Source organism: Streptomyces sp. NPDC014861, from assembly GCF_043081625.1.
Taxonomy (GTDB): Bacteria; Actinomycetota; Actinomycetes; order Streptomycetales; family Streptomycetaceae; genus Streptomyces.
The window spans coordinates 277034-334536 of the sequence record NZ_JBIBWV010000008.1 but is presented as its reverse complement, the minus strand read 5'-3'; the positions used below and the strand labels follow the sequence as shown (position 1 = coordinate 334536).

The 57503-nt window shown below is 73.5% G+C and carries 45 protein-coding genes (2 of these 45 running past the window's edge); 18 read left to right on the top strand and 27 right to left on the bottom strand.

Annotated elements, in window-relative coordinates; translation table 11 throughout:
* Both ACF1BN_RS19805 and ACF1BN_RS19800 read right to left on the bottom strand, forming a co-directional pair.
* A protein-coding gene (locus ACF1BN_RS19805; protein ID WP_392332854.1) for an AAA family ATPase crosses the window boundary here: on the bottom strand, positions 1–592 show its 5' portion. Its footprint begins 566 nt before the window's first position; the window shows 592 of its 1158 coding nt (coding positions 1–592); the start codon lies at positions 590–592; the stop codon falls past the left edge of the window.
* 119 nt (positions 593–711) lie between these two features.
* Positions 712–1134: a hypothetical protein gene (locus ACF1BN_RS19800; RefSeq protein WP_392332853.1), complete on the bottom strand. Its 423-nt coding sequence runs from the start codon at positions 1132–1134 to the stop codon at positions 712–714.
* Between the two features lie 172 nt (positions 1135–1306).
* On the opposite strand from ACF1BN_RS19800, the gene ACF1BN_RS19795 reads away from it, so the two are divergent.
* Together ACF1BN_RS19795 and ACF1BN_RS19790 are read left to right on the top strand one after the other, a co-directional pair.
* The gene (locus tag ACF1BN_RS19795; protein ID WP_392332852.1) at positions 1307–2644 is read left to right on the top strand and encodes an SWIM zinc finger family protein; all 1338 of its coding nucleotides are present in this window, start codon (positions 1307–1309) and stop codon (positions 2642–2644) included.
* Positions 2645–2915: 271 nt separating this feature from the next.
* On the top strand, positions 2916–4592 hold the full coding sequence (locus ACF1BN_RS19790; RefSeq protein WP_392332851.1) for a DUF5691 domain-containing protein: 1677 nt from the start codon (positions 2916–2918) through the stop codon (positions 4590–4592).
* A 328-nt stretch (positions 4593–4920) separates the two neighbouring features.
* On the opposite strand, the gene ACF1BN_RS19785 is transcribed toward ACF1BN_RS19790, so the two are convergent.
* Positions 4921–5331, bottom strand: coding sequence for a cobalamin B12-binding domain-containing protein (locus tag ACF1BN_RS19785; protein WP_392332850.1), 411 nt, complete (start codon positions 5329–5331; stop codon positions 4921–4923).
* A gap of 302 nt (positions 5332–5633) precedes the next feature.
* Here ACF1BN_RS19785 and ACF1BN_RS19780 point away from each other — a divergent pair, with 302 nt between their 5' ends.
* Both ACF1BN_RS19780 and ACF1BN_RS19775 read left to right on the top strand, forming a co-directional pair.
* Positions 5634–6470, top strand: coding sequence for an esterase/lipase family protein (locus ACF1BN_RS19780; RefSeq protein ID WP_392332849.1), 837 nt, complete (start codon positions 5634–5636; stop codon positions 6468–6470).
* 240 nt (positions 6471–6710) lie between these two features.
* The gene (locus ACF1BN_RS19775) at positions 6711–8279 is read left to right on the top strand and encodes a peptidoglycan DD-metalloendopeptidase family protein (RefSeq protein ID WP_392332848.1); all 1569 of its coding nucleotides are present in this window, start codon (positions 6711–6713) and stop codon (positions 8277–8279) included.
* Between the two features lie 64 nt (positions 8280–8343).
* On the opposite strand, the gene pcrA is transcribed toward ACF1BN_RS19775, so the two are convergent.
* On the bottom strand, positions 8344–10815 hold the full coding sequence (pcrA, locus tag ACF1BN_RS19770) for a DNA helicase PcrA (RefSeq protein ID WP_392332847.1): 2472 nt from the start codon (positions 10813–10815) through the stop codon (positions 8344–8346).
* Positions 10816–10949: 134 nt separating this feature from the next.
* Positions 10950–11303 carry a hypothetical protein gene (locus ACF1BN_RS19765; protein WP_392332846.1) on the bottom strand — a complete coding sequence of 118 codons (354 nt, stop codon included), beginning with the start codon at positions 11301–11303 and terminating at the stop codon, positions 10950–10952.
* Positions 11304–11647: 344 nt separating this feature from the next.
* On the opposite strand from ACF1BN_RS19765, the gene ACF1BN_RS19760 reads away from it, so the two are divergent.
* Entirely contained in the window at positions 11648–12781 is a 1134-nt protein-coding gene (locus tag ACF1BN_RS19760; RefSeq protein WP_392332845.1) for an NlpC/P60 family protein, read from the top strand.
* A gap of 150 nt (positions 12782–12931) precedes the next feature.
* Here ACF1BN_RS19760 and ACF1BN_RS19755 read toward each other — a convergent pair whose 3' ends face one another.
* Positions 12932–13672: a LuxR C-terminal-related transcriptional regulator gene (locus ACF1BN_RS19755; RefSeq protein ID WP_392332844.1), complete on the bottom strand. Its 741-nt coding sequence runs from the start codon at positions 13670–13672 to the stop codon at positions 12932–12934.
* On the bottom strand, positions 13669–14934 hold the full coding sequence (locus tag ACF1BN_RS19750; protein WP_392332843.1) for a PspC domain-containing protein: 1266 nt from the start codon (positions 14932–14934) through the stop codon (positions 13669–13671). Before ACF1BN_RS19750 ends, ACF1BN_RS19755 begins: the two co-directional genes overlap by 4 nt.
* A gap of 157 nt (positions 14935–15091) precedes the next feature.
* On the opposite strand from ACF1BN_RS19750, the gene ACF1BN_RS19745 reads away from it, so the two are divergent.
* Positions 15092–16459 carry a PspC domain-containing protein gene (locus ACF1BN_RS19745; protein ID WP_392332842.1) on the top strand — a complete coding sequence of 456 codons (1368 nt, stop codon included), beginning with the start codon at positions 15092–15094 and terminating at the stop codon, positions 16457–16459.
* Between the two features lie 156 nt (positions 16460–16615).
* Here the strand turns inward: ACF1BN_RS19745 and ACF1BN_RS19740 are convergent, their stop codons facing one another.
* From ACF1BN_RS19740 to guaA, 4 genes are all read right to left on the bottom strand, one after another.
* A complete protein-coding gene (locus tag ACF1BN_RS19740; RefSeq protein WP_392332841.1) occupies positions 16616–17131 on the bottom strand; it encodes a DoxX family protein in 516 nt (171 codons plus the stop codon).
* Positions 17132–17225: 94 nt separating this feature from the next.
* The gene (locus tag ACF1BN_RS19735) at positions 17226–18476 is read right to left on the bottom strand and encodes a hypothetical protein (protein ID WP_392332840.1); all 1251 of its coding nucleotides are present in this window, start codon (positions 18474–18476) and stop codon (positions 17226–17228) included.
* Positions 18477–18634: 158 nt separating this feature from the next.
* Positions 18635–19423: a class II aldolase/adducin family protein gene (locus tag ACF1BN_RS19730; protein ID WP_392332839.1), complete on the bottom strand. Its 789-nt coding sequence runs from the start codon at positions 19421–19423 to the stop codon at positions 18635–18637.
* 305 nt (positions 19424–19728) lie between these two features.
* A complete protein-coding gene (gene guaA, locus ACF1BN_RS19725; protein ID WP_392332838.1) occupies positions 19729–21321 on the bottom strand; it encodes a glutamine-hydrolyzing GMP synthase in 1593 nt (530 codons plus the stop codon).
* A 349-nt stretch (positions 21322–21670) separates the two neighbouring features.
* Here guaA and ACF1BN_RS19720 point away from each other — a divergent pair, with 349 nt between their 5' ends.
* Positions 21671–21961, top strand: a complete 291-nt coding sequence (locus ACF1BN_RS19720) for a chorismate mutase (RefSeq protein WP_392332837.1) — start codon at positions 21671–21673, stop codon at positions 21959–21961.
* A gap of 811 nt (positions 21962–22772) precedes the next feature.
* Here ACF1BN_RS19720 and ACF1BN_RS19715 read toward each other — a convergent pair.
* The 6 genes from ACF1BN_RS19715 to ACF1BN_RS19690 all read right to left on the bottom strand — a co-directional run bounded on the left by ACF1BN_RS19715 (position 22773) and on the right by ACF1BN_RS19690 (position 36057).
* Positions 22773–24581, bottom strand: coding sequence for a GMC oxidoreductase (locus ACF1BN_RS19715; RefSeq protein ID WP_392332836.1), 1809 nt, complete (start codon positions 24579–24581; stop codon positions 22773–22775).
* Between the two features lie 62 nt (positions 24582–24643).
* Positions 24644–26308 (bottom strand): succinic semialdehyde dehydrogenase, encoded by a 1665-nt coding sequence (locus ACF1BN_RS19710; RefSeq protein ID WP_392332835.1) that lies wholly within the window; start codon positions 26306–26308, stop codon positions 24644–24646.
* A gap of 309 nt (positions 26309–26617) precedes the next feature.
* Positions 26618–28315: a serine/threonine-protein kinase gene (locus ACF1BN_RS19705; RefSeq protein WP_392332834.1), complete on the bottom strand. Its 1698-nt coding sequence runs from the start codon at positions 28313–28315 to the stop codon at positions 26618–26620.
* Between the two features lie 155 nt (positions 28316–28470).
* A complete protein-coding gene (locus ACF1BN_RS19700) occupies positions 28471–31710 on the bottom strand; it encodes a protein kinase (protein ID WP_392332833.1) in 3240 nt (1079 codons plus the stop codon).
* 55 nt (positions 31711–31765) lie between these two features.
* Positions 31766–34153 (bottom strand): serine/threonine-protein kinase, encoded by a 2388-nt coding sequence (locus tag ACF1BN_RS19695; protein WP_392332832.1) that lies wholly within the window; start codon positions 34151–34153, stop codon positions 31766–31768.
* 197 nt (positions 34154–34350) lie between these two features.
* Positions 34351–36057 (bottom strand): glycerol-3-phosphate dehydrogenase/oxidase, encoded by a 1707-nt coding sequence (locus ACF1BN_RS19690; protein WP_392332831.1) that lies wholly within the window; start codon positions 36055–36057, stop codon positions 34351–34353.
* 295 nt (positions 36058–36352) lie between these two features.
* Between ACF1BN_RS19690 and ACF1BN_RS19685 the strand changes: the two genes are divergently transcribed.
* Positions 36353–37594, top strand: coding sequence for a nucleotide sugar dehydrogenase (locus ACF1BN_RS19685; RefSeq protein ID WP_392332830.1), 1242 nt, complete (start codon positions 36353–36355; stop codon positions 37592–37594).
* A gap of 174 nt (positions 37595–37768) precedes the next feature.
* Positions 37769–38392 carry a hypothetical protein gene (locus ACF1BN_RS19680; RefSeq protein ID WP_392332829.1) on the top strand — a complete coding sequence of 208 codons (624 nt, stop codon included), beginning with the start codon at positions 37769–37771 and terminating at the stop codon, positions 38390–38392.
* Positions 38393–38469: 77 nt separating this feature from the next.
* Here the strand turns inward: ACF1BN_RS19680 and ACF1BN_RS19675 are convergent, their stop codons facing one another.
* From ACF1BN_RS19675 to ACF1BN_RS19660, 4 genes are all read right to left on the bottom strand, one after another.
* Complete coding sequence (locus ACF1BN_RS19675; RefSeq protein ID WP_376599565.1) at positions 38470–39594, bottom strand: GuaB3 family IMP dehydrogenase-related protein; 1125 nt, start codon at positions 39592–39594, stop codon at positions 38470–38472.
* A 106-nt stretch (positions 39595–39700) separates the two neighbouring features.
* A complete protein-coding gene (gene guaB, locus ACF1BN_RS19670) occupies positions 39701–41203 on the bottom strand; it encodes an IMP dehydrogenase (protein WP_392332828.1) in 1503 nt (500 codons plus the stop codon).
* Positions 41204–41343: 140 nt separating this feature from the next.
* Entirely contained in the window at positions 41344–41946 is a 603-nt protein-coding gene (locus ACF1BN_RS19665; protein ID WP_030494308.1) for a sigma-70 family RNA polymerase sigma factor, read from the bottom strand.
* A gap of 243 nt (positions 41947–42189) precedes the next feature.
* Entirely contained in the window at positions 42190–42801 is a 612-nt protein-coding gene (locus ACF1BN_RS19660; protein ID WP_003948568.1) for a response regulator transcription factor, read from the bottom strand.
* 434 nt (positions 42802–43235) lie between these two features.
* Between ACF1BN_RS19660 and ACF1BN_RS19655 the strand changes: the two genes are divergently transcribed.
* Positions 43236–43574, top strand: coding sequence for a WhiB family transcriptional regulator (locus ACF1BN_RS19655; RefSeq protein ID WP_376599559.1), 339 nt, complete (start codon positions 43236–43238; stop codon positions 43572–43574).
* Positions 43575–43698: 124 nt separating this feature from the next.
* On the opposite strand, the gene ACF1BN_RS19650 is transcribed toward ACF1BN_RS19655, so the two are convergent.
* Complete coding sequence (locus ACF1BN_RS19650) at positions 43699–44598, bottom strand: LysR family transcriptional regulator (RefSeq protein ID WP_392332827.1); 900 nt, start codon at positions 44596–44598, stop codon at positions 43699–43701.
* 90 nt (positions 44599–44688) lie between these two features.
* Here ACF1BN_RS19650 and ACF1BN_RS19645 point away from each other — a divergent pair, with 90 nt between their 5' ends.
* Complete coding sequence (locus ACF1BN_RS19645) at positions 44689–45387, top strand: MOSC domain-containing protein (RefSeq protein ID WP_392332826.1); 699 nt, start codon at positions 44689–44691, stop codon at positions 45385–45387.
* 117 nt (positions 45388–45504) lie between these two features.
* A complete protein-coding gene (locus ACF1BN_RS19640; RefSeq protein WP_392332825.1) occupies positions 45505–46278 on the top strand; it encodes an SDR family NAD(P)-dependent oxidoreductase in 774 nt (257 codons plus the stop codon).
* On the opposite strand, the gene ACF1BN_RS19635 is transcribed toward ACF1BN_RS19640, so the two are convergent.
* Positions 46272–48107, bottom strand: coding sequence for a DUF2264 domain-containing protein (locus ACF1BN_RS19635; protein WP_392332824.1), 1836 nt, complete (start codon positions 48105–48107; stop codon positions 46272–46274). The genes ACF1BN_RS19640 and ACF1BN_RS19635 overlap by 7 nt on opposite strands.
* A 202-nt stretch (positions 48108–48309) precedes the next feature.
* On the opposite strand from ACF1BN_RS19635, the gene ACF1BN_RS19630 reads away from it, so the two are divergent.
* The 6 genes from ACF1BN_RS19630 to ACF1BN_RS19605 all read left to right on the top strand — a co-directional run bounded on the left by ACF1BN_RS19630 (position 48310) and on the right by ACF1BN_RS19605 (position 54369).
* Positions 48310–49419, top strand: a complete 1110-nt coding sequence (locus tag ACF1BN_RS19630) for a substrate-binding domain-containing protein (RefSeq protein ID WP_392332923.1) — start codon at positions 48310–48312, stop codon at positions 49417–49419.
* Positions 49420–49527: 108 nt separating this feature from the next.
* The gene (locus ACF1BN_RS19625) at positions 49528–50844 is read left to right on the top strand and encodes an ABC transporter substrate-binding protein (protein WP_392332823.1); all 1317 of its coding nucleotides are present in this window, start codon (positions 49528–49530) and stop codon (positions 50842–50844) included.
* Positions 50845–50850: 6 nt separating this feature from the next.
* Complete coding sequence (locus ACF1BN_RS19620; protein ID WP_392332822.1) at positions 50851–51741, top strand: carbohydrate ABC transporter permease; 891 nt, start codon at positions 50851–50853, stop codon at positions 51739–51741.
* A gap of 14 nt (positions 51742–51755) precedes the next feature.
* Positions 51756–52580, top strand: coding sequence for a carbohydrate ABC transporter permease (locus ACF1BN_RS19615; protein ID WP_392332922.1), 825 nt, complete (start codon positions 51756–51758; stop codon positions 52578–52580).
* 17 nt (positions 52581–52597) lie between these two features.
* On the top strand, positions 52598–53617 hold the full coding sequence (locus ACF1BN_RS19610) for a hydroxyacid dehydrogenase (protein WP_392332821.1): 1020 nt from the start codon (positions 52598–52600) through the stop codon (positions 53615–53617).
* 53 nt (positions 53618–53670) lie between these two features.
* Positions 53671–54369 (top strand): ester cyclase, encoded by a 699-nt coding sequence (locus ACF1BN_RS19605; RefSeq protein ID WP_392332820.1) that lies wholly within the window; start codon positions 53671–53673, stop codon positions 54367–54369.
* 66 nt (positions 54370–54435) lie between these two features.
* Here ACF1BN_RS19605 and groL read toward each other — a convergent pair whose 3' ends face one another.
* From groL to ACF1BN_RS19585, 4 genes are all read right to left on the bottom strand, one after another.
* On the bottom strand, positions 54436–56064 hold the full coding sequence (gene groL, locus ACF1BN_RS19600; RefSeq protein WP_392332819.1) for a chaperonin GroEL: 1629 nt from the start codon (positions 56062–56064) through the stop codon (positions 54436–54438).
* 105 nt (positions 56065–56169) lie between these two features.
* Complete coding sequence (gene groES / locus ACF1BN_RS19595) at positions 56170–56478, bottom strand: co-chaperone GroES (protein ID WP_004955293.1); 309 nt, start codon at positions 56476–56478, stop codon at positions 56170–56172.
* Positions 56479–56655: 177 nt separating this feature from the next.
* A complete protein-coding gene (locus tag ACF1BN_RS19590; RefSeq protein WP_392332818.1) occupies positions 56656–56820 on the bottom strand; it encodes a hypothetical protein in 165 nt (54 codons plus the stop codon).
* On the bottom strand, positions 56817–57503 hold the 3' portion of the coding sequence (locus ACF1BN_RS19585) for a polysaccharide deacetylase family protein (RefSeq protein WP_392332817.1). 240 nt of this gene lie beyond the right edge of the window; 687 of the gene's 927 nt are visible here — the last part of the coding sequence; its start codon lies beyond the right edge, outside the window; its stop codon occupies positions 56817–56819. Before ACF1BN_RS19585 ends, ACF1BN_RS19590 begins: the two co-directional genes overlap by 4 nt.

Here is a 57503-nt window from a genome sequence, read left to right as displayed (position 1 = left end):
ACAGGATCGTGATGAGCGTGTCCTGCACGTCGGCGGGGATGCGGGTGAGCTCCTCGACGCGTGCGGTCATGCCCTGGTCCATGGCGCGCATGACGGGGCTGGGGACGAGGGCGGCGCGGCTGGGGCCCTCGGCGAGCAGCCGGGCGTAGTTCCACCCGTAGCGGATGGCTTCCTCGGGGGTGCCGGCGGTGCCCTGGACGAGGAGGGTGGAGTCGCCGCTGACGGCGGCCGCGAGGTGCTCGGAGACCCAGGTCTTGGCGGTGCCGGGGACGCCGAGGAGCAGGAGGGCGCGGTCGGTGGCGAGGGTGGTGACGGCGACCTCGACGAGGCGGCGGGGGCCGACGTACTTGGGTGTGATCACGGTGCCGTCGGGGAGCGTGCCGCCGAGCAGGTAGGTGGCGACGGCCCAGGGCGAGAGGCGCCAGCGGGCGGGCCGGGGGCGGTCGTCGGCGGCGGCGAGCGCGGAGAGTTCGTGGGCGAAGGCGTCCTCGGCGTGGGGCCGGAGGGCCTCGGCGGCGGGCCGCGGCCGGCCCGGGCCGGTGTCCGTCACGGCACCGGCGCCGGGCTGCGGGATGGTTGCGGGCACGGTCATGGATCCCCCTCCAGATCGTTCGACCTGTTGTGCGATCCACGGTGCACCACGCCACTGACAATCGACCGCCGTCGCGGGTCGGGGCGGGTGCGCGTGCCCGAAGGGTGTTTCGGGAGGGGTCAGTTGAAGACCGGGGAGACGGCGACGCAGCCGCCGGCCATGGCCGTCTCGCCCTTGGCCTCCTTGAGGACCTTGCCCTGGTAGACGACCTTGCAGGTGAGGTCGGCGGGGTGGGTGGAGACCGGCATGACGGCGGGCGGCATGATGCCGTGCAGCTTCACGGTCCTGGTCCACGGCGCGGTGGGCTTCTTCTCGCTCTCGACCTTCGGCTGCGTCGCGGTGCCGTCGCCCGCGTGGTAGTCGATGGACAGCAGGTCCGAGCCGGTGACCTCGTAGGTCACCTCGTAGCTCTCGACGACGGCCTTGTCGATCTGGTCGGCGGCCTTGTCGGCCGCCTCGGAACAGGCACCGAGCCCGAGCGCGAGGCCGGTGGCGGCGAGGGCCGAGACGGCGGCGCGGACGGTTCGGACGGTGCGGCTCATGGTGGTACTCCCCCTGCACGGTGGTGCGGTCGTGGAGGTCGCGCGCTGGTTCGCGCGGCCTCGCGCACAGCACCGTAAAGGACCGGTAAAGCCGCCGTGCCGCCGGGGCGGCTTCCGGAGCGGAACGCCCAGGTCAACCGCATTGTCAGTGGCGGAGATTACCGTCAGGTACATGAATGCCATGGGGGTGCGCAGGACGGCTGAGCAGGTGCTGGCGCTGGCTCCTGACGAGGCCTCGCGCAGAGCGGGGAGCAGGCTCGGCGCGGCCGGGCCGTGGAGCGGCACGGGCGGCGCCGGGGGCGTCGTCTGGGGGCAGTGCGCGGGCAGTGGCGGCACGCCGTACCGGACGGTCGTGGACACGGCCGGACCGGCGTACTCGTGCAGCTGCCCGAGCCGGAAGTCCCCGTGCAAGCACGCGCTCGGACTGCTGCTGCGGGCGGCGGACGGCGCGGCCGTCCCGGACGGGGCCGAACCGCCCGACTGGGCCGCCCGCTGGCTCTCGGCCCGCCGGGCCCGGATCGCGGGGGCCGCGCGCAGGGCGGAGGGCGGCCCGCCGGCCGACCAGGAGGCCGCCCGCCGGCGCGCGGAGCGGCGGGCGGCCCGGGTGACGGCGGGCGCGGAGGAGCTGGAGCGGCGGCTCGCGGATCTGGTGCGCGGCGGTCTCGCGGCGGCCGGACAGCGGGGGTACGGCCTCTGGGAGGAGACCGCGGCCCGCATGGTGGACGCGCAGGCTCCCGGGCTCGCGGGCCGGGTCCGCGAGCTGGGCGCGATACCGGGCTCGGGCCCGGGGTGGCCGGTGCGCCTCCTGGAGGAGTGCGCGCTCACCCATCTCCTGGACCGCGCGTGGCTGGCCGCGGACCGGCTGCCCGCCCCGCTGGCGGCGACGGTGCGCACCCGCGTCGGACTGCCCTCGGTCCCGGGCGGCACGGCGGTGCGCGACCGGTGGCTGGTCCTCGCCCAGTACGACAGCGGGGACGGCCGGCTGACGACCCGCCGGATCTGGCTGTACGGCGCGGAGAGCGGTCGTACGGCGCTGCTGCTCTCCTTCGGCGCGGCCGGCCGCGCGCCTGCCCTCGCGCTGCCCGTCGGCGCCGTGGTGGACGGCGAGCTGACCCCGCACGCGGGTTCCGGGCAGCTCCGCGCGGAGCCCGGCGAGGTGCTGCTCCCGGCCGCCGGACCCGCGTCACCGCCGCCGGGCGGACCGGTGGGCGCGGCGCTGGACGCGTACGGGCGGGCGCTGCGCGAGGACCCGTGGCTGGACTCCTGGCCGGTGACGCTCGCCCGGGTCGTGCCGGCGCGGGCGGAGTACGGCTGGCAACTCGCCGACGCGGACGGCGCGGAGGCCCTGCCGCTGACCGGCGGCGACCGCTCGCGCCCCGGCCTGTGGCGGCTCCTCGCGCTCTCGGGCGGGGCCCCTGTGACGGTCTTCGGCGAGTGCGGCCACCGCGGCTTCACGCCCTTGGCCGCCTGGTCCCCCGACGCCCCTTCGGAACCGGTCCCCCTCCTGTGAGGCGGGGACGGACCCGTGCCCGTCCGCCGCGCCGCCGGAGGCGGGCCGTCCGATGACCGCCCGCCGCCGATCTCCCCCTCCCGTGACCGCCGAACCCGCCGCCCTTCCCTCTCCTGTGACCGCCGAACCCGCCACCCTTCGCCCCTCGCCCCTCGCCCCTCGCCCTTGCGACAACCGAACCCGCCACCCTCCCCCTCCTGTGACCGCCTGCCGTCGCCCTTCCCCGTCCGATGCCCGCGCCAGCGGGCGAGACCGCGCCCGAGGAGTGCCCGTGCCGACCACCGAACCGCAGCCCGACTTCCAGCCGACCGCCGTGCCGCCCGCCCCCGAGGACGTGCCGGTGCCGGGGGATCCAGCGTGGGAGCAGCTGGTGTCGGCGGCGCTGCTCGGGACGGATCGGCGGCCGGCGGCGGGGGCCCGGGGGGACGAGGCTGCCGGGGCGCTCCTGGACGCCGCGGCGCGGCGGACGCTGCGGCGGCGGGCGGGGCTGCGGCCCGGCGCCGCCGCCGTACCGCCCGCGCCCGCGCCGGAGGACCCGCGGCCCGCTCTGCCCGAGGCGGCCCGCCGCCGGCTCGACGGGCTGCTCGCGGGGCGGGCCGCGCCCGCCCCGGCGGGCGGGCGCCGGGGCACGGCGCCGGACCTCGCCGAGCTGTTGCCGCAGTGGCTCGCCCTGGCCGGCGAGCGCGGCTTCAAGGCGCCGCCCGCCGCGCTGCCGGCGCTGCTCGACGCGGCCAGAGCGCGCACCGATCTGCGGGCGCAGGCACTGGCGTTCGCCGGACCGCGCGGGCTGTGGCTGGCGGGGCTGAACCCGGAGTGGCGCTTCGCGCTGCGGGGTGGCGGGGCGGGCGGCTCGCTGCCGGACCCTGGGGACGCGGAGAAGGTGCGGGAGCTGTGGGAGGAGGGCCTGTTCGCCGAGCGGGTCGCGCTGCTCGGGGCCGTACGGGCGAAGGATCCGGCGGCGGCGCGGGCGCTGCTCGCGGGGAGCTGGACCGGCGAGCGGGCCGAGGACCGGCTGATGTTCCTGGACTCGCTGCGCGCGGGACTGTCGGCGGCGGACGAGGAGTTCCTGGAGGCGGCGCTCGCCGACCGCAGCCGGAACGTCCGGGCGACCGCCGCCGAGCTGCTCTCCGCCCTGCCCGGTTCGGCGCTCGCGGGCCGCATGGCGGACCGGGCGGTGACCTGTGTGGGCCTGGACCGGACGGCGTCCGTGCTGACGGTCGTCGTCGAGGCCCCGCACGAGTGCGACGAGGACATGCGGCGGGACGGCGTGACGGCGGTGCCCCCGTCGGGGCGGGGCGAGCGGTCCTGGTGGCTGGGGCAGCTGGTGGAGGCGGCGCCGCTGGCCTGCTGGCCGGCCCGGTTCGGCGGGCGGACGCCGGAGGAGATCGTGGCGCTGCCGGTCGCGGACGACTGGCAGGCGGAGCTGCACGCGGCCTGGTGCCGGGCGGCCGTACGCCAGCGTGACGCGGCCTGGTCGCGGGCGCTGCTCGGCGCCCCGTCGACGCCGCCGGCGACGGGTCCCGGCACGTCGTCGCTGGCCGAGCGGGCGCAGCTGCTGGCGACGCTCGATCCGGCGGAGCGGGCCGGGTGGGTGGCGGCGTTCGTGGCGGCGCACGGCCTGTCGGAGGCGTTCCAGCTGCTCGGGGTCTGCGCGGTGCCGTGGGCGGAACCGCTGGGCGAGGCGGTGATCGACGCGCTGGACATCGCGCGGGACGCGGGCAGCTACCCGTGGAGCTTCAGCGGCGTGATGGGCCTCGCGGAGCGGTGCCTCTCCCCCGCGGCCGCCCGTCATCTGGAGGCGCTGGCCGCGGCGGCCCCGGAGGCCGAGGACGCCTCGCCGGGCGCGGGGGCGTACTGGTCCGAGGCCTTCCAGCGGCTGGTGGCGACGCTGGACCTCCGCGCCCGTATCCGCGCGGAGCTGGACATCGCCCCGGCGGAGGCGGCCTGAGGGGCCCGCGGCGGTACGGGAACGGCCGGGAGCCCGTCGGAAGGGGCTCCCGGCCGTTCCGGGCGTGGTGCGGGATGCGGACGCGGGTGAGGGTGCGGGCACGGCTGAGGGTGCGGAACCGGGCGCAGGAGCGGGTGCGGGCGCGGAACCGGGCGCGGCCCCCGGTCGCACGCCGGGCGGATCGGACGACCGGAAGACTCACGCGGGCCAGGCAGCCGGGCAGCTCACGCGGGCCACGCGGCCGGGCGGGTCGCACCGGCCACACGGCCGGGCAGCTCACACAAGTCACACGGCCGGGCAGCTCACACAGGCAACGCGGCCGGGCGGGTCACGCGGCCGTCGTGCGGACGTTCGCGTTGACCCATGCGACGATCGACGCGGTCGTGGCGCCCGGCGTGAAGATCTCCGCGACGCCCTTCTCCTTCAGCGGCGGGATGTCCGCGTCGGGGATGATGCCGCCGCCGAAGACCTTGATGTCCTCCGCGTCGCGCTCCTTGAGGAGCTCGATCACCTTGACGAAGAGCGTGTTGTGCGCGCCCGAGAGGATCGACAGGCCGATCGCGTCGGCGTCCTCCTGGATCGCGGTGTCGACGATCTGCTCGGGCGTCTGGTGCAGCCCGGTGTAGATCACCTCCATGCCGGCGTCGCGCAGGGCACGCGCGATGACCTTGGCCCCGCGATCGTGGCCGTCGAGACCCGGCTTGGCGACGACCACGCGGATCGGACCGGTCACACCCATCACTGCCTCCACATGCGACCCCCGCGCGTCTTTGCCGGGGAGGTGAACGAACGTTATCGACAGCATCCCGCAACGGGCCGTTTCGCGGAGCCCGTCGAGGGGGAAATCACACGTGGGACACGTTCGTTCCGTGACCTGCTCCGCTCCGGGCCCTCCTCCTGGGCCCTCCAGCCGCCCGCGGGGCCGGTCGCGCAAGGAGCCGCGACGCCGGTCGCCGGGCCCCGTGCCGTCGTCCGTACGGCACGGGGCCCGGCGGTCCGGTGCACCGCCCGGCGCCATGTGCCGCACACGGGAGGTCGGCGATGGAGCTCGCCAAGGTCACCGCCCTGATGAAGGCCACCGCCCTCGAGGTCGCGATCCTCACCGGCCGCCTCGTCCTCTACCCCTCGGGCATCGTCTCCGGGCGCCGCGCCCCCGGCGTACCGTCCGCTCCCTCCGCCGACGCCCCGGCGGACGCCCTCTCGACCGTTCCGGGCCGGGCCGGCGGCGGGCGTCCGGTCGTGCTGCTGCACGGCTTCGTCGACAACCGCTCCGTCTTCCTGCTGCTGCGCCGGACGCTGGCCCGGCACGGCCGCACCCATGTCGAGTCCTTCGACTACTCGCCGTTCACCTGCGACCTGCGGAGCGCCGCCGAGGCTCTGGGGCGGCGGATCGACGCGATCCGGGAGCGCACCGGGCGGTCCGAGGTGGATCTGGTCGGTCACAGCCTGGGCGGGCTGATCGCCCGCTACTACGTACAGCGCCTGGACGGTGACACGCGGGTGCGGACCCTCGTCATGCTGGGCACCCCGCACGCCGGCACGAAGGTGGCGCCGCTCGCCGACGCCCACCCGCTGGTGCGGCAGATGCGGCCGGGGTCGGAGGTGCTGCGGCAGCTGGCCGGCCCGGCGCCGGGCTGCCGGACCCGGTTCGTGAGCTTCTGGAGCGACCTCGACCAGATCATGGTGCCGGTGGAGACGGCCCGTCTCGACCACCCCGACCTTCTGGTGCACAACGTGCGGGTGAGCGGGATCGGTCATCTCGCGCTGCCGGTCCACCCGACGGTGGCGGCCGGAATCCTGGAGGCGCTGGACGCCGACGAGGGCGGAACGGCGACCGGCGGGGTCGCGACCGGCGAGGGCGCGGCCTCCGTGGCCTGACCGCCACCCCCGCGACACCCCCGACATCGTTTTTCGAACGTCCATCGAACACAAGGCCAAAGCTCTGTGCATGAGCTGGCGAAACACGGCCGATTGCCCGTTTCCTGCGCCCCTCAACCCTTCCGAAGATTGTCGGTCCCGCATACTGCCGGGTACAGTCGCGCCACTGCTTCACCCCCGGGACACCCCCTGTCGGGCCCGCCCCGGACTGGTCCTGCTGCCGAGGCGAGAGAGACGTTGGTGAACGACCAGCACCCCCACGCCGGGTACGCCGGAGACGGCGCCCACACCACCGGCAGTTTCGCGACCGACCCGCTCTTCGGGTCCTGGTCCGACACCGGACAGGCCGGTCACAGCGGCCAGTGGAACCTCGGCCAGTACGCGGCCCCCGGTACGTACGACACGACCGGCGCGTACGAGACGGGCGCCTGGACCACCACCGCGGCGAGCCACGACACGACCGGCCAGTGGGACACCACCGGGCAGTGGGACTCCTCCGCCTGGACCGGGAGCCGGCACTCCGGCGGGTACCAGCAGCCCGAGCAGTACGACACCACCGGCCAGTGGGACGCCTCCGCCTGGACCGAGGCCCAGCACACCGGCCAGTACGAGACCCTCCACTCCGGCGCCTACGCGGCGCAGGGCGCGTTCGGCCACGAGTCGTACGACGCGACCGGCCAGTGGGCCGCCCCCGCCTTCGCGACCGACACCGGCGCCTACGACGCCACCGCCTGGAACCAGGCGCCCGCACAGGCCGAGCCGCTCGTCCCCCAGCAGTACAGCCCCGAGGCCGAACGGATCGACCAGACCTCCGAGTTCGCGTTCCCCTACGAGGCGGAGACGTACGAGCCCGGGCCGGCCGCCCACGAGACCGCCGAGACCGACCTCGACCCCGGCCCGGTCCTCGACCCCGGCCATGCCCACGATCCCGGCCCGGCCCTCGACCTCGACACCGCGATCGAGCTCGACGGGACCGACGGCTCCGCCCTCGCCGCCGAGGTCCCCGTCGACGCCGTCGCGGGCCGGCCCGTGCGCCGCTCCTCCGGCGGCAGCCGCGCCCGGCGACGTACCCCCGCCAAGCGCTCCGCCCTGCTGACCGTCGCCGTCCCCTCCGCCTGCGTCATGGGCGTCGCCGGCATCGCGGCCGCCTCCGTCAGCGGACTCACCGGCGGCGACACCGAGGGCCCGCAGCAGAAGAGCACCACCGCGCTCGCCGCCGCCGACCCGGCCGCCGTGAAGCAGGTCCCGGCCAACACCGCCCTGGACACCCAGCTCAGCGCCCTCGACGCCGACGTCCGCGACTTCGGCGACCGCGCCAGCCGCACCCAGGAGCGCATCGACCTCAAGGCCCGCCAGGCCGCCGAGAAGAAGAAGCGCGAGGAGGAGGCCGCCCGCAAGGAGGCCATGCGCCCCAAGTACATGCTTCCGGTGAAGCTGCACCAGCTCAGCGCCCGCTTCGGCCAGTCCGGCGTCAACTGGATGTCCGTGCACACCGGCATCGACTTCCCCGTGCAGTACGGCACCCCCGTCATGGCCGCGACCGACGGCACCGTCCGCACCCAGTGGAACCCCGCCTACGGCAACATGGCGATCGTGACCGGCGCCAACGGCACCGAGACCTGGTACTGCCACCTCAGCAGCACCAAGATCCGCTGGGGGCAGGTCAAGGCCGGGGACGTCATCGCCTACTCCGGCAACTCCGGCAACTCCACCGGCCCGCACCTCCACTTCGAGGTCCGGCCCGGCGGCGGCTCCGCGATCGACCCGGTGGCCTGGTTCCTCAGCAAGGGCCTCGACCCCACGGGCTGACCCCCACGTCGTACGCGAGGAGGGCCCGGTCCGTCGGACCGGGCCCTCCTCGCGTCCCGCGCGCCTACAGCTTCTCGACCGGCGCGTACCGCAGCAGCAGCCGCTTCGGCTTCTCGTCGCCGAAGTCGATCGTCGCCTGGGCGTCCGAACCGCCGCCCGTCACCGCCAGGACCGTGCCCAGACCGAACTGGTCGTGGGTGACCCGGTCGCCGATCGCCAGCGAGACCACCGGCTTCTCCGCCCCGCCCGCGCGGCGCGTCGCGAAACCGGACGGGCCGGAGCGGGCGCGCGACGAGGAGAGCGAGGACGTCAGCGAGGAGGTGATCCCGGAGGTCGGACCGGCCGGCTTCGCCACCGGACCCGTCCGCTTCCACTCCAGGTACGCGGGCGGGATCTCCTCCAGGAAGCGGGAGGCCGGGTTGTACGAGGGCTGGCCCCAGGCGCTGCGCATCGACGAGCGCGTCAGGTAGAGCCGCTCGCGGGCGCGGGTGATGCCCACGTACGCCAGGCGCCGCTCCTCCTCCAGTTCCTTCGTCTGGCCGAGGGCGCGCATGTGCGGGAAGACGCCGTCCTCCATGCCGGTGAGGAAGACCACCGGGAACTCCAGGCCCTTCGCGGTGTGCAGGGTCATCAGCGTGATGACGCCGGCGCCCTCCTCGTCCTCGTCCGGGATCTGGTCGGAGTCGGCGACCAGCGCCACCTTCTCCAGGAACTCGGCGAGCGTCCCCGCGCCCTCCTCCTCGCCGCGCTCCTGCTCGAACTCCAGCGCCACGGCGGCGAGTTCCTGAAGGTTCTCGATCCGGGTCTCGTCCTGCGGATCGGTCGAGGCCTGGAGCTCGGCGAGGTAGCCGGTGCGCTCCAGGACGGCCTCCAGGACGACGGCGGGGCCCGCGCCGGACTCGGCGATGGTGCGCAGCTCGTCCATGAGGGTGTTGAACCGCTTGACCGCGTTGGCCGAGCGGGCGGCCATGCCGTACGCCTCGTCGACCCGCTTGAGGGCCTGCGGGAAGGTGATCTTCTCGCGCAGCGAGAGGGCGTCGATCATCGCCTCGGCGCGCTCGCCGATGCCGCGCTTGGGCACGTTGAGGATGCGGCGCAGCGGCACGTTGTCCTCGGGGTTGGCGAGGACGCGCAGGTAGGCGAGGACGTCCCGGACCTCCTTGCGCTCGTAGAAGCGCACGCCGCCGACGACCTTGTAGGGCAGGCCGACGCGGATGAAGATCTCCTCGAAGACACGGGACTGGGCGTTGGTCCGGTAGAAGACGGCGACGTCGCCCGCCTTCGCGTCGCCCGCGTCCGTCAGCCGGTCGATCTCGTCGGCGACGAACTGCGCCTCGTCGTGCTCGGTGTCCGCGACGTAGCCGGTGATCTGCGATCCCGCGCCGGCGTTGGTCCACAGGTTCTTGGGGCGCCGCGACTCGTTGCGCTCGATGACGGCGTTGGCCGCGGAGAGGATCGTCTGGGTGGAGCGGTAGTTCTGCTCCAGCAGGATCGTGGTGGCGTCCGGGTAGTCCTCCTCGAACTGGAGGATGTTGCGGATGGTCGCGCCGCGGAAGGCGTAGATCGACTGGTCGGCGTCGCCGACGACGCACAGCTCGGCCGGGCCGAGGTCCTCGTAGCCGGTGCCGACCAGCTCGCGGACGAGGGTGTACTGGGCGTGGTTGGTGTCCTGGTACTCGTCGACGAGGACGTGCCGGAAGCGGCGGCGGTAGTGCTCGGCGACGTCCGGGAACGCCTGGAGCAGGTGGACCGTCGTCATGATGATGTCGTCGAAGTCCAGCGCGTTCGCCTCGCGCAGGCGCGCCTGGTACATCCGGTACGCCTCGGCGAGCGTCTTCTCGAAGCCGTCGGCGGCCTGGTCGGCGAAGGACTCCTCGTCGATCAGCTCGTTCTTCAGGTTGGAGATCTTGGCGCTGAAGGACTTCGGCGGGAACTTCTTCGGGTCGAGGTCCAGGTCGCGGCAGACCAGCGCCATCAGGCGCTTGGAGTCGGCGGCGTCGTAGATCGAGAAGGAGGAGGTGAAGCCGAGCCTCTTCGACTCGCGGCGCAGGATGCGGACGCACGCGCTGTGGAAGGTCATGACCCACATCGCGTTCGCGCGCGGGCCGACCAGCTGCTCGACGCGCTCCTTCATCTCGCCGGCGGCCTTGTTGGTGAAGGTGATCGCCAGTATCTGGCCCGGGTGCACGTGCCGGGTGCCCAGGAGGTGGGCGATGCGGTGGGTGAGGACCCGGGTCTTGCCGGAGCCGGCGCCCGCCACGATGAGCAGCGGGGTGTCGGTGTGGACGACGGCGGCGCGCTGCTGCTCGTTCAGCCCGTCCAGCAGGGCGGCCGGGTCCACGGCGGGGCGGTGGGCGCCGTCGCGGTAGTACGGGTCGCGGGGCGGGGGCGCGTCGAAGTGCTCCCCGAACAGGTCGTGCGGGACCTCCTCCGCGGCCGGGGCGCCGTGCGCGTCGTCCTCGGGAGGGGGCGGGGCGTCCTCCGGGGAGTGGGACTGGAGGCCGGCCAGGAAGCTGTCGTCAAAGAGGCTGCTCATCGCCTCACGAGTCTAGGACGCCGCGCCGACAACCGGGCCCGACTTCTGCGTCCTCCCGGTGTGAGCACGCACACCGGGAGGCCGGGGGACGGGTCCCGGGGCGTCCGGGGCCTGGCTCCAAAGGGCCCCGGGGCTCAGACCCAGAGGGTGGCGATGAAGATGTTCGCCATGGTCAGGCCGCCGACGGCGCCGAAGAGGGACTTGTCGGCCGTCTCGTCGTCGCGCTTGACGTAGACGATCCCGAGGATCACCACGAGGATCGCCAGCTTGATGCCGATCTTGACGTTGTTGACCGTCTGGTCGTCGGCCTGGTTCAGGCCGACGAGCGCGACGCCGGTGACCAGCATGGTCAGCGCGCCGTGCAGCATGGCCGGGTTGAAGCGGGCCGTGCCGGCGCCTATCGCCTTCATCTGGGTGAGGAATCCGCCCAGGAGGGAGGCGATGCCGATGATGTGGAGCGCGACGAAGACATTGATGAGGACGTCCATGGGGCGGAGCCTAACCGGGGCCTTAGCACCGCTTTCCGACCGGGTCCACCCACTCCCCCGCTTCGGTCGCGCGCTCCACGGAATCCATCCCCGACCGCCCCTCCGGGCGACACCGAACGGTCCCTGGGCGTCATCCGGCGCCAATAGCGGTCATCCCGCCGCCGGGGCGTGACCCCCGGGGCTAGCGTCCTGCCCCAGGTGGTCGGCTCCCCACCCCGCCGGTCGCCCGGCGGTGCCGGCCGCCCCCGCCGGAGAACCCCGGCGGCGGCCCGTCTCCCCTGTGCGGTCCGCCGCCGGCCCCGGCCGGCACCGTCCCCCACAGGCAGAGGATGTGACCCGCCCTCGTGGCAGCTCACCGAAAACCCAGGCCGTCCCCGTTCGGCCGCCCCGCGGCCCGCACGGCCGCCACGCTCGCCCTGGCCTCGGCCGCAGGCGCCACCCTCTTCGAGGGGTCGGGGCACGCCGACCCGGCCCGCCCCGACCGCACCCCCGCCCAGGTCAGGGCCGAGATCGACCGGCTGTACCAGGAGGCGGAGGCGGCCACCGAGCGCTACAACGGCGCGAAGGAGCAGGCCACCGCGGCCCGCACCTCCTTCGACGCACTCCGCGACGAGGCCGCCCGCCGCACCGAGCGGCTCAACACCGCCCGCCGGAGCCTCGGAGCCGTCGCCACCGCCCAGTACCGCTCCGGCGGGCTCGACCCCGCCGTTCAGCTCGCCCTCACCTCGGACCCCGACCAGTACCTCCGGCGGGCCGCCCTCGCCGAGAAGGCCGGCGACCGGCAGGCCGCCACGGTCACCGCGGTACGCCGGGAGCTCGCCGCCCTCGCCCAGCTGCGCGCGGAGTCCGCCGGCCGGCTCACGGCGCTGCGCGGCCACGAGACCGAACTGCGTCGCCAGAAGGCCACCGTCCTCGGCAGGCTCACCGCCGCCCGCGAACTCCTCGCCCGGCTCACCGCCGAGGAGCGCGCCCGCTACGAGGCGGCCGTCGCCGCCCGCTCGGGCCCGTCCGCCCCGACGTACGCCACGGCCCGCCCCGGCACCCCGGGCACCCCCGGCACCGGCACCACCGCCCCGGCCGCCCGCGCGGACCGCGCCTCCGGCGACCGGCTCCCGGTGACCGCCGCCACCAGCCACGCCTCGGCGGCCCTCTCCTTCGCCCGCGCCCAGATCGGCAAGCCGTACATCTGGGGCGCCACCGGCCCCGCCGGGTACGACTGCTCCGGGCTCACCCAGGCCGCCTGGCGCGCCGCCGGCGTCTCCCTGCCGCGCACCACGTACACCCAGATCAACGCCGGGCGCCGGGTCTCCCGCTCCGAGCTGGCCCCGGGCGACCTCGTCTTCTTCTACTCCGGGATCAGCCACGTGGGCCTCTACATCGGCGGCGGCCAGATGATCCACGCACCCCGGCCGGGCGCTCCGATCCGGATTGCCCCCATCGACGAAATGCCCTTCGCGGGCGCCACCCGCGTCGCCTGAGCATGTGCCGATCCAGCCCCCAGCCCCCAGTTCCCGGGGTCGGGAGCGGGGTCGGCCCTGAGGCCGGGATCGGCCCCGGGGTCGGGACCGGGGACGGGCCCAGGGCCGGGATCGGGTCAGGGCCGGTGCCGGGGTCTCACCCGTGGCGGCTCAGACCAGACGGCGGGCGGTGGCCCAGCGGGTCAGCTCGTGCCGGTTGGAGAGCTGGAGCTTGCGGAGCACCGCGGAGACGTGCGACTCGACGGTCTTCACCGAGATGTAGAGCTGCTTGGCGACCTCCTTGTACGCGTACCCGCGGGCGATCAGCCGGAGCACCTCGCGCTCCCGCTGGGTCAGCCGGTCCAGGTCCTCGTCGACCGGCGGCGCGTCGGTGGAGGCGAAGGCGTCCAGGACGAAGCCGGCCAGCCGCGGGGAGAACACGGCGTCGCCCTCCTGGACCCGGAAGATCGAGTCCACCAGGTCGTCACCGGTGATCGTCTTGGTGACATAGCCGCGGGCACCGCCCCGGATCACCCCGATCACGTCCTCCGCCGCGTCGGAGACGGAGAGCGCGAGGAAGCGCACCGGGTCCTCGGCCGCGGCCATCAGCCCGGCGCAGCGGCGCAGCACCTCGACCCCGCCGCCGCCCGGCAGGTGGACGTCGAGCAGCACGACCTCCGGCCTGGTCGCGGTGATCACGGTGACGGCCTGGTCGACGTCGGCGGCCTCGCCGACGACCTCGACCCCGGTGATCTCGGTCCGGCCGATCTCGGCCTGCACCCCCGTGCGGAACATGCGGTGGTCGTCGACGAGGACGACCCGCACCCGGCGCCCGGGTCCGTCCGCCGTGCCGCCCGTGCCCGGCTCCGTCGCCCCGCCGGCCCCGGTCGTCGCCCCGGTCTCGTCGCTCATCCGTCCGCCCTCTCCATCTCCAGCTCGACTTCGGTGCCCCCGCCAGGTACGGCCCGGAGTCGGGCCGTACCGCCGTTGCGCTGCATCCGGCCGATGATCGATTCTCGTACGCCCATTCTGTCCTCGGGGACCTCGTCCAGGTCGAATCCGGGGCCCCGGTCGCGCACCGAGACGAACACCGTGCGCCCCTCCACCTCGGCGTACACCTGCACGGCCCCGCCCTCGCCACCGTACTTCGCGGCGTTAACCATCGCCTCGCGCGCGGCCTGCATCTGCGCGGTCAGCTTCTCGTCGAGGGGGCAGTCGCCGACGACGACGACCTCCAGCGGCACGCCGTGCTTGTCCTCGACCTCGGCGGCTGCCCGCTTCACGGCCTCGGCGAGGGTCTCCGGCTCCTCGTCCTTGCCGGTGCCCTCCGGCTTGTACAGCCAGTTCCGCAGCTCGCGCTCCTGGGCGCGGGCGAGCCGGCGGACCTCGCCGGCGTCGTCGGCGTTGCGCTGGATCAGGGTGAGGGTGTGGAGCACGGAGTCGTGGACGTGGGCGGCGACCTCGGCCCGCTCCTGGGCACGGATCCGCAGGGTCCGCTCGGCGGTGAGGTCCTGCGACATCCGTATCAGCCACGGACCGGCGAGCAGCGCTATGCCGGTGAGGACGGCGACGGAGGCGGTCAGCGCGGTGCCGATCTGGGCGACCGAGCCGCGCACGACGACGAAGACGGCGAGGCCGGTGCCGACCAGGGCCACCCCGACGAGCCCGCGCAGCAGGTGGAAGCCGCGCCCGTGCTTGACCGGCCGGCCCTTCCAGGTCTCGGCGCGGGCGTTGTCGGCCTGGCGCCAGACCAGGACGACGCCGACGCCGATGAGCAGCGTCGGCCACACGTATCGGCCGGTCTCGCCGTCGATCCGCAGGTTCGCGATGAAGATCGCGGCGCCGATCGCGAGGGCGATGAGGGCGAGGATCTGTCCTCGGTCCGGCTTGCGGAGGCGGCGTCTGCCGTCCTCGGTGGTCTCGAAGACGGGGCGGGGCTCGGCCCGGCCGCCGACGCCGAGCGGGACGACGATCCAGAAGACCGCGTAGAGCAGCAGTCCGAGGCCCTCGGTGAGGACGAGCACCGCGAAGACCGCGCGCACCCAGGCGACGGGCAGACCGAGGTGTCCGGCGAGACCGCGGGCGACACCGCCGAGCCACCGCCCGTCGGCGCTCCGGTAGAGCCTGCGCACGGGCGGTTCGTCGAGGTCGGTGACGCGAGCGGTTGCGGACATGCACCGATCGTCACACGTCCGGCCCTCCCGGGACATCAGGGTCCGCCCTGACTTCGACCCCGGGTTCGCGTCGGGGTCGTCGGGCCGTCGAATATCAGGGTCGCGCCAGGGTCGGTCCCGGTGCCGTGCGAGGGCCACGGGCGGTCACCATGGACGCATGAAGAGTTCGACGCCTCCGCGGCCCGCGGAGCACCAGACCCCGCCGGCGGCCGAGGACGCCCCCGCAGCCCACCTGCGCCGCTCGCGCACGAGTCGGGTGGTCGGGGGGGTCTGCGGCGGTCTCGGCCGGCACTTCGACATGGACCCGGTGATCTTCCGGATCGTGCTGTCGGTGCTGGCCGTGACGGGCGGGATCGGGCTGATCTTCTACGGATTCGCCTGGCTGCTGATCCCGCTCGCGGGCGAGGAGGAGAGCGAGGCGCGGCGGCTGTTGATCGGCCGGGTGTCGGGTGCGGCGCTCGCGGCGATACTCATGGCGCTGGTGGGCTGTGGGATCTTCCTCTCGATGCTGCGCACGGGCTCGCTGGTGGGCTTCGCGGTGCTGCTGTCGCTGGTGACGGCCGGTGCCGCGTACTGGTCGCAGCGGCGGCACCTCGGCGAGGGGGAGGCCGAGGGCGATCCCGAGGTGAAGCCGAAGGCGCCGCACGTGCGGGTCCCGGTGCCACCGGAGGCGAAGGCGCCGCCGCTGACACCCCTGGAGAACCAGATGAGTTCGTGGTGGCGCGATCCCATCGTGAAGGACGGTTCGACCGGCAAGGTGGCCTTCGGCTACATGTGGGGGCCGCACGGGCTCGTCGACGCGGAGGGCCGGGTCGGCGGCGAGGTGCCGAAGCCCGGGAGGCAGTGGGGCGCGCCGGCCGATCCGGCCCGCCCGGAGCCGTCGGTGCGGCGCAGCCCGTACTCGATCGCCGGACTCGTCCATCTGCTCGCGCTGGCCGCGGCGGTCACGGGTACGGCCCTGACGTGGGATTCGCAGCCGCTGGGCACCAGTCTGGCGACGGGGCTGGCGGCCGCGCTGGCCGTGTTCGGTCTGGGGCTCGTCGTCAGCAGCTTCCTGGGCCGCACCGGGTTCGGCACGATCTTCCAGACGGTGGTGACGACGGCGCTGCTGGTCGGCGCGATCGCCCTGCCGGACCGGATCACCACGGACTGGTCGCGCGAGACGTGGACGCCGGCGACGGTGGCCGCCGTGGAGGCGCGGTACGACCTGGGTGCGGGGGTCGGGACGCTGGATCTGTCCAAGCTGTCGGTGCCGGAGGGGACGACGGTGACGACGGCGGTCGACGTGGGCGCGGGAAAGCTGGAGGTGGTCGTGCCGCAGGACGTGGTCGTGAAGGTGCACGCGCAGGTGGGGCTCGGCGATCTCCAGCTGCCCGGGCAGGCGCCCGACGACATCGACATCGCCCCGGACCGCGACGAGACGCGGACGCTGAACCCGCCCGCCGGCACGGATCCGGCGGGGACCCTGGACCTCTCGCTGGAGGTCGGTCTCGGACAGGTGGAGGTCACCCGTGCTGCTTCATGAGTTCCGTCCGGGCCGGCTGGTCGTCGGTGTGGCCGCTCTCGGCCTGGCCGCCGCCTACGGCGGGGACCTCGCCGGCTGGTGGTCGGTGGGGTGGTGGCTGGCGATCCCGGTGATGTGCGGAGGGCTGGGGGTGGCCGGTCTGGTGACCTGGGTCGCCTACGGCATCCGGCGGCGTTCGGCGAGGAGCCGGTCGGCGGAGAGCACCGGCGCCCCGGCGAGCAGCAGTGGCAGCCAGGCCATGAGATAGGCGAGGTCGTTGCCCAGGTAGTAGGGGCTCACCTGCCAGCTCACGGTGAGCCAGAGACTGAGCGAGAGGAGGGCTCCTCCGAGGGCGGCCACCCGGGCGAAGAGTCCGAGGAGGGTGCCGAGGCCGACGGCGAGTTCACCCAGGGCGATGGCGTAGCCGAAGGCGGTGGGGTTGTTGAGGGCGAGGTCGACGAGCCAGGGGACGGCGGAGGAGTCGCGGACGCCCCGCATGGTCTCGCCGATGGAGCCGGACCCGGTGTCGGCGAGGAAGGCCGGATCGGTGAGTTTGTCGAGGCCGGCGTAGACGAAGGTGACGCCGAGGAAGATCCGGAGGGGCAGGAGGGCGTAGCGGGAGGCGGTGGCCCTCCACCCATCCAGGCGGCCGCGCGGGGCGGTTCCGCCGGTGCGGCCCGGATACTCGCTCATGATCCCTCACCTCTCCACACCCCGTACGACTGTTCGCGGATCGATTGTCTCCGCTTGTTCTGTGAACGGACACAGGAGGAGGGGATTCGGGTGTTCAGTCGGCGACGTCGATCGTGACGCGGTTGGTCTCGAATCCGGCGGCGGTGACGACGGAGACCTCGACCCGGCCGGGCTCGACGTCGGCGGGGAGGGGGACGGTCAGCACGGTGTCGGTGGGGTTGGCGAAGCCGCCGGGGACCGGGACCAGGGGCACGTGGGCGTGGACGGGGCCGATGCGGACCACGAGCCGGGTGAGGGGGTCGGGGGCGGCGGCGCCGGGCGGGACGAAGCCGATGCCGCGGATCTCGATGTCGTCGCCGGTGCGGATGGGGGCGTCGAGGTCGCCGGCCTCCCGGGCGCGGACCACGGCGTGGACGGCGGGCCGGCCGCCCTCGGTGCACTTCGCGGCGAGGTGCCAGGCGGCGGAGACGGCGACGAGGAGGGCGAGGGACCAGGGCAGCGAGGGGAGGCGCGCGGGGTCCGCGGTGAGCCGGACGGCGGCGAAGGCGAGGACGGCGCCGGAGACGAGGACGTACTGGACGTCGGCGAGATCGGCGCGGCCGTTGTCGTCGCAGAGGAGGTCGGCGGCGCGGGGCCGGTCGGCGCGGACCTTCTGGAGCCGGAGGGCGGCGATCCGGGTGGAGACGACGAGCCGGGCGGTGACGGCGACGGCCGAGACGAGGGCGAGGACGGTGACGAGGCCGGCGGCGCCGGAGAGACCGAAGGCGGTGGCCGTGAGCGAGCGGAAGGTGAGGAAGAGGAGAACGTAGCAGAGGAAGAGGAGCCAGGCGGCGGCCACGGCGCGGGTGGTGGAGAGCCGGTTGTCCTCGCCGGTGAGGGCGGCGAGGAGGCCGCCTCGGGCGCGGTGGGCGTGGGCGGCGGCGGTGAGCGGCACGGCGAGGAGGAGGGCGGTGCAGAGGCCGGCGGTGCGGGCGGGGGTCCAGCCGGTGCCGAGGGCGGTGAGGGCCTGGCCCAGCAGGAGGGCGAGGACGGCGGCCCAGACGGCGGCGAGACTGCCGGTGCGGACGCGGGCGAGCCACGCGAGTCCGGCCTCCCGGCCGTGGGCGCTGACCGCGCGGGCGGACTGGGCGAGTTCGTCGGAGACCCACTGGCGGGCGGCGACCGGCGAGTGGGCGACGGCGGCGGGGACGCCGTGGCCGGCGGCGAGTTCCTCGCGGCGGGCGAGGAAGGCGGCGACGGCCCGGCGGTGGCCGGTCTCGCCGCAGTGGGCGCAGCCGGCGCAGGCCGTCGGATGCTCGCCGGCGCCGTGGCGCCCGCCGTACTGTCTCGCCTCTTGGATCGCCACGGTGCTGTCACTTTCCGAGTCCGAGGTTCCGAGCTCAACCTGCCGCTGATTCCTCGGAATTGTTCCGCACCGAGGGTGCTCGCGAGGGCCGCGTGCGCCCCGCCGGAGAGTGATTGCCGCGCCATCGCATTGACGTACAGAAGGGTGAAGCGATGGTGTTACGACAGGAGTTCGGGCTCCGCTCGGCTGATCCTGCGCCAGAGGGGCTGGTAGTTGATCCAGGCGACGAGGTCGCTGCCGAGCTGCTCGCGGGTGGCGACGGCGTCCTTGTGATCGATGAGGACGGGCTTGCCGGCGGCGCGGGCGGCGAGCTGGATGCGGGCGCTGCGGTCCATGGCGATGAACCACCAGGCGGCCGCGTCGACGGAGGAGCCGACGGTGAGCAGGCCGTGGTTGCGCAGGACGATGCCCTTGAAGGGACCGAGGGCGACCGCGACGCGGCGGGCCTCCTCGGCGTCGACGGTGACGCCGGTGTAGGCGTCGTAGAGGGCGTGATCCTGGTAGAAGGCGCAGGCTTCCTGGGTGAGCGGGTCGAGGAGTTCACCGAGGGCGGCGAGCGCCCGCCCGTGGGTGGAGTGGGTGTGGGCGACGGCGACGGCGTCGGGGCGGGCGCGGTGGATCTGGGCGTGGACGGTGAAGGCGGCCTGGTTGACGTGCTGGCCGCCGAAGACGACCTGGCCGTCCCCGTTGGCGAGGACGAGGTCGCTCGCGGTGAGGTCGCCGAAGGGGGCGCCGAAGGGGTTCACCCAGTAGCAGTCGTCGTACTCCGGATCGCGGACGGTGATGTGGCCGGAGACGCCCTCCTCGTACCCGAGCCGCCCGAAGAGCCGGAGCGCGCCGGCGAGCCGCTGCTTGCGGTGGGCGCGTTCCTCCTCGGCCGTCGCGTGGACGGGCGGCATGGCGAAGTGGAGCCGGTCGAGGGGGACGGGGGCCGGTATCTCGGTCATGCGCCGGAAGGTAACGCCCGGCCGGTCAAGTCACCAGAGTCCGGACGGGATCACGCCGAAGCCGCCGCACCCCTGGACGGGGGACGGCGGCTTCGGCGGCGTACGGGAGGGTCACTGCCCTCGGGGGTCACCCCGCTCGGGGCCACTCTCCCTCGACGGGCACTCCCCCGGGAGTCACCCCCGTCGAGGGTCGCTCCCGCTCAGGGGGCGCTCCTACTCAGGGGGCGCTCCTACTCAGGGGGCGCTCCCACTCAGGGGTCACCCCTGTCGGGGTGACACCCGTCGGGGGTGACGCCCGTCGGGGGTCACTCCCACTCGATGGTGCCCGGGGGCTTGCTGGTGACGTCGAGGACGACGCGGTTGACGTCGGCGACCTCGTTAGTGATGCGGGTCGAGATCTTGGCGAGCACGTCGTACGGCAGGCGCGACCAGTCGGCCGTCATGGCGTCCTCGGAGGAGACCGGGCGCAGGACGATCGGGTGGCCGTAGGTGCGGCCGTCGCCCTGGACGCCGACGGAGCGGACATCGGCGAGCAGCACGACCGGGCACTGCCAGATCTCGCGGTCGAGGCCGGCGGCGGTCAGCTCCTCGCGGGCGATCGCGTCGGCGTCGCGGAGCAGATCCAGGCGCTCCTTGGTGACCTCGCCGACGATGCGGATGCCGAGGCCGGGGCCGGGGAAGGGCTGGCGCTGGACGATCTCCTCCGGCAGGCCGAGCTCCTGGCCGACCATGCGGACCTCGTCCTTGAAGAGCTGGCGCAGCGGCTCGACGAGCTCGAACTCGATGTCGTCGGGGAGGCCGCCCACGTTGTGGTGGGACTTGATGTTGGCCGTGCCGGTGCCGCCGCCGGACTCGACGATGTCCGGGTAGAGGGTGCCCTGCACGAGGAAGGCGACCTCGGGGCCCTCCTCCTGGAGGATCTCCAGCTGCGCCTGCTCGAAGACGCGGATGAACTCACGGCCGATGATCTTGCGCTTGGTCTCCGGGTCGGAGACGCCGGCGAGGGCGGTGAGGAAACGCTCCTGCGCGTCGACGACGACCAGGCGGGCGCCGGTGGCGGCGACGAAGTCCTTCTCGACCTGCTCGGTCTCGCCCTTGCGCATCAGGCCGTGGTCGACGTAGACGCAGGTGAGCTGGGAGCCGATGGCGCGCTGGACGAGGGCGGCGGCCACGGCGGAGTCGACGCCGCCGGAGAGGCCGCAGATGGCGCGCTTGTCGCCGACCTGGGCGCGGATGGCCGCGACCTGCTCCTCGATCACGTTGCCGGTGGTCCAGGTGGGCTGGATGCCGGCGCCGCGGTAGAGGAAGTGCTCCAGGATCTGCTGGCCGTGCGTGGAGTGCAGCACCTCGGGGTGGTACTGAACGCCGTAGAGCTTCTTCTCGTCGTTCTCGAAGGCGGCGACCGGGACCACGTCGGTGGAGGCGGTGACGCTGAAGCCCTCGGGGGCGGCGGAGCAGGCGTCGCCGTGCGACATCCAGACGGACTGTTCGACCGGGGTGCCCTCGAAGAGGGTGGAGCCGGCCCTGGAGACGTGCAGCGGGGTCCGGCCGTACTCGCGGGCGCCCGTGTTGTCGACGGTGCCGCCGAGGGTCGTCGCCATCAGCTGGAAGCCGTAGCACATGCCGAAGACGGGGACGCCGGCCTCGAAGAGGGCGCGGTCGAGGCGCGGGGCGCCTTCGGCGTACACGGAGGACGGGCCGCCGGAGAGGATGATCGCCTTCGGGTTCTTGGCCAGCATCTCGGCCACCGGCATGGTGGACGGGACGATCTCGCTGTAGACCCGCGCCTCGCGGACGCGACGGGCGATGAGCTGGGCGTACTGGGCGCCGAAGTCGACAACGAGGACTACGTCCGGGTTGGTGACGTCGGGCGCGGCAGCGGGGGACGCTGATGACACTACGGCGGCCTTCCGGCGGTAGGAGGTTCCCGAAGGAGGGGTGCTGTTTGTCGATTCTACCGGCGAGCGCGTGACGCTTTTCGTCTCACCATCCGAACCCGGGTGGCCTTCGTCTCACCATCCGGGCCCGGCTTGCCCCGGGGCGGAGCGCGGGGTCCATACTGGGCGCCATGCGCAAGCACTCGACCTTCCTGTTTACCTATGGCAACCGGCCCACCGGCTGCCATGGTCGTGCTGCTTGAGCAACTGACAAGCGACTTCCCAGGCGCCCCGGGCCGACAAGGCCCGGGGCGTCTGGCGTTTCCCGGGCCGTGCCGATCCGGGGCCTCCACACCACCAGGAGCCCCGCATGACCACGAAGACCCTCACCGAGGAGACCGGCGCCCGCACGGACGAGGCGGCCTCGCTGATCGGCGACGCCCGCGAGCGGATCGACGCGCTGGACGACCGGATCATCGGCCTCATCCAGGAGCGGGTGGCGATCTCGGCGGTGATCCAGGAAGCCCGGATCTCCTCCGGCGGCCGGCGGGTGAACCTGGCGCGCGAGATGGACGTGCTCGCCCACTACCGGGACGCGCTGGGCAAGCCGGGTACGGCGCTGGCGATGACGATGCTGGAGCTGTGCCGCGGCCGGATCTGACGCCGCCCGCCGCCGGCGAGGGCGCCCCGGCCGATCCGAAGCCCACCGCCGACGGGTGCACCAGCCGCCTCCGAGGGGCCGTTCCGGAGGGCCGCGCCGGGACGCCCGGCCCGAGCGGGACGCGTCGGAGTGGGTTCCCGCACCCGAGTTCGGTGCCGGTCTCACCCGTACGGCGCGTGACCGGCGCCCGCCGGGCTTCGTTGAGCGGGGTGTCCGTGCCAGCCAGGGGCGGGCCCGTAGAAACCACGCGTGGCTTCGCTGGGGCGTGTGACGTGCTTCTGGCACGTCGTGGGACCTCGCTCCAGCGCGCGTGACCGGACGGCAGGGGACAGCAGCCCGGTCACCCAGAAAGGGCGGTCGGTCCCGGGGACGCTCGGGACCGACCGCAACCGGCTCACCGGTCGCGGCCTCCGCGGCCCGCACCCCTCCCCCGTCCCCGTCCCCTCCCGTGTCCCTCCCCCTCTCCCCGACTTCTCCCCCCGACGCGGCGCGACCCCCCGGCGCCGCTCCGGTCGGCACCGCCGCTGCCCTGACACCGGTGCCGACCCAGGGCCCGTGCCGCGACCGGAATCGCGGCACGGGCCCTTCGTCATACCCCTCCACCCTATGTGACGCGCGTCACACAAAGATCCCGTGCAACGCCTACAACCAAAGACGGGGGCCGGTGGTCATCTATGCAGCAACACCGAAAAGCCGGAAGGGCGCTGCACTCGGAGGGGGGTGCAGCGCCCTTTCCGTGTCCACGGACGGACGTGAGTGACGCCCGGAGACACGGGCGCTCGGCGACACGGACAGCCGTTACCGGCAGGCGTCAGGACACGTTCTTCGGCGGGACGGCCGGGATGCCGAGGAAGGGCAGCCGCAGGGCGCCGAACGCCTCGGCCGGGACCGCGGGGGACTTCGGCTCGACCGCCGCCACGCGCGCGTACACCTCGCCCTGGCGGGGCCGCGGGTCCTCCTCGCCCTTGTTCGGCCAGAAGGACATGGCCCGCTCGGCCTGGGCGGTGATCGTCAGCGACGGGTTCACCCCGAGGTTGGCGGAGACCGCGGCGCCGTCCACGACCGAGATGCCGGGGTGGCCGTAGAGCCGGTGGTACGGGTCGATGACGCCGGACCCCGCGTCGGCGCCGATCGGGCAGCCGCCGAGGAAGTGCGCGGTGAGCGGGGTGCCCATCAGCTCACCCACGTTGGAGCCGGCGAAGCCGTTGATCTCCTCGGCGAGCAGGGAGGCCGCCCGGGTCGCCGCCTCGATCTGGGTCGGGTTCGGCGCTCCGTGGCCCTGCTTGGCGGTGAGCAGGCCCTTCCCGACGCCGCCGGGCTTGCGGTAGGTCGTCAGCGAGTTGTCGAGGGACTGCATGACGAGGCCGATGATGGTCTTCTCGGACCAGCGCCGGTTGGAGAGCGCGCGGAGCGCGAGCACGGGGTGGCGGGCCATGTTGAGGAGCCATCCGCGGACCCGGTGGGCGCCGTAGGGGACCTGGAGGACGGTCAGCCCGCCCATCGAGTTGGACCCCTTGCCGTACCGGACCGGCTCGATGTGGGTGTGCTCGTCGGGGTGGACGGACGAGGTGATGGCGACGCCGCGGGTGAAGTCGGCCCGCTTCGCGCCGTGCCTGCCGCGGTAGCGGCGGTCGGTGGTCTGGGCGCCGACCAGGCCCTCGGAGTTGGTCCGGGTCAGCTCGCCGAGCCGGTCGGAGATCCGGGGCAGCAGCCCGGTGTCCTTCATCCGGTGGAGCAGGGTCTGGGTGCCGTAGGTGCCGGCGGCGACGACCACCCGGGGGGCGGTGAAGGTGCGGCCCCGGCCCTTCCTGCGGTCGTCGGTGGGGAGGGTCTTCACGGCGTAGCCGCCGCGCGAGTCCTCGGTGACGGCGACGACGGAGGTCATCGGGTGGACGACGGCGCCGGCCTTCTCCGCGAGATACAGGTAGTTCTCGTTGAGCGTGTTCTTGGCGCCGTGGCGGCAGCCGGTCATGCACTCGCCGCACTCGGTGCACGCCTTGCGCGAGGGGCCCACCCCGCCGAAGAACGGGTCGGAGACCTCCGCGCCCGGCTTCCCCGTCGCCTTGCCGTCGGCGTCCCGGCCGTCACCGAAGAAGACGCCGACCGGCGCCATGTGGAAGGTGTCGCCGATGCCCATGGCCTGGGCGGCGGCCTTCAGATGCACGTCGGAGGGGGTCATCGTCGGGTTCAGCCGGACGCCCAGCATCCGCTTCGCCTGGTCGTAGTACGGGGCGAGCTCGGCCCGCCAGTCGGTGATGTCCTTCCACTGCGGGTCGTCGAAGAACGGCGCGAGCGGCTCGTAGAGCGTGTTCGCGTAGTTGAGGGAGCCGCCGCCGACACCCGCGCCGGCCAGCACCATCACGTTGCCGAGGAGGTGGATGCGCTGGATCCCGTAGAGCCCGAGGGTGGGGGCCCACAGGAAGTTCCTCAGGTCCCAGGAGTTCTTCGGCAGGGTCTCCCGGGTGAAGCGGCGGCCCGCCTCCAGGACGCCGACCCGGTACCCCTTCTCGGTGAGCCGGAGGGCGGTGACCGAACCGCCGAAGCCGGAGCCGACCACGAGGACGTCGTAGTCGTACGAGCCTTCGTCGTCCTGATTTCGGGCAGGGGGGACCGCGGTCATGGCTCTCCTCGCAGAACCTCGTAAGGGAAGGACGGGAACGGGCGGGGCGCGCGGGCCGCGCGTCAGCTCAGGCGCAGGGCCTTGAGCGCCCTCAGGGAGAGGGTCATCACCTTCGCGTACGTCTCGTCGTCCATCCCGAAGGAGGGCGCGAGCGGCATCAGGCGCTGCTGGGCGACGGTCTGGGCCTCGGTGTACTTGAGGATGCCCTCGGAGCCGTGGCGGCGGCCGAGACCCGAGTCCTTCATGCCGCCCATCGGGGCGCGGACGCTGCCGTACGCGGGCGAGTACCCCTCGTTGATGTTGACCGTGCCGGTGCGCAGCCGGGCGGCGACGGCGTGGCCCCGGCGCGCGTCCTTGGTCCAGACGGAGGAGTTGAGGCCGTACGGGGTGGCGTTGGCGCGGTCGACGACCTCGTCCTCGTCGGTGAAGCGGTAGATCGAGACGACCGGGCCGAAGGTCTCCTCGGCGCACACGGACATCGGGGCCTCGACGCCTTCGAGGATGGTCGGCTCGTAGAAGAGCGGGCCGATGTCGGGGCGGGCGACGCCGCCGGTGACGAGCCGGGCGCCCTTGGCGACGGCCTCGTCGACGTGCCGGACGACGGTCTCCAGCTGGCGCTCGCCGACGAGGGAGCCCATGTCGGAGCCGTACGCGAGGGAGTTGCCGAGCCGCATGGCCTTGGTGCGGGCGGCGAAGCGCTCGACGAAGGCGTCGGCGATCGACTCGTGGACGTACAGGCGCTCGATGGAGATGCAGAGCTGGCCGGCGGAGGAGAAGCAGGCGCGGGCGGCGCCGGCGGCGGCCTTCTCGATGTCGGCGTCCTCCAGCACCAGCATGGCGTTCTTGCCGCCGAGTTCGAGGGTGACGCCGACGAGGCGGGCGGCGGCGCCCTGGGCGATCTCCCGGCCGGTGCGGGTGGAGCCGGTGAAGGAGACGTAGTCGGCGTGGCGGACGACCTCGGGGCCGACGACCGGGCCCTCGCCGAGCACGACCTGGAAGACCTCGGCGGGCAGACCGGCCTCGATGAGCAGGTCACGGGCCCAGAGCGCGGTGAGCGCCGTCTCCGTGTCGGGCTTCATGACGACGGCGTTGCCGGTCACGAAGGCGGGCAGGGCGTCGCCCGCGGAGAGTTCGAGGGGGTAGTTCCAGGGGGAGATGTGGCCGACGACCCCGCGCGGCTGGCGCAGCTCGGTGACCTTGGTGAGGGTCGGGACGACCCCGGTGTGACGCTTGGGGCGCAGGTACGAGGAGGCCTTGCGGCCGTAGTGGCGGGCGACGAGGGCGACCGCCAGGACCTCCTCGTGGGCGTGCAGCCGGGCCTTGCCGGTCTCCAGCTGGATGAGGTCGAGGACCTCGGACTGGCGGGCGAGGACGAGGTCGTGGAAGCGGAGCAGGACGGCGGCGCGGGCCCGGACGGGGGTGGCGGCCCAGGCGACCTGGGCGGCGCGGGCGCGCTCGAACGCCTCGGCGACGTCCTCGGGGCCGGCCTCGGGCAGGTCCGCCAGCTTCTCCCCGGTGAAGGGGGTGTGGTTGGCGGTGCGGCCGGAGCCGACGACGCCCCGGGTGAGCCGGGCGACCAGCTCGGGCGTCACGACGTCGGCGGCGGTCCGGGCGCCCACCGGAACGGGCGCGACCGGGTTGGTCGCGCCGGCCGGGGCGGCGGGGCGGGCCGCCGGCGCGGCGTCGGCGGGAACCGTGAGGGCGGCGGTGGCCTGCGAGTCCGTCATGCGCCCGAGCGTAAGCGCCGTTCCGGTCTTTGGGTACCCGTCGGTAACGCGTTTTCACCCCCCGCTCACATCACGCCAGTGATCACTGGCATATAAGCCCTGATCAGGGGCTTACGGCCGACAGGGGGTCACCGGCAAGATTTTCCGGCCCGCGTCGGACGCCACGGCGGACTCCACCACCGGCACCACGGGCGGTACCACGACCGGCACCACGGCCGGTGTCGCGGCGAGCGCCGCGGCCGGTGCCGTGACCGGCGCGGCGGCCGGTGTCCCGCCTCGCGCCGCGCCGCAGCGCGCTCGCCACCGGCGTCAGGAGGCGGGCGGGCGCCAGTGCTGGAGGACGATGTCGAACTGCTGCCGGGTCGTGTCCCAGCTCGACTCCGGTGAGGTCATGTAGATCGCGTACTCGGTGCCGTTCTCGTCGAAGTACATCTGGTCGATCGCGTGCCGGGGGCCGGGGAAGTTCTGCTTCTCGGTCCAGGTGAACTCCCAGCTCGCGGACTTGACCTGGTCGCGGTAGGTGTTCTGGTTCAGCCACACCCGCCGGTAGTCCATCCGCTTCTGGAGCGTCTTCTCCAGGTCCAGGAGGTGCATGTACGGGTTCTCGAAGTCCGGGCTGCGGTCGATGCTGATCCGCAGGCGGTGACGGCCGCCGTCCGGGGTGTAGTCGATGTTGGTGGAGCCGTCCGTCTGGCGCTTCCAGCCGTCCGGGACGACCAGGCTGAAGCCCGCCGGGTCCTCGACCCGGTGCCAGCCGTCCGGCACGCCGCCCGCCGCCACCTCCGTGCCGCCGGTGGGCGCGGGACCGGCGGTCGCGCTGGTGGTCGGGCCGGGGCCGGGCGTGCCGCCCCCGCCGCCGTACTGCATCACCGCGAAGACGGCGCCGCCCGCGAGGACGGCGGCGAGCACCGCGGTGAGGACGGCAGAGCGCCCGCGCCCCTTCCCCGGGGCCGGGGCGGCGGGCACGGGCACCGCCGTGGGTGCGGTGGGCGTGGCCCGGGCGGGCCGCTGGGTGGCGGAGGACTGTGCCGGGGTGGGCCACTCGACCGTACGGGGGGTCTGCGGCGACACCGGCGTCGGTACCTCCTCGGGGGCGCCCGGCCCGGAGGACGTCCTCACCGTGTCCAGATCCATCCGCTGCGTCGGCACGTACGCCTGAGCGGTCTCCGGGCTGCGGCCCTCCATGGCGTCGAGCAGCATCCGCTCGGCCTCGTCCGGGCGCGGCCGCTGGGCCGGGTCCTTGCGGAGCAGCGCCACGATGACGGAGGCGAGCGGTCCCGCGTTCTCCGGGTACGGCGGCTCCTCGCCGACGACGGCCTGCATGGTGCTGATCGGGGAGGTGCGGCGGAACGGCGAGGAGCCCTCGACCGCCGTGTACAGGGTGGCGCCGAGCGACCAGAGGTCGGAGGCGGGGCCCGGGTCGCCGCCCCGTACCCGCTCGGGCGCCAGATAGTCGATCGAGCCGACGAGTTCGCCGGTCCGGGTGATGGTGGAGTCGCCCTCGATCGCCGCGATGCCGAAGTCGGTGATGAGGACCCGCCCGTCGCGGGCGAGGAGGACGTTGCCGGGCTTCACGTCCCGGTGCAGCACGCCGGCCGCGTGCGCGGCGCGCAGCGCGCCGACGACGTGCAGACCGACCCGGGCCGCCTCGCGGGGCTCGATCGTCCCGGCCTCCTTGACGGCGTCCGCGAGCGAGGGGCCGTCGACGTACTGCATGACGATCCAGGGCCGGTCGTCGTGTTCGAGGACGTCGTGGACGGTCACCACACCGGGGTGGGAGATCCGGGCGGCGGCCCGCGCCTCCTTCTGGGTGCGGGCGTGCAGCACCAGCCGGTCCGCCTCCGCGACGAACCGACCCGCCGTCAGCTCCTTCACCGCCACCACGCGGTGCAGCACCTCGTCGTGCGCGCGCCAGACCTTGCCCATGCCGCCGCGCCCGATGGACTCGCCGAGCCGGTACCGCCCGGCGAGCAGCAGCCCCGCTCCTGTGCCCTGAGAGTGTTCCACGTGCCCCCGCCCCGTTGCTTCCGATGCCAGATTACGGAGAAGGGGACGGCGGACGGAACCGCGGGGGCCCCAAAGGAACACCACTGTGACCGCGAACGACCCCTGCGGGGGGCGCGAAGGGCGCCGACAGGCGTACGAGGGGGGCGCGAGCGGCTTCAGCGGCCCGCTCGGAAGCCCTTCACCGCCTCGTCGTAGACCTCCGAGACCTTGTCCCGCTCGCTCTCCGGGCCGATCACCTGGACCACGTAGTAGCGGCCGCCGTCGATCAGGGCGAGATTGCGGACGAAGACCTCCCGGCCCGTGCTGTCCAGCCAGGTGTAGTGCCCCTCGGCGGTGGGCGTGCGGCCGATGTCGACCCGTCGGGCCTTCACCAACTGCGACCAGCTGGACTGCCGGTAGGGCTCCAGCTCGCGCTCCTTGGAGTTCTGGTACTCCAGCGGATCCGACCCGTGGTCCTGGACGCTGTCCCGGCCCGGCACGACGATCATGGTGAAGTCGCCGCCGGTGTAGCGGACTTGCCCCGCGTCGTTGATCGAGCCGCGCCGCCAGTCGCGCGGCACGCCGATCCGGAAGCCTTCCGGGTCCTCGCGCAGCACGTAACCGGCGGCGAGGGCGGGGCCGGTGGCCGGCGGTGCGGTGGGCGGGGCGGTGGTGGGCGCGGGGCGGCTCGACGGTGCCGTCGGGGCGGGGGTCGGGGTGGCGGGCGGTGCGGTCGTGGTCGGCACGGAGGCGGACGGGGGCGTGGTCGCGGAAGGGCGGGCGCCCGCGGGCGCCTCGCCGCCCCGGGGCAGGGCGAACGCGGCGTACGCGAGGGTGCCGCCGAGCAGCAGGAGGACCAGCATCAGCAGCTTGCGTCCCAGCGAACGCGGGCGCGGACGCCCCGGGGCGCGCCGCGGCCCGGGGTCGGGCTCGGCGTCCTCGTGGTCGTACGCGTAGCCCTGCTCGGGCGCGTACCCCTGCTCGGGCGCGTACGGCCGCTCTTGTTCGTAGGGTCGCTCGGGTTCGTACGACCGCTCCGGCTCGTACGGTCGCTCCGGCTCGTGAGGCCGCTCCGGTTCGTACGGTCGCTCCGGCTCGTACGACCGATCGGGTTCGTACGGCCCGTGGGGCGGCTCCGGTTCGTGCCGCCGGGCGGGGCCGGCCTCGTACGCCTCGAAGCGCCGCGGCGGGGGCTGTTCCTCGGGTACGGGGGCGGGCGGCGGCGCCTGGTCGCGGCGGGGCTCCTTGCCGCGCCGGTGCCGGTGGCGGCCGGAGCCCGCGGCGGCGCGGCGGCGGCGCACCAGCTCTCCCCGGCGGCGCAGGATCGGCAGCCGCCGCGCGTCGAACCGGGAAGGGGCGGGCGGGAGGTCCGCCTCCGGCTCCGGCGCGGACCGGACGAGCGACCGCAGCCAGCCGCGCAGCTCCTCGAAGTCCGGCCGCTCGGTGGGGTCCTGGCGCAGCAGCGACTCCACCACCGGGCGCAGCGGTCCGCACTCCTCGGCGAAGGCGGGCGGCTCCGCGCAGACCAGCTGGACCAGCTCGGCCGCGCTGTCCTCGGGGTACGGGGCGTGGCCCTGGACCGCCCGGTAGAGCAGGGCGCCGAGCGCCCACAGGTCGGTGGCGGGGCCGATGGGCGGGGCGAGCCGCCAGTTCTCGTGCACGGGCCCGGCCTGTTCGGGCGCCCAGCGCTCGGTGACGGCGCCGACGACCGCGATCCGGGTCTGCCTGGCCCGTTCGGCGGCGAGCCGGGTCGCCGGGCCGCGGTACCGCTCCCCCGCCGGGCCCTGCTGCTCCGGGACGGTCGTCCCGGTGGACGGCCGAGCCGGACGGGCGGTCCCGGGCGCGGCGGGCGCGTACCCGGCGGGCAGCGCGGGCCGACCCGAGCCGGGCAGCACGGAGCCGCCACCGGCCGGGACGTGCGGCGAGCCGTCCCGGGAGGCGTGCGGGCCGTCGCTCCAGGTGCCCTTGAGCATCAGGCGGGGCGGGCGCCGGTCCTCGCCCCCCGGCTCCTCGTCGTCCTCGTCGTCGTCCTCGTCGTCCGCCGCCCTCGTCCACCACTGCGGGGCGGGGCCGGGCCGGGTGGTCTCCGGGAGGACGGGCGTCCCGTGCTCGGGGCCGGGAGCGGCTTCCGGGGCGGGGGCGAGGGAGGGGGCTGGAGAGGGGACGGCTGCGGAGCCCGGCTCGGGCGCGGTTTCCCGCGCGGCTTCGGGCGCGGTTTCGGACGCGGCTTCGGTTTCGGTTTCGGAGGAGGGGCGCGGGGCCGGGAGCGCGGCCGTGTCGCCGAGGCGCGCGGCGGCGGCGCGGGTGGCCGCGCGGTAGGCGGCGATGGCGCCCGCCCTGGCCGCTCGCGCATCGGTGCTGGGCGGCGTCGCCGGGGCCGGGCTCGCGGGGCGGGGCGCGGGCGCCGGCGTCGCCCGGCCGTAGGGGTCGGCACCGTACGGGACGGGTTCCGGGTCAGGCGGCGGCTCGGGCGCGGCGGGTTCGAGGCCGGCGGGGAGCGCGGCGACGCCCTCGGGGGCCGCGTACTCACCGGTCTCGTAGACCTCGGTCCCGTACGTCCCCGTGTACGTCCCCTCGTGGGTCTCGTACGTCCCCTCGTACGTCTCCTCCTGGGTCTCGTACGTCTCGTGGGTCTCGTGGGTCTCGTACGCCTCGTACGTCTCCTCCGCCTCGTACGACTCCTCCGCGTACTCCTCCCGCTCCTCGTACGCCTCGGTCGCCTCCTGGTCCCCGTACTCCTCGTACTCCCCCTGCGCCCCCCGCTCCCCGTACGGTTCGTGGTCGTCCGGCGACGGTGCGAGGAAGGCGGGGTCCTCGGGGTCGGGGACGGGGGCGTAGCCGCAGAGGGCCTCCTCGGCGGCGCCGGCGGCGAGGCCGGTGAGGAGGACACGCCCGTCGTCGCAGATCAGGACCGTGCGGGCGGTGATGTTGCGATGGACCCAGCCGTGGGCGTGGAGGGCGCGCAGGGCGGTGAGGACGTCCGCGGCGATCTCCGCGGCCCGGAAGGGGTTGAGCGGGCCCTCGGCGAGGAGGGCGGAGAGGGGGCGGGCGGCGATGTGTTCGCTGACTATCCACAGCGAGCCGGCTTCCGCGAAGACGTCGAAGACCTGGTCGAGTAAGGGGTGGTCGGGGATCTGTGCGGCGGCCTGCGCCGCCTCGATCGCCCGGCGCGCGACCGGCTCGGCCGGTCTGCGGGTGGCGCCCCCGCCGCCGTACGGCCCCGTGGGCGCGGGCCCTTCGCCGAGGACCTCGGCGTCCACGATCTCGGGCAGCGGGACCTGACGGACCCGCACCTCCTGGCCGCTGTACGTGTCGAAGGCGCGGGTCTCCGCGAAGTCCGCGAGGGCGTCGGCGCCGGCGGGCGGCAGCGGCAGGCGGTAGCGCTCAGCGAGCACTCGTCCCGCGTACTCGTCCACGGCGCCTCCCCCTGCGCTTCGGTCGTCCCCCGTCCCTCACGATACGGGGCCCCGGTCAGTCCTTGGGCGTGAACGTGGCGAACGCCGTGTCCCGCAGCGTCCGGCACTCAGCGCCGTCCCACTCGGCGGCCTTGCAGGTGATCATGATCGAGTAGCCGTGCGCGGCGTCGACCTTGAAGCCGCGGTTGAGGACGCGGACCCGCTCGCCCTTCTGGTTCCGCTCGAAGCTCCAGTCGGCGACGGTCGGATAGCCCTTCCACGACACCGTGTCGATGCCGTGGTGCTTGTAGCCGCTGCTGGTGAGGCGGACCCCGCCGACGGCGGCGAGCCAGGCGGCCTTGGCGTCGTCCTTGGGGCTGCCGTTGAAGTCGACCTGCACGCGCGGGAAGCCGCCCTTCTCGCTCCATATGGCACCGCCGCTGTACCCGTCTATGGGGCGCATGACGAAGGACGAGGGCATGCCCATGGAGAAGCGGAAGCGGTCGTTGGCGACCAGCTTGTAGCCGGCCGGGAGCGCGGCGCCGGTGCCGGTGCCACCGCTCGGCCTGGTGCTGGGGGTGGCGCCGGTCGGGTCGGTGGACGCGTCGGGGGTGCCGGTCGCGCCGTCCGTCGAACCGCCCGTCTCCGCCGTACCGCCGTCGGCGGCCGCGCCGTCGCCGCCGGGCTGGGCGTCGCCCTGCTGGCCGGGGTCGCTGGGCGAGCCGCTCGCGCCGCCGTCGCCGGCGGAGCCGCCGTCGCCGCCCGCGGTGGCTCCGGCCGAGGCGTTGGTGTCGCCGCCCTTGCCCTCGTCGCCCTTGTCGCCGCCGCTCAGGGAGACGGCGAGGATGGTGCCGAGCACGGCGAGGACGGCGATCGCGGCGATGATCACCAGGGTGCGGCGGGGGACGACGTCGGTCAGCGGGGCGCGGACCGGGGCCGTACGGGGGCCGCCGTCCTGCGGGGAGCCGGGCCGGGCCGCGCCCGCGCCGGTCACCGCGCCCTTGCCCTTGGCGCGGTCCTTCGTCCTGGCGTCGGCCTTGGCCGCCGCCGCCGCGTTCCGCACGGAGGCGAGGGCGCCCCGCACCCGCTCGCCGGCGGGCTCGGGGGCCGTCTCCCCGGCGGTGGCCGGGACCTGGGGCTCCCGCTCGGGGCGGGCCGGCAGCGGGACGACCCTGGTCACCTCGGGGCCCGGCTCCGGCTTCGGCTCGGGCGCGTCGAGTACGGCGCGCAGCAGCACCCGGGTGCGGGCGTCGTCGAGCCGCTGCGCCGGATCCTTGGCGAGCAGCCCGTAGATGACCTGCTCCAGTTCGGGGCCCGCGTTCTTCGGCGGGTCGACGGGCTCGGTCATGACGGCGGTGAGGGTCGCGATCGCGGAGCCCTTGTCGTACGGCGGGCAGCCCTCGACCGCCGCGTACAGCAGACCGCCCAGCGACCACAGGTCGGCGGCCGGGCCGGGCTTGTGGCCGCGGGCGCGCTCGGGCGAGATGTACGAGGGGGCGCCGACGAGCATGCCCGTGGAGGTGATGGAGGGGTCGCCCTCCACCTGGGCGATGCCGAAGTCGGTGAGGACGACGCGGCCGTCGTCGGAGATGAGGACGTTGGACGGCTTCACGTCGCGGTGCAGGATGCCCTCGCGGTGCGCGGAGCGCAGCACGTCGAGGATGGCGAGGCCGACCTCGGCGGCGCGGCGCGGGGTGAGGACGCCGTCCTCGCGCACCGCGTCGGCGAGCGACTTGCCCTCGATGAGCTCCATGACGATCCAGGGGCGGTCGTCCTCGTCGACGACGTCGTAGACGGTCACGGCGCCGTTGTTGCGGATCTTGGCGATGGCCTTGGCCTCGCGCAGGGTCCGGGTGATCAGACGGCGCTTCTCGTCGTCGTCGATGCTGTTGGGGAAGCGCAGTTCCTTCACTGCGACGGTACGGCCGAGGGTCTCGTCGACGGCCCGCCAGACGGTGCCCATGCCACCGCGGCCGAGGAGGGCGCCGAGCCGGTAGCGGCCGGCGAGGAGCCGGCCCTCGGTCTCGGCGGTGGTGGACGAGGAGCCCTTGCGGAGCCGGTCGGCCGCGGGCCGCTGCCCGTCGCCGTCCCCGGCGCCGAAGCCGGCCCGGCCGGTGGACGGCTCGGTCCCCGGCACCCGGTCCCGCGGCGCGTCCGCGCCGCTGCCCGCGACGCCCGTGTCGGCCCGGTCGTCCCGAGCCGCGGCGTCCTGGGGCTTCGAGTCCGCGGGCGCGGCGTCCTGAGGCTCCGTCCGCCGAGGCTCCGCCTCCCGGGGGTCCGTGCCCTCGGGCCCGGCGCCACGCGGCTTCCCGGTAGCGGCGGGCTCCGTGTCCCGCGCCGCGTCGTCCCGCCCCGCCTCGCGCGCGGCCGGAACCGTCCCCCGCCCGCCGTCGGTCGCGGCCCCCGCGGCGGCGTCCCGCCGGGGGTCCTTCGCCGTGTCCCGCGACTGCTCCGACTCCGACATGCGTCCCCTCTGCGTTCCCTGATCTCCGCCGCGCCCGCCGCACTCCGCACGCTCCGGCAACCCGCCCTGGAAGAGAGCCCATTGTCCCTCACCTCACGGCGGGCGGCGCCCCCGGGTCCAGACTCCGGTATGACGACGCGCCATCGCCACCCCCGGGTTCCCTCCCTTCCCGGACGCACCGTCAGGCGGAGCCCCCGTCAGATCGGGACGATGTCGGGCGCACCGAGCCTGGCGGCGTCCGCCGTGAGGTCGTCGGGCTGCCGCTGCGACTCGCGCTCCGCCTCGACCCGCTTCTCGTAGTGCTCGATCTCCTTCTCGATCCGGCTCGCGTCCCAGCCGAGGACCGGGGCCATGAGTTCCGCCGCCTCGCGCGCGCTGCGGGTGCCGCGGTCGAAGGTCTCGATGGAGACGCGGGTGCGGCGGGTGAGGACGTCGTCGAGGTGGCGGGCGCCCTCGTGGGAGGCGGCGTAGACGACCTCGGCGCGCAGGTAGTCGTCGGCGGCGGCGAGCGGTTCGCCGAGCGAGGGGTCCTCGGCGACGAGGGCGAGCACTTCCTCCGCCAGGGAGCCGTACCGGTTGAGCAGGTGCTCCACGCGGACGACGTGGAGGCCGGTGCGGGCGGCGATCCTGGCCCGCGCGTTCCACAGCGCCCGGTAGCCCTCGGCGCCGATCAGCGGGGTGTCCTCGGTGACGCAGGGGGCCACGCGCTGGTCGAGGGCGTGCACGGCCTCGTCGACGGCGTCCTTCGCCATCACCCGGTAGGTCGTGTACTTGCCGCCGGCGACGACGACGAGGCCGGGCACCGGGTGGGCGACGGTGTGCTCGCGGGAGAGCTTGCTGGTGGCGTCGGACTCGCCGGCGAGCAGCGGGCGCAGGCCGGCGTAGACGCCCTGGACGTCGTCGCGGGAGAGCGGGGTGGCGAGCACCGTGTTGACGTGTTCGAGGAGGTAGTCGATGTCGGCGCTGGAGGCGGCGGGGTGGGCCTTGTCGAGGTCCCAGTCGGTGTCGGTGGTGCCGACGATCCAGTGCCGTCCCCAGGGGATGACGAAGAGGACGGACTTCTCGGTGCGCAGGATGAGGCCGGAGGTGGAGTGGATCCGGTCCTTGGGGACGACGAGGTGGATGCCCTTGGAGGCGCGGACGTGGAACTGGCCGCGTTCGCCGATGAGGGCCTGGGTGTCGTCGGTCCACACCCCGGTGGCGTTGACGACCTGCTTGGCCCGGACGACGTACTCGCCGCCGGTCTCGACGTCCTGGACGCGGGCGCCGACGACGCGCTCGCCCTCCCGGAGGAAGCCGGTGACCCGGGCCCGGCCGGCGGCGAGGGCGCCGTAGGAGGCGGCGGTGCGGACGAGGGTGAGGACGAAGCGGGCGTCGTCCATCTGGGCGTCGTAGTACTGGAGGGCGCCGGTGAGGGCGTCCTTGCGCAGGCAGGGGGCGACGCGGAGGGCGCCCTTGCGGCTGAGGTGCCGGTGGACGGGGAGACCGCGGCCGTGGCCGGAGGAGACGGACATGGCGTCGTACAGGGCGACGCCGGAGCCCGCGTAGAACCGCTCCCAGCCCTTGTGCTGGAGCGGGTAGAGGAAGGGGACCGGCTTCACCAGATGCGGGGCGAGCCGCTCCAGGAGGAGTCCGCGCTCCTTGAGCGCCTCGCGGACGAGGGCGAAGTCGAGCATCTCCAGATAGCGCAGCCCGCCGTGGATGAGCTTGCTGGAGCGGCTGGAGGTGCCGGAGGCCCAGTCCCGGGCCTCGACGATGCCGGTGGAGAGCCCGCGCGTGACCGCGTCGAGGGCCGTGCCGGCGCCGACCACCCCGCCGCCGACGACGAGCACGTCCAGTTCGCGCTCGGCCATGGCCTCCAGCGCCGCGGTGCGCTCGGCGGGTCCCAGTGTCGCTGTCCTCACGGCCGCAGCCTCCCGTCGTCCTGATGTCGTCCCGTGTCCTCGCGTCCCCGCGCTCTTGCTCTTCTCGTCGCCCGGCGACGGACCGGGCCTCCGTACGGCCCGGCTCACCGTCTCGATTCTGGACCGCTCCGGCGGCATCGGCCACCGCCCCCGCGCGGACCTGTGGATAACACTCGGCGACCTTTGATCACGCAATGCCGCATAACGGTCATATTTACTCCTAGTCTGACATTGCATAGGCAGGCTGTTGCGTACGCAACGGACTACGGCTACCGGGAAGGACGGCCCACCCCCCATGCCCGCAGACCTCGCCGTCATCGGCCTCGGCCACCACGGACTCCCCCTCGCCCAGGCCGCGACCGCCGCGGGCATCGCCACCGTCGGCTTCGACACCGACCCCCGCCCGGTCGCCGAACTCGCCGCCGGGCGCCCCCCGGTGGACGGCTCCCTCACCGCCTCCGAGATCCGCCGCATGCTCTCCGGCGGCTTCCGGGCCACCACCAGCCCGGCCGAACTCGGCCGGGTCCGCACCGCCGTCGTCTGCGCCCCGACCCCGCTCGGCCCCGACGGCACCCTCGACCTCACCGCCGTCACCGACGCCGCCCGCGCCCTGGCCGCCCGGCTGCGCCCGCACACCACCGTGCTCCTGGAGTCGCCCGTCCCGCCCGGCACCACCGAGGGCGTCCTGCGCGAGCTCCTGGAGGACGGCTCGGGCCTGCGGGCCGGACGCGACTTCCACCTCGCGTACTCCCCCGGCCGCCTCGACCCCGGCAACCGCCTGCCCGGCCTCGCCGGCACCCCGAAGGTCATCGGCGGCCTCACGCCCGCGTGCACCGAGTCCGCCGCCGCCTTCTACGGCCGCTTCACCGACAAGGTGGTACGCGCGCGTGGCCCCCGTGAGGCCGAGACCGTCAAGCTCCTGGAGACCAACTTCCGGCACGTCAACATCGCCCTCGTCAACGAGATGGCGGTGCTCTGCCACGAACTCGGCGTGGACCTCTGGGACGTCATCCGCTGCGCCGAGACCAAGCCCTTCGGCTTCCAGGCGTTCCGCCCCGGCCCCGGCGTCGGCGGCCACGGCCTCCCCGTCGAACGGCTGGGCACCCACCGCCCGCTCCGCCTCGTCGAACTCGCCGGCCAGGTGAACCAGCGGATGCCGCGGTACGTCGTCCAGCGCGCCGCCACCCTGCTCAACGAGCACGGCAAGTCGGCCCGCGCCGCCCGGGTCCTGCTGCTCGGCATCACGTACAAGCCGGACCTCGCCGACCGCGAGGGGTCCCCGGCCGACGAGATCGCCCACCGTCTGATGGACCTCGGCGCCACGGTCAGCTTCCACGACCCGCACGTCCCGGACTGGCGCGTGCGGGACCTGCCCGTCCCCCGCGCCGACTCCCTCTACGAGGCCGCCGCCCACGCCGACCTGACGATCCTGCTCCAGCACCACCGCGTCTACGACCTCCAGGGCCTCGCGGTGAAGGCGCAGCTCCTCCTCGACACCCGGGGCGCCACCCCGGCCGGCACGGCGCACCGCCTCTGACCACAGCGAACGTCTCGGCGCACGCCATCGCGAACGCCGACCGAAAAGATCCGGCCACGGCCCACCCTCGCACCGAGCCCTCGGTAACGGGTGGGCCACTGTCCGAACGGACTGCTAGTCTCCGGCCCTCTCGATCGCACATCCGTGCGCCATTCCACCGTAGGGGGACCCGTCATGAGCCAGCCCGTTCCGCCGCCCGGCAACCCGTACGCCGAGGGCGCGCCCGGTCAGCAGCCGGCCGGCCAGAACCCCTACGGCCAGAACCCGTACGGTCAGCCCCCCGCCGGCCAGCCGCCGGTCGGACAGCCCCCGGTCGGGCAGAACCCCTACGGCCAGGCGCCCGCCGGCCAGAACCCCTTCGGCGCCTACCCGCCCGCGCCCGCCCCCCGCCGGAACAACGTGGGCCTCGGCATCCTCACCGCCGTCGTCGCCGCGCTGGTCACCGCCGGCATCTACGGCGCCATCCTCGGCGCTGTGGAGATCCAGATCGGCTGGGCCGCCGTCGGCGTCGGCTTCGCGGTCGGCTTCGCCGCCGGCAAGGTCGGCGGCAACAACCCGGTGCTGCCGATCGTCAGCGCGATCCTCGCGCTGGGCGCCGTGTACCTCGGCCAGCTCGTCGGCATCGCCGTCTTCGCCTCCAAGGAGTACGGCTTCCCCTTCGCCGAGCTCTTCTTCGAGCAGTTCGGGATGCTCACCGAGGCGTGGAGCGAGGCCAAGGATCCGCTGACCTTCCTCTTCCTCGCGCTTGGCCCCATCGCCGCCTTCTCCGGCGCCAAGAAGGCCGGCGCCTCCGACTGACCCGGAGCACGCGCGCGTACGGGAGAGGGCCCCGCACCGGTCGGTGCGGGGCCCTCTCCCGTGACGTTCCGGGAGCGTCAGCGCTTGTGCTGCGCGTCCGCGACGGTGACCTCGACGCGCTGAAACTCCTTGAGCTCGCTGTAGCCCGTGGTGGCCATCGCGCGGCGCAGGGCGCCGAAGAAGTTCATCGAGCCGTCCGGGGTGTGCGACGGACCGGCGAGGATCTCCTCGGTGGTGCCGACGATGCCCAGGTCGACCAGCTTGCCGCGCGGCACGTCCTCGTGGACGGCCTCCATGCCCCAGTGGTGGCCCTTGCCGGGCGCGTCCGTGCCGCGCGCCAGCGGGGAGCCGATCATCACGGCGTCCGCGCCGCAGGCGATGGCCTTGGGCAGGTCGCCGGACCAGCCCACGCCGCCGTCGGCGATGACGTGCACGTACCGGCCGCCGGACTCGTCCATGTAGTCGCGGCGGGCCGCGGCCACGTCGGCGACGGCGGTCGCCATCGGGACCTGGATGCCGAGGACGTTGCGGGTGGTGTGCGCGGCGCCGCCGCCGAAGCCGACCAGGACGCCCGCGGCGCCGGTCCGCATCAGGTGCAGGGCGGCGGTGTACGTGGCGCAGCCGCCGACGATGACCGGGACGTCCAGCTCGTAGATGAACTGCTTCAGGTTGAGCGGCTCGGCCGCGCCCGAGACGTGCTCGGCGGAGACCGTGGTGCCCCGGATGACGAAGATGTCCACGCCCGCGTCGACGACGGCCTTGGAGAACTGGGCGGTGCGCTGCGGGGAGAGCGCGGCGGCGGTGACGACGCCGGAGTCGCGCACCTCCTTGATGCGCTGCCCGATCAGCTCCTCCTTGATCGGAGCGGCGTAGATCTCCTGCAGACGGCGGGTCGCGGTGGCCTCGTCCAGCTCGGCGATCTCGTCGAGCAGCGGCTGCGGGTCCTCGTACCGGGTCCACAGACCTTCGAGGTTCAGGACGCCCAGGCCGCCGAGCTCGCCGATCCGGATGGCGGTCTGCGGGGAGACGACCGAGTCCATCGGGGCGGCCAGGAAGGGCAGCTCGAAGCGGTAGGCGTCGATCTGCCAGGCGATCGAGACCTCCTTCGGGTCCCGGGTGCGCCGGCTCGGTACGACGGCGATGTCGTCGAACGCGTACGCCCTGCGGCCGCGCTTGCCGCGCCCGATCTCGATCTCAGTCACGATGTGTGGCCTTTCCCTCTATGTCTGCGCCTACCAGTATCCCCGACACGCGCGTGGGGGGCGGCTCCGGCCACATGCCGGAACCGCCCCCTCCCGTGTGCGCGGACTACTTCCTGCTGTAGTTCGGCGCCTCGACGGTCATCTGGATGTCGTGCGGGTGGCTCTCCTTGAGGCCCGCCGAGGTGATCCGCACGAAGCGGCCCTTCGACTCCATCTCCTCGATGGTGGCGGCGCCCACGTAGCCCATCGTCTGGCGCAGGCCGCCGACGAGCTGGTGGACGACGGAGGAGAGCGGGCCGCGGTAGGGCACCTGGCCCTCGATGCCCTCGGGCACGAGCTTGTCGTCCGAGGTGACGTCGGCCTGGAAGTAGCGGTCCTTGGAGTAGGACCGGCCCTGGCCGCGCGACTGCATGGCGCCGAGCGAGCCCATGCCCCGGTACGACTTGAACTGCTTGCCGTTGATGAAGAGCAGCTCGCCGGGCGACTCCTCGCAGCCCGCGAGGAGGCTGCCGAGCATCACCGTGTCGGCGCCGGCGGCGAGCGCCTTGCCGATGTCGCCGGAGTACTGGAGGCCGCCGTCGCCGATCAGCGGGACGCCCGCGGCGCGGGCCGCGAGACCCGCCTCGTAGATCGCGGTGACCTGCGGGACGCCGATGCCGGCGACCACGCGGGTGGTGCAGATGGAGCCGGGGCCCACGCCGACCTTGATGCCGTCGACACCGGCGTCGATCATCGCCTGCGCGCCGTCGCGGGTGGCGACGTTGCCGCCGATCACGTCGACGCCCACGCTCGACTTGATCTTCGACATCCAGCTCAGGGCGTTGCTGTTGTGACCGTGCGAGGTGTCGACGATGAGGAAGTCGACGCCGACGGCGGCGAGCGCCTGGGCGCGCTCCAGCGCCTCGGGGCTGGCGCCGACGGCGGCGCCGACGAGCAGCCGGCCCTCGGCGTCCTTGGCGGCGTTCGGGTACTTCTCCGCCTTGACGAAGTCCTTGACGGTGATGAGGCCCTTGAGCACGCCCGCGTCGTCGACGAGGGGCAGCTTCTCGATCTTGTGGCGGCGCAGCAGCTCCATGGCGTCGACGCCGGAGATGCCGACCTTGCCGGTGACCAGCGGCATGGGCGTCATGACCTCGCGGACCTGACGGCCGCGGTCGGTCTCGAAGGCCATGTCGCGGTTGGTGACGATGCCGAGGAGCTTGCCGTCGGGGGCGGTGACCGGGACGCCGCTGATGCGGAACTTGGCGCAGAGGGCGTCGGCCTCGGCGAGGGTCGCCTCGGGGTGGACCGTGATCGGGTCGGTCACCATGCCGGACTCGGAGCGCTTCACGAGGTCCACCTGGTTGACCTGGTCCTCGACGGACAGGTTCCGGTGGAGCACGCCGACGCCGCCCAGGCGGGCCATGGCGATGGCCATGCGGGACTCGGTCACCTTGTCCATCGCCGCGGAGAGCAGCGGGATGTTGACCCGGACGTTGCGAGAGATGCGGGACGAGGTGTCGACCGCGTTGGGGAGCACCTCGGAGGCTCCCGGCAGCAGCAGCACGTCGTCGTAGGTCAGCCCGAGTGTCGCGAATTTACCGGGCACTCCGTCGACGTTGGCAGTCATGACACCTTCCCAAATGGCCTTGATCGGTGCGGGATGTCCATGCTAACGGGCTGGAGCGGTGTCTCATTCCACGATCAAGATCAGCGGGAAGCTTTGGACGTTCGCACGTGTACGAAAGGGACGGCGGCGGCCGGTGAGGCTTACTGCTCGGCCAGCGCCCGCAGCCGGCTGAGGGCGCGGTGCTGGGCGACCCGGACGGCGCCCGGGGACATGCCGAGCATCTGGCCGGTCTCCTCGGCGGTCAGCCCGACGGCGACCCGGAGCACGAGGAGCTCGCGCTGGTTCTCCGGGAGGTTGGCGAGGAGCTTCTTGGCCCATTCGGCGTCGTCGCTGAGCAGGGCCCGCTCCTCGGGGCCGAGGGAGTCGTCGGGCCGCTCGGGCATCTCGTCGGAGGGCACGGCGGTGGAGCCGGGGTGGCGCATGGCGGCGCGCTGGAGGTCGGCGACCTTGTGTCCGGCGATGGCGAAGACGAACGCCTCGAAGGGCCGGCCGGTGTCCCGGTAGCGGGGCAGGGCCATGAGGACGGCGACGCAGACCTCCTGCGCGAGGTCCTCGACGAAGTGGCGGGCGTCGCCGGGCAGCCGGCTGAGCCGGGTGCGGCAGTAGCGCAGGGCCAGTGGGTGGACGCGCGCGAGCAGGTCGTGGGTGGCCTGCGCATCCCCTTCGACGGCACGGTGGACGAGCGCACCGATCTCCCCCTGCCCGGCAGGCATGGGGGAACCCATGGTCTCGTCGTCGCGCATCGCTCCATGGTGCCTTGACGTCCGGCCGTCCGTGGCACCCTGTCCGTTGTTGTGCACCGAAGCGTTATGAGCAGGTGCGCCGGGATTCATCTCTGGCGCCCTCCCCTTCCGCTCGATCGACTCGTCCCCGAGGAACTCCACACCTCAAGGATGCGGCATCGGGCGGGGAAGTGACACAGGCCCGCCCCGTCCGCCCCTCGGCGGACGGGGGTACGGACGGGGAGGCGGCGGGTGTCCGCCGATTCAGCGGACCAGACCCCAGCGGAATCCGAGCGCGACGGCGTGCGCCCGGTCGGAGGCGCCGAGCTTCTTGAAGAGGCGTCGGGCGTGGGTCTTGACGGTGTCCTCGGAGAGGAAGAGCTCGCGCCCGATCTCGGCGTTGGACCGGCCGTGGCTCATGCCTTCGAGGACCTGGATCTCGCGCGCGGTGAGGGTGGGCGCGGCGCCCATCTCGGCCGAGCGGAGCCGGCGCGGGGCGAGCCGCCAGGTCGGGTCGGCGAGCGCCTGGGTGACGGTGGCCCGCAGCTCGGCGCGCGAGGCGTCCTTGTGCAGGTAGCCGCGGGCGCCGGCGGCGACCGCGAGGGCCACGCCGTCGAGGTCCTCGGCGACCGTGAGCATGATGATCCGGGCGCCGGGGTCGGCGGAGAGCAGTCGGCGGACGGTCTCCACGCCGCCGAGGCCGGGCATGCGCACGTCCATCAGGATGAGGTCCGAGCGGTCCGCGCCCCAGCGGCGGAGGACTTCCTCGCCGTTGGCCGCGGTGGTCACGCGCTCCACGCCGGGCACGGTCGCGACCGCGCGGCGAAGAGCCTCTCGGGCAAGCGGGGAGTCGTCGCAGACGAGAACGGAGGTCATGACTGACCTCCGCGGCTCTCGCAGCTGATGCGCGTCACCTTGAGCCTCCAGGGCTGGTACGTATCGTCACCTGTGCGGTTGACGCTCCCGGACACCTGCCCGATCGCTTGTTCATTCAACCGCCTCGCACTCTCAACGATGGTCACTCGAAAGAGTTACGGGTCGGACGGGACCTTCGCCACTCCTTGTGAGGGGCCGTGCACGGAGAAGAGCGCCGCAGGTCGCGTTGTCCCTCATCAGAAGCTATGCCCCATTTAGCGGGTTTTCTTCCCTTTTCGCGGTGTCTGTGGCTAGATTCGCAATGAGTCATATTTACATCTACTTCGACAGTAGTCGGATAGATCGGACCGACCGGGGAACGAGGACCCCGGGGCGACAGCCACTTCCCGCCCACCCACAACCCGTCTCGACACGGTTTCAAGGGGACTAGCGCAATGGCAGATTTCTCCCGCCTTCCCGGACCCAACGCCGATCTGTGGGACTGGCAACTGCTCGCGGCCTGCCGCGGCGTCGACAGCTCCCTGTTCTTCCACCCCGAGGGAGAGCGCGGCGCGGCACGGAGTGCGCGTGAGAACTCGGCGAAAGAGGTCTGCATGCGGTGCCCGGTCCGCGCGCAGTGCGCGGCACACGCACTCGCCGTGCGGGAGCCCTACGGCGTATGGGGCGGCCTCACCGAGGACGAACGCGAGGAACTCATGGGACGCGCGCGCAACCGCCTGATCGCGGCCGCGCCGGCGACGTCCGCCGGCCGATCGATCGTGGGGCACGCCTGAAGGAACGTTTCCTCATGAGCTGAGGCCCGACCCCGGGTGACCGGCCGGGCGGGGGCCACGCGTGTGGCGGCCCGGGTCGGCTCGCGAGTCGAGGTCCGCCTCCGGGTGACCGGCCGGGCGGGGGCTACGCGCGCGTGGCGGCCCGGGTCAGCTCGTCCAGGGTGGCCGCCACCGCCGGGACCTGGGCCAGGTCCGGCAGGGTCAGCGCCACGATCTCCCGCTCCACGGCGGGCTCGACCGCGACGGTCCTGGCCCCCTTGGGCCGTACGGACTCGATGGCCAGCTCCGGGAGCACGGCCACGCCGAGCCCCGCGCCGACCAGGCCCACCACCGCCGGGTAGTCGTCGGTGGCGAAGTCGATGCGCGGGGTGAAGCCGGCCTCCTCGCAGACGTCGACGAGCTGGCGGCGGCAGCGCGGGCAGCCGGCGATCCAGGAGTCCCCGGCGAGCTCGGCGATCGGGACCGACCCGGCGCCGGCGAGCGGGTGCGCCTCGGGGACGAGGCCGACGAGCCGGTCGGCGAGGAGCGGGCGCACCACCAGGTCGTCCCACTCGCCGGCCGTGTGGCCGGAGCCGTACCGGAAGGCGAGGGCGATGTCGCAGTCGCCCTCGCGCAGCATCTCCACGGAGCGCGGCGGCTCGGCCTCGACGAGGGAGACGCGGGTGCCGGGGTGGGCGGCGCGCAGCGCGGCGAGCGCGGTGGGGACGAGGGTGGAGCTGCCGCTGGGGAAGGAGACCAGGCGGACCCGGCCGGCCCGGAGGCCCGCGATGGCGGCGACCTCCTCCTCCGCGGCGGTGAGTCCGGCGAGGATGCCGGCGGCGTGCCGGACGAGGACCTCGCCGGCCTGGGTGAGGCGCATCTCGCGGCCGGTCCTGATGAGCAGCGGGGTGCCGGCCGAGGTCTCCAGGGCCTTCATCTGCTGGCTGACGGCGGGCTGGGTGCAGCCCAGTTCGCGCGCGGCGGCGGAGAAGGAGCCGGTGGCGGCGACGGCCCGCAGGACGCGGAGGTGGCGTGCCTCGATCATGGGTCGAGCATAAGCGACGCTTGGATTCGAGGGCGAATATTCGATCACATCTTTGAGGCGATGCCGGAAAGGTCCGCTTAGGCTGCCCCCATGACGCTACTGAGTGTGAACGCGGGCCGGGCGAAGGCCGTCGGCTACACCGACTCCGCCTCCGGGACGACGGGCATCGACAAGCGCCCGGTCGACGGGCCCGTACGGATCGAGGCGCCGGGCCCGAACGGGGTCGGGGGGAGCGGGGTCGCCGGGGACGACGTGTGCGACCCGCGCTTCCACGGCGGCGCCGACCGCGCGGTGTACGCCTTCGCCCGCGAGGACCTGGACCGCTGGGAGCGGGAGCTGGGCCGGGAGCTGGCGAACGGTTCCTTCGGCGAGAACCTGACGACGAGCGGCCTGGACGTGAACGGGGCGCTGATCGGCGAGCGGTGGCGGATCGGCGAGGACGTGGTCGTCGAGGTGACCGGTGGCCGGATCCCCTGCCGCACCTTCCAGGGCCACCTGGAGGAGCGGGGCGTGGACGCGAAGGGCTGGGTCCGGCGGTTCACCCTGGCCGAGGCCGGTCCCGGCGCGCTGCTGCGGGTGATCGAGCCGGGCGAGGTGCGGGCCGGCGACCCGGTCTCCGTCGTGCACCGGCCGGACCACGGCGTCACGGTCGCCTCCCTGCACCGGGCCGCGACCACCGAGCGGCGGCTGCTGCCGGAGACGCTGGTGGCCGCCGAATGGATGGAGTCCGGACTCCTCGCGCTCGCCCGCCAGTACGCGGAGAAGTACGCGGGCGGGACCGAGGACTGAGCCCGGGGAGCGGGGAGGAGAACACGGGCCGGGCGCGGGGAGCGGGGACGAGTACGGCGGCTGAACCCCGGCCGTACGGGGGCCCGGTGGCGCGGACGGGGGCACTACGGTTCCGGTATGACCACTGCACTGATCACGGGAGCCACCGCCGGCATCGGAGCCGCCTTCGCACGCCGGCTCGCGGCCGACGGCCATGACGTCGTCCTGGTGGCACGGGACCTGAAGCGCCTTCGGGAGCAGGCCACCGAGCTGCACGACCGGCATGGCGTGGAGGCCGAGGTGCTCGCCGCCGACCTCTCCGGGGAGGAGGGCATCGCCGCGGTCGAGGCCCGGCTCTCCGACCCGCGCCGCCCGGTCGACCTGCTGGTGAACAACGCGGGCTTCGGAAACAAGGGCCGGTTCCTCGACGTGTCGATGGCCGACGAGCTGAGGATGCTGACCGTGCACTGCGAGGCGGTGCTCCGGCTGACCTCGGCCGCGGCCGCCTCGATGAAGGGGCGCGGACGCGGCGGGGTGGTGAACGTGGCCTCGGTGGCGGCCTTCGTGCCGCGCGGCACCTACGGCGCCTCCAAGGCGTGGGTCGTGCAGTTCACCCAGGGCGCGGCCCGGGACCTCGCGGGCAGCGGGGTGCGGCTGATGGCGCTCTGCCCGGGCTTCGTGCGCACGGAGTTCCACGAGCGGGCCGGGATGGGGACGGACAACATCCCCGGCTGGATGTGGCTCGACGCGGACAAGCTGGTGGCGGCGGGCCTGTCGGACCTGGCGCGGGGGAAGACCCTGTCGATCCCGGACCCGCGCTACAAGGCGCTGATGGGCGTGGTGAAGCTGGCGCCGCGCTCGCTGCTCGGCGGGGTGTCGTCGAAGGCCGGACGCAAGTACGGCCCTCAGTAGGGCGCCGCCCCGTCGGCGGTGACGAGGGAGACGGCGCCGTCCCGCCACCGGACGTGGAGCGTGGTGCCGTCGGCGACCCGGACGTCGGCGAGGGTCGCCGCGGGGGCGGGGTCGGGCTCGCCGGTGAGCGAGACGAGCGCGGCGAAGAGCGCGGCGGGCCCCCGGGTGGTGCCGTGGACGGCGGGGGTACGGGTCGGGGCCGGGCCCTGCAGGGTGGGGCCGGTGGGGAGCACGGCGACCTCGGGGCCGTAACCGTGGACGGGGTGGAGCTGGGAGGCCGGCGCGCCGGGGCCCTCGGCGGCGGCCCAGCCGGTCTGCCGTACGGGGGTCCCCTCCGGGGCGTCGAGGACGAGGTGGACGCGGAGTTCGGCGCGGCCGTGGACGACGGTGGTGGAGACGACCCGGACGCCGGGGAGCGGGGTGTGGGCGGAGACCGCCCGGTCGGGTCCGGTGGCGAGCGGTTCGGCGGGGCCCCGGTGGCTCGCCGTGCCGTCGGGGCCGAGCAGCGCGAAGTGGTTGTCGGCCGGGTCGGGTGCGGTGGTGGGGCCGGTGCGGGTGGCGTAGGCGAAGCGGGCGTAGCCGGGGTCGTCGCCGTCCTCGCCGCCGGCGGCGATGTGGTTGCTGCCGTGGTTGTGGAGGCGGACGAGGCCGTCGGCCGCGGTGGTCTGGACGAGCAGGCCGGTGGGGCCGAGGGGACGGGCGGTGTCGGCGCGTTCGGCCGGGAGGGGTTCCTCGGGGTCGGTCCAGGCGGGGTGGTCCGGCGGGAGCAGCAGGCCGAGGAAGCCCTTGGAGGCCCAGTAGGGGGAGCCGGGGCCCGAGTAGGGCTGGACGAGCGGGGCGTGCGGGCCGTACCAGCCGAGGGTGAGCAGGCCGTCCGGGCCGGTGGCGCCGCGGTCGAGGAAGTGGCGCAGGGAGCCGGAGGCGAGGCGGCGGGTGGCGCCGGGGGTGAGCGGGGTGTGGCCGGTGAGGGTGCCGAGCCAGGGGGCGGCGGCCGCGGCGAAGCGGTAGATCAGGGAGCGGCCGTAGGGGACGGGGGCGCCGTCGGCGTCGAAGAGGTGGGCGTGGTCGGCGAGGTGGGCGTGGAGCCGGGGACCGTACCGGTCGAGGAGGGCCCGGTCGCCGGCGAGGTGGGCGTGGAGCACCGGGTAGAGGTGGAGGGCCCAGGAGTTGTAGTGGTCGAAGGCGCGGTTGGCGCCGTCGCTGTACCAGCCGTCGCCGAAGTACCACTCCTCGATCCGGGCGAGGGAGCGGTCGATCGTGGCGGCGGCGCGGTCGGTCCCGGCGTCGGCGTCGGCGTCCTGGAGGAAGCCGGCGACGGTGAGGCCGAAGAGCCACCAGTTGTTGTCGACGGGGGACGGGGCGAGGGCGGGCCGCAGCCAGTCGGCGACGCGGTGGCGGGTGCGGTCGTCGAGTCGGTCCCAGAGCCAGGGGCGGGTGAGGCGCAGGGCGAGGGCGATCGAGGCGGACTCGACGATCGCCTGGCGGGTGTCGGTCATCAGGGGCCAGGCGTCGGGGTCGTGGTCCGTGCCGGGTGCGGCGGTGCCGGCGGCGAGGCCGGCCGCGTACCGGTCGAGGTGGCCGTGCGGGTCCTCGCCCCGGGCGCCGGCGACGCGGAGGGCGGCGAGCAGGAAGGTGCGGGCGAAGCCTTCGAGGCCGTCGGAGCGGGGGCCGGACCAGCTGGGGCGGGGTCCCGGGAGGTCGATCCGGCCGCCGTGCGGGGACGCGTACGGGCGGACGGCGAGGAGGAGCCGGTCGGCGGTGTCCTCCCAGTGGGCGCGGGTCCAGCCGGTGTGCGGGCTGAGCTCACGGTCCTCGGCCGGCGTGGGCATGATGCTCCCTGGGATCCGTGGGGGTGACGGCCGCGCCGCCGGTCCGGCGGGCTTCGGCCGGCTGCCGGAATCCTCGGCGCGGTCCGATCGAATCGTCAAGACATCTGGATCGAATGATCGAAACTCCCGCCGTTCGATCATCTCGTCTATGGTCGGAGCATCCCAGGCCGGGAACCACCACCACCGCGAGGGGGAACCGCACGTGCGCGAGAGTGCCGCCGAACGACACGCCCGACTGCTGGACCTGGTCCGCGAGCGCGGCACCGTCCGCGTCGCCGAGCTGGCCGGCCTGCTGGGGGTCTCCCCCGTGACCGCCCGCCGGGACGCGGAGGCACTGGCCTCACGGGGGCTGCTCGACCGGGTGCACGGCCAGGTCTCCTGGCCGCGCGCGACCGCGCCGGGCACCGCGCAGGGCGGGCCCGGCGCCGGCGAGGGCCTGGTGCTCGGCCTGCTCGCGCCCTCCGCCACGTACTACTTCGCCGAGGTCATCCGGGGCGCCCACGAGGCGGCGGCCCGGGCCGGCGCCCGGCTGGTGCTGCGGATCTCGGACTACCGCCCGGAGGAGGACCGGGCGCGTACCGAGGGGCTGCTCGCGGCCGGCGCCGAGGGGGTCCTGGTGGCCCCGGGCTGGCGCGGCCCGGAGGACCGGCTCGCGTACGGGGACTGGCCGGCCCGGCTGCCGGTGCCGGCCGTGCTCCTGGAGCGGCGGGCCGAGCCGGGCAGCCCGCTCGACGGGCTCGACCGGGTCTCCTCCGACCACTCCCACGGCGTGCTGCTCGCCCTGCGCCACCTGCTCGGTCTCGGACACGGGACCCCGCTGCTGGTGGCCCGGGGCGACTCGCCGACCGCGCTCGCGGTGCGGGCCGGATACGCGGAGGCGCTGGCCGTGCTGGGCCTGGAGGCGCCGCGGCCGGTGATCGACTCCGTGCCGGCCGAGGCGGACCCGGAGGGGTTCGAGCGGGCGGTGCGGGCGCTGTACGAGGCGGTCCGCTCGGGCCTGGCGAGCGCGGCGCTCGTACACAACGACGTGGACGCGATCGAGATCATGCAGCGGCTCGCCCCGCTCGGCGTGCGGGTCCCGGAGGACCTCGCCCTCATCGCGTACGACGACGAGGTCGCCGCGCTGGCCGACACCCCGCTGACGGCGGTCGCCCCGCCGAAGCGGCAGGTGGGCAGGCACGCCACGGAGCTGCTGGTGGAGCGGCTGACCGGGGGCGCGGACGAGGACACGGCGGGCCGGCATGTGAGCCTGCTGCCGCGGCTGCGGGTGCGGGAGTCCTGCGGGGCCGCCCGGCCGGCTCCTCCACTCTGATCGATCTGATCTTTTTTCGATCATTCAATCTTTCGCTCTTGACTTCGCTCAGGAACGGTCCCAGGATCACGGCCAACCCCCTCCACGCCGCCGATCAGGAGCCGAGCCGTGAGCCTCAGCTGGAGCAGAACGTCCCGTGTCATAGCCGGCACCGCAACCGTCCTCGCCGTCCTCACGGCCTGCGGCGGAGGCGGTGACGCGACCGATTCCGCCGACGGGAAGCCGGTCACCCTCACCTTCTGGGGCTGGGCCAAGGGCTCCAAGGACGTCGTCGACGCCTTCAACGCCTCCCACACCGACATCAAGGTGACCTTCGAGGAGATCCCCTCCGGCAACGCCGGCGGCTACGCCAAGATCTCCAACGCCGTGAAGGCCGGGAACGCCCCCGACCTCGTCTCCATCGAGTACCCCTCGCTCCCCGAGTTCGTCTCCTCCGGCGCCCTCCAGGAGATCGGCGACGTCTTCCCCGAGTCCGCCAGGGCCGGCCTCCTCCCCCAGACCGTCGAGCTCACCACACTCGGCGGCAAGAACTGGGCCGTCCCCTTCGACGCCGCCCCGCAGGCCTTCTACTACCGCAAGGACCTCTTCGAGAAGCACAGCATCGAGGTCCCCACCACCTGGGACGCCTTCAGGAAGGCCGCCGAGCAGGTGAAGAAGGCCGACGGCAAGGCCCGTATCGCCACCTTCTTCCCCGACGACCCCACCACCTTCGAGGCCATGGCCTGGCAGGCCGGCGCCCAGTGGTTCAAGGCCGAGGACGACACCTGGAAGATCGACACCACCGACCCCGCCACCACCAGGGTCACCACCTACTGGCAGGGCCTCCTCGACGCCGGCCTCGTCCACAAGAACGCCTCCTTCAGCCCCGAGTGGACCGGCTCCCTCAAGAACGGCACCACCCTGGGCTACCTCGGCGCCTCCTGGGGCGCCGGCGTCCTCAAGGGCACCCTCCCCGAGCAGTCCGGCAAGTGGGCCGTCGCCCCCATGCCCACCTGGGACGGCAAGCCCGCCTCCGGCATGCTCGGCGGCTCCACCTTCGCCGTGCCGAAGAACAGCACCAAGAAGGCGGCGGCCGTCGAGTTCGCGACCTGGATGTCCACCACCGAGGAGGGCGTCGAGGCCCGCATCGCCTCCGGCACCTCCAGCGCCTTCCCCGCCGCCACCGCCCTGCGCCCCGCCGCCAGGAAGGCGTTCGACGCGGGCTTCTACGGCGGCCAGGACATCTACGCCCTCTTCGAGACCGCCGGAGCCTCCATCTCCCCCCGGTGGTCCTGGGGCCCGACCACCGGCACCACCAACACCGCCATCAAGGACCGCTTCGGCGCCGTCGCCCCCGGCGGGCCCACCCTCGCCGACGCGGTGAAGGCCGGCCACGACGCGACCGTCGCCGAGCTCACCAAGCGCGGCCTGAAGGTCGAGGGCTGACAGCGCATGAAGGCCCGCACCCGTGCCGCGGCACTCCTGCTGACCCCGTTCTTCCTGCTCTTCACCGCGGTGCTGGTGGTGCCGATCGGCTACGCGGTCTGGCTGAGCCTCTTCACCGAGAAGCAGTCCGGACTGGGCTTCGGCGGCTCCGAGACCGTCTTCGCCGGACTCGGCAACTACGCCGCGGCGCTGGGTGACCGGGCCTTCCGCGAGGGCTTCGGTGTCCTGCTCGGCTACTGCCTGCTCTACCTGCCGCTGCTGCTCGGCGGGGCCCTCGGCCTCGCCCTGCTCCTCGACAGCGCCCTCGCCCGCGCCCGCCGCCTCTTCCAGCTCGCGCTCTTCCTGCCGCACGCCGTGCCCGGCATCATCGCCGCCCTGATCTGGGTCTACCTCTACACGCCCCAGCTCAGCCCGGTCGTCCAGGCCATGGAGGCCGGCGGGATCGGCTTCGACTTCTTCTCCCCCGAGGGCGCCCTGCCCTCCGTCGTCAACATCGCGCTGTGGGAATGGCTCGGCTACAACCTGATCATCTTCTACGCCGCCCTCCAGGCCATCGACCGCTCCGTCCTCGAAGCCGCCACCGTCGACGGGGCCGGCGCCTGGCGCGTCGCCTTCTCCGTCAAGATCCCGCTGCTCCGCGGCTCCCTGGCGATGGTCGGCCTCTTCACCGTCATCGGCTCCCTCCAGCTCTTCACCGAACCGCTGATCCTCAGCAGGGGCACGGGCTCCGCCGTCACCTCCACCTGGACGCCGAACATGTACGCGTACTCCGCCGCCTTCGACCGCAACGACTACGGCCTCGCCGCGGCCGCCTCGATCCTGCTGGCGCTGACGGCCGCGCTGCTCTCCTTCGCCGTCACCCGCCTGACCAGGGACCGGAAGGAGAAGGCCGCGTGACCGCCTCCCGCTGGATGTCGAGGACCGCCGTCAACGGCGTCCTCCTGCTCGCCACCTGCTACATGCTCTTCCCGCTCGTCTGGCTGGTCACCGCCGCCACCAAGGACGCCGGCGGACTCCTCGCCGGGAACGCCTTCTCCTTCGAGGGCTTCGACCTCGGCGGCAACCTCGCCCGGATCGCCGAGTACAACGACGGCGTCTACTTCCGCTGGTACCTCAACAGCCTCCTCTACGCCGGGGTCGGCGCCGCCGCCTGCGCGCTGATCAGCGTCGCCGCCGGATACGCCTTCCACGTCTACGACTTCCGGGGCAAGGAGAAGCTCTTCGGCCTCGTCCTCCTCGGCGTCCTCGTCCCCACCACCGCGCTCGCCCTGCCGATGTACCTGCTCGCCAGCGAGATCGGCATCGTCAACACCTACGCCGCCGTGCTCCTCCCGGTCCTGGTCAACCCCTTCGGGGTCTACCTCTCCCGGGTGCTGTGCGCCGCCTACGTCCCCGAGGAGGCGCTGGAGGCCGCCCGGATCGACGGCGCCGGTGAGATGCGGGTCTTCTGGTCGATCGGTCTGCGCACGGTCATGCCGGGATTCGTGACCGTCTTCCTCTTCCAGTTCACCGCCGTCTGGAACAACTTCTTCCTCCCGCTGGTGATGCTCTCCGACCAGAAGCTCTTCCCGCTGAGCCTCGGCCTCTACGCGTGGAACAGCAACGCCCACGCCGAACCCGGCTACTACCCGCTCGTCGTCACCGGCTCGCTGCTCGCCGTCGTCCCCCTCGTGCTCGCCTTCGTCTCGCTCCAGCGCCACTGGAAGGCCGGTCTGACCGCCGGCAGCGTCAAGTGAGGAGCCCCGGTCCCGCCATGCCCCCGACCACCGACCACCGTCCTTCCCTCCTGCTCGCGATGGGCCCCGGCGTCGCCGGCCGGCTCCTCACCGACGCCCACCGCGCCCGCCTCGCGGCCCTCACCCGCACCGATCCGCACCTGGTCGCGCACGACCTGACCGCCCCGGACCCGCGCACCGCCGCCGCCCTCGCCGAGGCCGAACTCCTCCTCACCTGCTGGGGCGCCACCCCGCTCACCCCGGAGGTGCTGGCCCGGGCGCCGCGCCTCAAGGCCGTGGTGCACGCGGCCGGTTCGGTGAAGCACCACATCACCGACGCCTGCTGGGAGCGCGGCATCCAGGTCACCACCGCCGCCGCCGCCAACGCCCTGCCGGTCGCCGAGTACACCCTCGCCGCGATCCTCTTCGCCGGGAAGCGGGTGCTGCGCTCGGCCCAGCGGTACGCCGAACTCCGCGCCGACCACGCCTGGCTCGCCGAGTCCGCCGACTGGGGCAACTACCGCCGCACGGTCGGCATCGTCGGCGCCTCCCGCATCGGCCGCCGGGTCGTCGAACTCCTCCGCCCCTTCGACGTGGAGGTGCTGCTGTACGACCCGTACCTGAAGGAGCCGCCGCCGGGCGCCGTCCTGGCCGGCCTGGACGAACTCTGCGCCCGCAGCTCGGTCGTCTCGGTGCACGCGCCCCAACTCCCCTCCACGTACCGCATGATCGGAGCCCGCCAGCTCGCCGCCCTGCCCGACGGAGCCACCCTGGTCAACACCTCCCGGGGCTCCCTGATCGACGAGGACGCCCTCCTCCCCCACCTGACCACGGGCCGCCTCCACGCGGTCCTCGACGTGACCGACCCCGAGCTCCCGCCCCCGGACTCCCCCCTCTACACCCTCCCCAACGTCCTGCTCACCCCGCACATCGCCGGCTCCCTCGGCAACGAGCTGCACCGCATGACCGACCAGGCGCTGGACGAGATCGCCCGCTACACCCGCGGCGAGCCCTTCGCGGAGGAGGTCAGGGCCGCCGACCTGACGCACTCGGCCTAGACCGGCCTAGACTGGAGGGGTCCATCCGCGGCTTCGCCCCGTCGGAGGCGGCCATGACCTTCGTGCAGATCATCGATTGCAGGACGAGCCGGGTCGAGGAGCTGAACCGGCTCATGGACCGCTGGGTCGAACAGACCCGGGGAAAACGCACCGCCACCCACAGCATCGTCGGGACCGACCGGTCCGACGCCCAACACGTCGTCGAGATCGTGGAGTTCCCCTCGTACGACGTGGCCATGCGCAACTCGCAGCTGCCCGAGACCGACCGGATCTTCCGGGAGCTGGTCGCGCTCTGCGACGAGATGCCGACCTTCACCGACCTGGACGTGGTCCGGGACGAGGCGCTGTACAAAGCGAACGCGCGGCAGATGTTCGAGCGGATGGCGAACGGCTCCGACCTGGCCCTGCTCGACACCCTGCTCGCCGAGGGCTACCACGACCACGATCCGACGAACCCGGTGGACACCCTCGGGATGGACGCGGTCCGGCGCGAGGTGGAGCAGTGGCGCGCGGGCTTCGACTTCGCGTTCACCGTCGAGGACCAGCTCGCCGACGGTGACCGGGTGTGCACCCGGTGGAGCTGGAGAGGGACCCACGTCGGCGACTTCATGGGCCTCCAGCCGACCGGCATGGAGGTCACCATGACCGGCACCACCATCCACCGCTTCCGCGACGACGGGAAGATCGCCGAGGGCTGGTGGCAGTACGACCTGCTCGGACTGATGGGGCAGCTCGGGGCGGTCGAGGCATAGGAAAGACACCGAGGCCCGGTGCTCCCGCGACGGGAGCACCGGGCCTCGGTGGTTCAGTCAGTGGCCTCAGTGGGAGTGGCCGTGACCGTGGCCGTGACCGTGGTCCGCCGGCTCCTCCTCCTTCTTCTCCACCACGAGGGTCTCGGTGGTGAGGAGCAGGGAGGCGATGGAGGCGGCGTTCTCCAGGGCGGAGCGGGTGACCTTCACCGGGTCGATGACGCCGGCCTTGACCAGGTCGCCGTACTCGCCGGTGGCGGCGTTGAAGCCCTGGCCCTTGTCGAGCTCGGAGACCTTGGAGGTGATGACGTAACCCTCCAGGCCGGCGTTCTCGGCGATCCAGCGCAGCGGCTCGACGGCGGCGCGGCGGACGACGGAGACGCCGGTGGCCTCGTCTCCGGTCTTGCCGAGGTTGTCGTCCAGGATCTTGACGGCGTGGACGAGCGCGGAGCCACCACCGGAGACGATGCCCTCCTCGACCGCGGCGCGGGTCGCGGAGATGGCGTCCTCCAGACGGTGCTTCTTCTCCTTCAGCTCCACCTCGGTGGCGGCGCCGACCTTGATCACGCACACGCCGCCGGCCAGCTTCGCGAGGCGCTCCTGGAGCTTCTCGCGGTCCCAGTCGGAGTCCGTGGACTCGATCTCGGCCTTGATCTGCGCGACGCGGCCCACGACGTCCTCGGACTTGCCGCCACCGTCGACGATGGTGGTGTCGTCCTTGGAGACGGTCACGCGGCGGGCGGTGCCCAGCACGTCCAGACCGGCCTGGTCGAGCTTGAGGCCGACCTCCTCGGCGATGACGGTGGCACCGGTGAGGGTGGCCATGTCCTGGAGCATCGCCTTGCGGCGGTCACCGAAGCCGGGCGCCTTGACGGCGACGGCGTTGAAGGTGCCGCGGATCTTGTTGACCACGAGGGTGGAGAGCGCCTCGCCCTCGACGTCCTCGGCGATGATCAGCAGCGGCTTCGAGGCGCCGGCCTGGATGACCTTCTCCAGGAGGGGCAGCAGGTCCTGGATGGAGGAGATCTTGCCCTGGTTGATCAGGATGTACGGGTCGTCGAGGACGGCCTCCATACGCTCCTGGTCGGAGACCATGTACGGCGAGAGGTAGCCCTTGTCGAAGGCCATGCCCTCGGTGAACTCCAGCTCCAGGCCGAAGGTGTTGGACTCCTCGACGGTGATGACACCGTCCTTGCCGACCTTGTCCATCGCCTCGGCGATGAGCTCGCCGACCTGCTGGTCCTGCGCGGAGAGCGCGGCGACGGCGGCGATGTCGGACTTGTCGTCGATCGGGCGCGCGGTGGCGAGCAGCTCGTCGGAGACGGCCTTGACCGCGGCGTCGATGCCCTTCTTGAGGGCGGCCGGGGAGGCGCCGGCGGCGACGTTGCGCAGACCCTCGCGGACGAGCGCCTGGGCGAGCACGGTGGCGGTGGTGGTGCCGTCACCCGCGATGTCGTTGGTCTTGGTCGCCACCTCCTTGACGAGCTGGGCGCCGAGGTTCTCGTACGGGTCGTCGATCTCGACCTCGCGGGCGATCGTGACACCGTCGTTGGTGATGGTGGGGGCGCCGAACTTCTTGTCGATGACGACGTTGCGGCCCTTGGGGCCGATCGTCACCTTCACCGTGTCGGCCAGCTTGTTGACGCCGCGCTCAAGGGCGCGACGGGCGTCCTCGTCGAACTTCAGGATCTTCGCCATGGGAGCGGTTCAGCCCTCTCGGAAATCGTGTGGGAAAACGAACCGCGCCCCTGGACGCCCAAGAGATCAAGGGGTCAGGGGCGCGGTCAAAGCAGGTACGTCGTCTTACTTCTCGATGATCGCGAGCACGTCGCGGGCCGAGAGGACGAGGTACTCGTCGCCGTTGTACTTCACCTCGGTGCCGCCGTACTTGCTGTAGAGCACGACGTCGCCGACCTTGACGTCGAGCGGCAGGCGCTCGCCGTTCTCGAAGCGGCCCGGGCCCACGGCGAGGACGGCGCCCTCCTGGGGCTTCTCCTTCGCGGTGTCCGGGATGACCAGGCCCGAGGCCGTGGTCTGCTCGGCGTCGAGCGGCTGGACCACGATGCGGTCCTCGAGCGGCTTGATGGCAACCTTGGAGCTGGCGGTCGTCACGATCCGACCTCCCCCTTCGGAGATCTCGCGGGGTTAACTGTCTGGGGTGGCGACCAGGTGGATCCGTCGTCGCGGGTGCCGGACCTGCCTGTCGCTGTGTTGGCACTCTCCAGTGGGGAGTGCCAGAGCCGAGACTATGACCGCGATTAGCACTCGGTCAAGCGGAGTGCCAATTCCTCACTCCGTGGCGGCCTCCGCGCGGACGGTGGAGCCGTCCGGACCCCGGTCGCCGACGCTCTCGACCGCCTTGCGGCCGAGGCGTTCGAGCGGGTCGACGGCGGAGGCACAGCCCGTGAGGGCGAGGAGGAGGACGGCGAGGACGAGGGGGCGGAGCCGGGTCATACGTAGTCCTCCAGCTTGCCGACCGCGTAGCCCTTCGACGTGATCACGTTCATCACCCGGCGGATCATGTCCGGCATGCTGCCCTTCCAATCCTCCTCGCCGCGGAAGTGGGTGAGGACGATGTCGCCGGGGTGCAGGTCGCGGTCCCACTCGCGCCACTCCATGTGGTCCGGGAACGCCTCGGAGGCCCAGAGCGGCACGGCCTTGACGCCGCAGGACGCGGCGGCGCGCAGGGTGTTCTCGTTGTAGTTGCCGTACGGGGGCCGGAAGAGCTCGGGGCGCTTGCCGTACTTCTTCTCGATGACGTCCTGCATCCCGCAGATCTCGCGCTTCTGGCGCGCGTAGGAGAGTCCGGGCAGGTACTTGTGGTTGAGGGTGTGGTTGTGGAGGGCGACCCCGCCGGGCTGGGACTTCTGCATCTTCGCGAAGTAGGCGTAGTCGTCGCTGACGACGTAGTCGCTGAGGAAGGCGCTGTACGGGATCTTCAGGTCGCTCATCATCCGGATGAGCTCGGGGTCCTTCTCGGATCCGTCGTCGATGGTGAGGAAGACGACCTTCTCCTTGGTGGGGACCGTGGTGAAGACGGGCGGCAGCCCCTCGCCGTCGGTCTCGAAGCCCTTCCGGGTGGTGATCTTCGGCTTGGTCCTGGGCGGGGCGGGCGCTTCGAGGGGGGTGAGCTTGAG

Bases quoted from the DNA above. Each gene is read 5' to 3' on its own strand.
- ACF1BN_RS19800 (WP_392332853.1), bottom strand. From the start codon at position 1,134: ATGAGCCGCACCGTCCGAACCGTCCGCGCCGCCGTCTCGGCCCTCGCC.
- ACF1BN_RS19795 (WP_392332852.1), top strand. From the start codon at position 1,307: ATGAATGCCATGGGGGTGCGCAGGACGGCTGAGCAGGTGCTGGCGCTG.
- ACF1BN_RS19785 (WP_392332850.1), bottom strand. From the start codon at position 5,331: ATGGGTGTGACCGGTCCGATCCGCGTGGTCGTCGCCAAGCCGGGTCTC.
- ACF1BN_RS19780 (WP_392332849.1), top strand. From the start codon at position 5,634: ATGGAGCTCGCCAAGGTCACCGCCCTGATGAAGGCCACCGCCCTCGAG.
- pcrA (WP_392332847.1), bottom strand. From the start codon at position 10,815: ATGAGCAGCCTCTTTGACGACAGCTTCCTGGCCGGCCTCCAGTCCCAC.
- ACF1BN_RS19765 (WP_392332846.1), bottom strand. From the start codon at position 11,303: ATGGACGTCCTCATCAATGTCTTCGTCGCGCTCCACATCATCGGCATC.
- ACF1BN_RS19755 (WP_392332844.1), bottom strand. From the start codon at position 13,672: ATGAGCGACGAGACCGGGGCGACGACCGGGGCCGGCGGGGCGACGGAG.
- ACF1BN_RS19750 (WP_392332843.1), bottom strand. From the start codon at position 14,934: ATGTCCGCAACCGCTCGCGTCACCGACCTCGACGAACCGCCCGTGCGC.
- ACF1BN_RS19745 (WP_392332842.1), top strand. From the start codon at position 15,092: ATGAAGAGTTCGACGCCTCCGCGGCCCGCGGAGCACCAGACCCCGCCG.
- ACF1BN_RS19740 (WP_392332841.1), bottom strand. From the start codon at position 17,131: ATGAGCGAGTATCCGGGCCGCACCGGCGGAACCGCCCCGCGCGGCCGC.
- ACF1BN_RS19730 (WP_392332839.1), bottom strand. From the start codon at position 19,423: ATGACCGAGATACCGGCCCCCGTCCCCCTCGACCGGCTCCACTTCGCC.
- ACF1BN_RS19720 (WP_392332837.1), top strand. From the start codon at position 21,671: ATGACCACGAAGACCCTCACCGAGGAGACCGGCGCCCGCACGGACGAG.
- ACF1BN_RS19715 (WP_392332836.1), bottom strand. From the start codon at position 24,581: ATGACCGCGGTCCCCCCTGCCCGAAATCAGGACGACGAAGGCTCGTAC.
- ACF1BN_RS19710 (WP_392332835.1), bottom strand. From the start codon at position 26,308: ATGACGGACTCGCAGGCCACCGCCGCCCTCACGGTTCCCGCCGACGCC.
- ACF1BN_RS19695 (WP_392332832.1), bottom strand. From the start codon at position 34,153: ATGTCGGAGTCGGAGCAGTCGCGGGACACGGCGAAGGACCCCCGGCGG.
- ACF1BN_RS19685 (WP_392332830.1), top strand. From the start codon at position 36,353: ATGCCCGCAGACCTCGCCGTCATCGGCCTCGGCCACCACGGACTCCCC.
- ACF1BN_RS19680 (WP_392332829.1), top strand. From the start codon at position 37,769: ATGAGCCAGCCCGTTCCGCCGCCCGGCAACCCGTACGCCGAGGGCGCG.
- guaB (WP_392332828.1), bottom strand. From the start codon at position 41,203: ATGACTGCCAACGTCGACGGAGTGCCCGGTAAATTCGCGACACTCGGG.
- ACF1BN_RS19665 (WP_030494308.1), bottom strand. From the start codon at position 41,946: ATGCGCGACGACGAGACCATGGGTTCCCCCATGCCTGCCGGGCAGGGG.
- ACF1BN_RS19660 (WP_003948568.1), bottom strand. From the start codon at position 42,801: ATGACCTCCGTTCTCGTCTGCGACGACTCCCCGCTTGCCCGAGAGGCT.
- ACF1BN_RS19655 (WP_376599559.1), top strand. From the start codon at position 43,236: ATGGCAGATTTCTCCCGCCTTCCCGGACCCAACGCCGATCTGTGGGAC.
- ACF1BN_RS19650 (WP_392332827.1), bottom strand. From the start codon at position 44,598: ATGATCGAGGCACGCCACCTCCGCGTCCTGCGGGCCGTCGCCGCCACC.
- ACF1BN_RS19645 (WP_392332826.1), top strand. From the start codon at position 44,689: ATGACGCTACTGAGTGTGAACGCGGGCCGGGCGAAGGCCGTCGGCTAC.
- ACF1BN_RS19640 (WP_392332825.1), top strand. From the start codon at position 45,505: ATGACCACTGCACTGATCACGGGAGCCACCGCCGGCATCGGAGCCGCC.
- ACF1BN_RS19635 (WP_392332824.1), bottom strand. From the start codon at position 48,107: ATGCCCACGCCGGCCGAGGACCGTGAGCTCAGCCCGCACACCGGCTGG.
- ACF1BN_RS19620 (WP_392332822.1), top strand. From the start codon at position 50,851: ATGAAGGCCCGCACCCGTGCCGCGGCACTCCTGCTGACCCCGTTCTTC.
- ACF1BN_RS19615 (WP_392332922.1), top strand. From the start codon at position 51,756: ATGTCGAGGACCGCCGTCAACGGCGTCCTCCTGCTCGCCACCTGCTAC.
- ACF1BN_RS19610 (WP_392332821.1), top strand. From the start codon at position 52,598: ATGCCCCCGACCACCGACCACCGTCCTTCCCTCCTGCTCGCGATGGGC.
- ACF1BN_RS19605 (WP_392332820.1), top strand. From the start codon at position 53,671: ATGACCTTCGTGCAGATCATCGATTGCAGGACGAGCCGGGTCGAGGAG.
- groL (WP_392332819.1), bottom strand. From the start codon at position 56,064: ATGGCGAAGATCCTGAAGTTCGACGAGGACGCCCGTCGCGCCCTTGAG.
- ACF1BN_RS19590 (WP_392332818.1), bottom strand. From the start codon at position 56,820: ATGACCCGGCTCCGCCCCCTCGTCCTCGCCGTCCTCCTCCTCGCCCTC.